This is a genomic window from Rhodosalinus sp. K401, from assembly GCF_041365735.1.
Classification (GTDB): domain Bacteria; phylum Pseudomonadota; class Alphaproteobacteria; order Rhodobacterales; family Rhodobacteraceae; genus Rhodosalinus.
The window spans coordinates 56,994-112,944 of record NZ_JBGFSI010000009.1 but is presented as its reverse complement, the minus strand read 5'-3'; the positions used below and the strand labels follow the sequence as shown (position 1 = coordinate 112,944).

Annotated in this window: 51 protein-coding genes (2 of these 51 only partly in view); 30 read left to right on the top strand and 21 right to left on the bottom strand. The window is 69.6% G+C overall.

All coding sequences use genetic code 11. The features are described from left to right. From AB6A66_RS11730 to lpdA, 5 genes are all read left to right on the top strand, one after another. Positions 1–1,852 carry the 3' portion of a DUF3971 domain-containing protein gene (locus AB6A66_RS11730; protein ID WP_371056046.1) on the top strand. Its footprint begins 1,442 nt before the window's first position, so the window shows 1,852 of its 3,294 coding nt (coding positions 1,443–3,294); the start codon falls outside the window, past its left edge; its stop codon occupies positions 1,850–1,852. Positions 1,853–1,873: 21 nt separating this feature from the next. Then, positions 1,874–2,926, top strand: coding sequence for a tRNA preQ1(34) S-adenosylmethionine ribosyltransferase-isomerase QueA (queA, locus tag AB6A66_RS11725; protein WP_371056045.1), 1,053 nt, complete (start codon positions 1,874–1,876; stop codon positions 2,924–2,926). A 102-nt stretch (positions 2,927–3,028) separates the two neighbouring features. Then, the gene (locus AB6A66_RS11720; protein WP_371038555.1) at positions 3,029–4,318 is read left to right on the top strand and encodes an MFS transporter; all 1,290 of its coding nucleotides are present in this window, start codon (positions 3,029–3,031) and stop codon (positions 4,316–4,318) included. Between the two features lie 116 nt (positions 4,319–4,434). After that, positions 4,435–5,013 carry a DUF924 family protein gene (locus AB6A66_RS11715; RefSeq protein WP_371056044.1) on the top strand — a complete coding sequence of 193 codons (579 nt, stop codon included), beginning with the start codon at positions 4,435–4,437 and terminating at the stop codon, positions 5,011–5,013. A 72-nt stretch (positions 5,014–5,085) separates the two neighbouring features. Beyond that, a complete protein-coding gene (lpdA, locus tag AB6A66_RS11710) occupies positions 5,086–6,480 on the top strand; it encodes a dihydrolipoyl dehydrogenase (protein ID WP_371056043.1) in 1,395 nt (464 codons plus the stop codon). A gap of 93 nt (positions 6,481–6,573) precedes the next feature. On the opposite strand, the gene AB6A66_RS11705 is transcribed toward lpdA, so the two are convergent. From AB6A66_RS11705 to AB6A66_RS11695, 3 genes are read right to left on the bottom strand one after another with little or no spacing between them, the layout of a single operon-like run. After that, positions 6,574–7,545 (bottom strand): methyltetrahydrofolate cobalamin methyltransferase, encoded by a 972-nt coding sequence (locus tag AB6A66_RS11705; protein WP_371056042.1) that lies wholly within the window; start codon positions 7,543–7,545, stop codon positions 6,574–6,576. A 10-nt stretch (positions 7,546–7,555) separates the two neighbouring features. Next, entirely contained in the window at positions 7,556–8,485 is a 930-nt protein-coding gene (locus AB6A66_RS11700; RefSeq protein ID WP_371056041.1) for a methylenetetrahydrofolate reductase, read from the bottom strand. Positions 8,486–8,513: 28 nt separating this feature from the next. Beyond that, a complete protein-coding gene (locus tag AB6A66_RS11695; RefSeq protein ID WP_371038550.1) occupies positions 8,514–8,810 on the bottom strand; it encodes a virulence factor in 297 nt (98 codons plus the stop codon). 299 nt (positions 8,811–9,109) lie between these two features. On the opposite strand from AB6A66_RS11695, the gene AB6A66_RS11690 reads away from it, so the two are divergent. Together AB6A66_RS11690 and AB6A66_RS11685 are read left to right on the top strand one after the other, a co-directional pair. Beyond that, positions 9,110–10,222, top strand: coding sequence for a Ppx/GppA phosphatase family protein (locus AB6A66_RS11690; RefSeq protein ID WP_371038549.1), 1,113 nt, complete (start codon positions 9,110–9,112; stop codon positions 10,220–10,222). 74 nt (positions 10,223–10,296) lie between these two features. Further along, on the top strand, positions 10,297–11,040 hold the full coding sequence (locus AB6A66_RS11685; RefSeq protein WP_371056040.1) for an RlmE family RNA methyltransferase: 744 nt from the start codon (positions 10,297–10,299) through the stop codon (positions 11,038–11,040). Here the strand turns inward: AB6A66_RS11685 and AB6A66_RS11680 are convergent. Continuing rightward, complete coding sequence (locus AB6A66_RS11680) at positions 11,021–11,950, bottom strand: GlxA family transcriptional regulator (protein WP_371056039.1); 930 nt, start codon at positions 11,948–11,950, stop codon at positions 11,021–11,023. The genes AB6A66_RS11685 and AB6A66_RS11680 overlap by 20 nt on opposite strands. Before the next feature lie 72 nt (positions 11,951–12,022). On the opposite strand from AB6A66_RS11680, the gene AB6A66_RS11675 reads away from it, so the two are divergent. The 6 genes from AB6A66_RS11675 (at position 12,023) to AB6A66_RS11650 (ending at position 20,482) form a co-directional block, all read left to right on the top strand. Beyond that, the gene (locus tag AB6A66_RS11675) at positions 12,023–12,931 is read left to right on the top strand and encodes a 3-keto-5-aminohexanoate cleavage protein (protein ID WP_371038546.1); all 909 of its coding nucleotides are present in this window, start codon (positions 12,023–12,025) and stop codon (positions 12,929–12,931) included. A gap of 148 nt (positions 12,932–13,079) precedes the next feature. Continuing rightward, the gene (locus AB6A66_RS11670) at positions 13,080–14,489 is read left to right on the top strand and encodes a carnitine 3-dehydrogenase (protein ID WP_371038545.1); all 1,410 of its coding nucleotides are present in this window, start codon (positions 13,080–13,082) and stop codon (positions 14,487–14,489) included. A gap of 4 nt (positions 14,490–14,493) precedes the next feature. Further along, entirely contained in the window at positions 14,494–15,654 is a 1,161-nt protein-coding gene (locus AB6A66_RS11665) for an acyl-CoA dehydrogenase family protein (protein ID WP_371056038.1), read from the top strand. Between the two features lie 85 nt (positions 15,655–15,739). Beyond that, positions 15,740–17,788 carry an acetate--CoA ligase family protein gene (locus AB6A66_RS11660; RefSeq protein ID WP_371056037.1) on the top strand — a complete coding sequence of 683 codons (2,049 nt, stop codon included), beginning with the start codon at positions 15,740–15,742 and terminating at the stop codon, positions 17,786–17,788. Positions 17,789–17,909: 121 nt separating this feature from the next. Continuing rightward, positions 17,910–19,307: a bifunctional enoyl-CoA hydratase/phosphate acetyltransferase gene (locus AB6A66_RS11655; protein ID WP_371056036.1), complete on the top strand. Its 1,398-nt coding sequence runs from the start codon at positions 17,910–17,912 to the stop codon at positions 19,305–19,307. After that, on the top strand, positions 19,304–20,482 hold the full coding sequence (locus AB6A66_RS11650; RefSeq protein ID WP_371056035.1) for an acetate/propionate family kinase: 1,179 nt from the start codon (positions 19,304–19,306) through the stop codon (positions 20,480–20,482). Before AB6A66_RS11655 ends, AB6A66_RS11650 begins: the two co-directional genes overlap by 4 nt. 69 nt (positions 20,483–20,551) lie before the next feature. Here the strand turns inward: AB6A66_RS11650 and AB6A66_RS11645 are convergent, their stop codons facing one another. After that, the gene (locus AB6A66_RS11645; protein ID WP_371038540.1) at positions 20,552–20,995 is read right to left on the bottom strand and encodes a MarR family winged helix-turn-helix transcriptional regulator; all 444 of its coding nucleotides are present in this window, start codon (positions 20,993–20,995) and stop codon (positions 20,552–20,554) included. An 816-nt stretch (positions 20,996–21,811) separates the two neighbouring features. On the opposite strand from AB6A66_RS11645, the gene mbhE reads away from it, so the two are divergent. Genes mbhE through mnhG form a run of 7 tightly spaced genes read left to right on the top strand, consistent with a single transcriptional unit; the run spans position 21,812 to position 27,520 of the window. Beyond that, on the top strand, positions 21,812–24,073 hold the full coding sequence (gene mbhE / locus AB6A66_RS11640) for a hydrogen gas-evolving membrane-bound hydrogenase subunit E (protein WP_371056034.1): 2,262 nt from the start codon (positions 21,812–21,814) through the stop codon (positions 24,071–24,073). Then, positions 24,070–24,489 (top strand): Na+/H+ antiporter subunit B, encoded by a 420-nt coding sequence (locus AB6A66_RS11635; protein ID WP_371038538.1) that lies wholly within the window; start codon positions 24,070–24,072, stop codon positions 24,487–24,489. The genes mbhE and AB6A66_RS11635 overlap by 4 nt, the downstream gene beginning before the upstream one ends. Continuing rightward, entirely contained in the window at positions 24,489–24,851 is a 363-nt protein-coding gene (locus AB6A66_RS11630) for a Na+/H+ antiporter subunit C (protein WP_371038537.1), read from the top strand. The genes AB6A66_RS11635 and AB6A66_RS11630 overlap by 1 nt, the downstream gene beginning before the upstream one ends. After that, complete coding sequence (locus AB6A66_RS11625) at positions 24,848–26,362, top strand: Na+/H+ antiporter subunit D (protein WP_371056033.1); 1,515 nt, start codon at positions 24,848–24,850, stop codon at positions 26,360–26,362. The genes AB6A66_RS11630 and AB6A66_RS11625 overlap by 4 nt, the downstream gene beginning before the upstream one ends. Further along, complete coding sequence (locus tag AB6A66_RS11620; RefSeq protein ID WP_371038535.1) at positions 26,359–26,838, top strand: Na+/H+ antiporter subunit E; 480 nt, start codon at positions 26,359–26,361, stop codon at positions 26,836–26,838. Before AB6A66_RS11625 ends, AB6A66_RS11620 begins: the two co-directional genes overlap by 4 nt. Further along, complete coding sequence (locus AB6A66_RS11615; RefSeq protein ID WP_371038534.1) at positions 26,838–27,137, top strand: monovalent cation/H+ antiporter complex subunit F; 300 nt, start codon at positions 26,838–26,840, stop codon at positions 27,135–27,137. The genes AB6A66_RS11620 and AB6A66_RS11615 overlap by 1 nt, the downstream gene beginning before the upstream one ends. Further along, on the top strand, positions 27,134–27,520 hold the full coding sequence (gene mnhG / locus AB6A66_RS11610) for a monovalent cation/H(+) antiporter subunit G (RefSeq protein WP_371056032.1): 387 nt from the start codon (positions 27,134–27,136) through the stop codon (positions 27,518–27,520). Before AB6A66_RS11615 ends, mnhG begins: the two co-directional genes overlap by 4 nt. Here the strand turns inward: mnhG and AB6A66_RS11605 are convergent. The 8 genes from AB6A66_RS11605 to AB6A66_RS11570 form a co-directional block, all read right to left on the bottom strand. Continuing rightward, positions 27,517–27,927, bottom strand: a complete 411-nt coding sequence (locus AB6A66_RS11605) for a Na+/H+ antiporter subunit G (RefSeq protein ID WP_371038532.1) — start codon at positions 27,925–27,927, stop codon at positions 27,517–27,519. The two genes, mnhG and AB6A66_RS11605, sit on opposite strands and share 4 nt — an antisense overlap. A 10-nt stretch (positions 27,928–27,937) precedes the next feature. After that, a complete protein-coding gene (locus tag AB6A66_RS11600) occupies positions 27,938–28,207 on the bottom strand; it encodes a K+/H+ antiporter subunit F (protein WP_371038531.1) in 270 nt (89 codons plus the stop codon). Further along, the gene (locus AB6A66_RS11595) at positions 28,204–28,695 is read right to left on the bottom strand and encodes a Na+/H+ antiporter subunit E (RefSeq protein ID WP_371056031.1); all 492 of its coding nucleotides are present in this window, start codon (positions 28,693–28,695) and stop codon (positions 28,204–28,206) included. The genes AB6A66_RS11600 and AB6A66_RS11595 overlap by 4 nt, the downstream gene beginning before the upstream one ends. 4 nt (positions 28,696–28,699) lie before the next feature. Next, positions 28,700–30,223, bottom strand: a complete 1,524-nt coding sequence (locus AB6A66_RS11590; RefSeq protein ID WP_371056030.1) for a monovalent cation/H+ antiporter subunit D — start codon at positions 30,221–30,223, stop codon at positions 28,700–28,702. Beyond that, the gene (locus AB6A66_RS11585) at positions 30,220–30,579 is read right to left on the bottom strand and encodes a Na+/H+ antiporter subunit C (protein WP_371056029.1); all 360 of its coding nucleotides are present in this window, start codon (positions 30,577–30,579) and stop codon (positions 30,220–30,222) included. Before AB6A66_RS11585 ends, AB6A66_RS11590 begins: the two co-directional genes overlap by 4 nt. Position 30,580: 1 nt before the next feature. Continuing rightward, positions 30,581–33,445, bottom strand: coding sequence for a monovalent cation/H+ antiporter subunit A (locus tag AB6A66_RS11580; protein ID WP_371056028.1), 2,865 nt, complete (start codon positions 33,443–33,445; stop codon positions 30,581–30,583). Positions 33,446–33,738: 293 nt separating this feature from the next. After that, positions 33,739–34,779, bottom strand: a complete 1,041-nt coding sequence (gene gtdA, locus AB6A66_RS11575) for a gentisate 1,2-dioxygenase (protein WP_371056027.1) — start codon at positions 34,777–34,779, stop codon at positions 33,739–33,741. After that, entirely contained in the window at positions 34,779–37,490 is a 2,712-nt protein-coding gene (locus tag AB6A66_RS11570) for a benzoate-CoA ligase family protein (RefSeq protein WP_371056026.1), read from the bottom strand. The genes gtdA and AB6A66_RS11570 overlap by 1 nt, the downstream gene beginning before the upstream one ends. A gap of 79 nt (positions 37,491–37,569) precedes the next feature. Here AB6A66_RS11570 and AB6A66_RS11565 point away from each other — a divergent pair, with 79 nt between their 5' ends. From AB6A66_RS11565 to AB6A66_RS11540, 6 genes are all read left to right on the top strand, one after another. After that, on the top strand, positions 37,570–37,986 hold the full coding sequence (locus AB6A66_RS11565) for an acyl-CoA thioesterase (protein WP_371038524.1): 417 nt from the start codon (positions 37,570–37,572) through the stop codon (positions 37,984–37,986). Continuing rightward, a complete protein-coding gene (locus AB6A66_RS11560; protein ID WP_371056025.1) occupies positions 37,983–38,789 on the top strand; it encodes an IclR family transcriptional regulator in 807 nt (268 codons plus the stop codon). Before AB6A66_RS11565 ends, AB6A66_RS11560 begins: the two co-directional genes overlap by 4 nt. A gap of 90 nt (positions 38,790–38,879) precedes the next feature. Then, on the top strand, positions 38,880–39,410 hold the full coding sequence (locus AB6A66_RS11555; RefSeq protein ID WP_371038522.1) for a CoxG family protein: 531 nt from the start codon (positions 38,880–38,882) through the stop codon (positions 39,408–39,410). 25 nt (positions 39,411–39,435) lie between these two features. Next, on the top strand, positions 39,436–39,921 hold the full coding sequence (locus AB6A66_RS11550; protein ID WP_371038521.1) for a (2Fe-2S)-binding protein: 486 nt from the start codon (positions 39,436–39,438) through the stop codon (positions 39,919–39,921). Between the two features lie 76 nt (positions 39,922–39,997). Beyond that, positions 39,998–42,361 (top strand): xanthine dehydrogenase family protein molybdopterin-binding subunit, encoded by a 2,364-nt coding sequence (locus AB6A66_RS11545; protein ID WP_371056024.1) that lies wholly within the window; start codon positions 39,998–40,000, stop codon positions 42,359–42,361. 18 nt (positions 42,362–42,379) lie between these two features. Continuing rightward, positions 42,380–43,168, top strand: coding sequence for a xanthine dehydrogenase family protein subunit M (locus AB6A66_RS11540; protein WP_371056023.1), 789 nt, complete (start codon positions 42,380–42,382; stop codon positions 43,166–43,168). 4 nt (positions 43,169–43,172) lie between these two features. Here the strand turns inward: AB6A66_RS11540 and AB6A66_RS11535 are convergent, their stop codons facing one another. Beyond that, positions 43,173–44,078 (bottom strand): glucokinase, encoded by a 906-nt coding sequence (locus AB6A66_RS11535; protein ID WP_371056022.1) that lies wholly within the window; start codon positions 44,076–44,078, stop codon positions 43,173–43,175. A gap of 303 nt (positions 44,079–44,381) precedes the next feature. Between AB6A66_RS11535 and uvrA the strand changes: the two genes are divergently transcribed. Beyond that, positions 44,382–47,246, top strand: a complete 2,865-nt coding sequence (gene uvrA / locus AB6A66_RS11530; RefSeq protein ID WP_371056021.1) for an excinuclease ABC subunit UvrA — start codon at positions 44,382–44,384, stop codon at positions 47,244–47,246. 3 nt (positions 47,247–47,249) lie between these two features. On the opposite strand, the gene AB6A66_RS11525 is transcribed toward uvrA, so the two are convergent. Beyond that, positions 47,250–47,408: a hypothetical protein gene (locus AB6A66_RS11525; protein ID WP_371056020.1), complete on the bottom strand. Its 159-nt coding sequence runs from the start codon at positions 47,406–47,408 to the stop codon at positions 47,250–47,252. 357 nt (positions 47,409–47,765) lie between these two features. Between AB6A66_RS11525 and AB6A66_RS11520 the strand changes: the two genes are divergently transcribed. Beyond that, positions 47,766–48,677, top strand: a complete 912-nt coding sequence (locus tag AB6A66_RS11520) for a patatin-like phospholipase family protein (protein ID WP_371056019.1) — start codon at positions 47,766–47,768, stop codon at positions 48,675–48,677. A 42-nt stretch (positions 48,678–48,719) separates the two neighbouring features. Here AB6A66_RS11520 and AB6A66_RS11515 read toward each other — a convergent pair whose 3' ends face one another. The 6 genes from AB6A66_RS11515 to AB6A66_RS11490 form a co-directional block, all read right to left on the bottom strand. Then, entirely contained in the window at positions 48,720–48,920 is a 201-nt protein-coding gene (locus tag AB6A66_RS11515; RefSeq protein ID WP_371056018.1) for a DUF2892 domain-containing protein, read from the bottom strand. A 110-nt stretch (positions 48,921–49,030) separates the two neighbouring features. Continuing rightward, the gene (gene mmsB / locus AB6A66_RS11510) at positions 49,031–49,903 is read right to left on the bottom strand and encodes a 3-hydroxyisobutyrate dehydrogenase (protein ID WP_371056017.1); all 873 of its coding nucleotides are present in this window, start codon (positions 49,901–49,903) and stop codon (positions 49,031–49,033) included. After that, positions 49,900–50,949, bottom strand: a complete 1,050-nt coding sequence (locus AB6A66_RS11505; protein ID WP_371056016.1) for an enoyl-CoA hydratase/isomerase family protein — start codon at positions 50,947–50,949, stop codon at positions 49,900–49,902. The genes mmsB and AB6A66_RS11505 overlap by 4 nt, the downstream gene beginning before the upstream one ends. Beyond that, the gene (locus AB6A66_RS11500) at positions 50,946–52,091 is read right to left on the bottom strand and encodes an acyl-CoA dehydrogenase family protein (protein ID WP_371056015.1); all 1,146 of its coding nucleotides are present in this window, start codon (positions 52,089–52,091) and stop codon (positions 50,946–50,948) included. Before AB6A66_RS11500 ends, AB6A66_RS11505 begins: the two co-directional genes overlap by 4 nt. A 73-nt stretch (positions 52,092–52,164) precedes the next feature. Beyond that, positions 52,165–53,292, bottom strand: coding sequence for a carboxylate-amine ligase (locus AB6A66_RS11495; protein ID WP_371056014.1), 1,128 nt, complete (start codon positions 53,290–53,292; stop codon positions 52,165–52,167). Positions 53,293–53,386: 94 nt separating this feature from the next. Next, a complete protein-coding gene (locus AB6A66_RS11490; RefSeq protein WP_371056013.1) occupies positions 53,387–54,889 on the bottom strand; it encodes a CoA-acylating methylmalonate-semialdehyde dehydrogenase in 1,503 nt (500 codons plus the stop codon). A gap of 93 nt (positions 54,890–54,982) precedes the next feature. Here AB6A66_RS11490 and AB6A66_RS11485 point away from each other — a divergent pair, with 93 nt between their 5' ends. Both AB6A66_RS11485 and AB6A66_RS11480 read left to right on the top strand, forming a co-directional pair. Further along, on the top strand, positions 54,983–55,885 hold the full coding sequence (locus AB6A66_RS11485) for a LysR family transcriptional regulator (protein ID WP_371038507.1): 903 nt from the start codon (positions 54,983–54,985) through the stop codon (positions 55,883–55,885). Between the two features lie 59 nt (positions 55,886–55,944). Next, positions 55,945–55,951 carry the 5' portion of a CBS domain-containing protein gene (locus AB6A66_RS11480; RefSeq protein ID WP_371038506.1) on the top strand. It continues 428 nt past the right edge of the window, so only the first 7 of its 435 coding nucleotides appear in the window; its start codon is at positions 55,945–55,947; the stop codon falls past the right edge of the window.

The window sequence follows — 55,951 nt, the reverse complement described above, 5'->3', positions numbered from 1 at the left end:
CGCGCCCGGCGCGTCGCCGCGGGTCCATGTGACGGCGGGGCTCGACGGTGCCCGCGTCCGCGTGCTGCGCGGCTTGCCGCCCGTCGAGAACGGGCGGGGCCACCTGACGCTCGCCGGCGACCGCCTTGCCATCGCCGTCGAGGACGGTCGCGTGGCCACGGCCGGGGGCGGGAGGGTCGACCTTGCCGGGTCCACCTTCGTCATTCCCGATCTCCGGAAGCGCCCGGCACGCGCCGAGATCGGGCTCGAGGCCCGCGCCCCGATCCCGGACGCGCTCTGGCTTCTCGATCAGGCGCCCTTCCGCTTTCTGGAAAAGGCCGGGCGCGGCACCGATCTGGCGAAGGGGCGGGTGCGGCTCGAAGGCCGGGTGACGCTGCCGATGAGGCCCGACATCCCCCGCGACGCGATCGATTTTGCCTTCGCGGGGCAGCTTCTCGGCGTCGAGAGCACGTCGGTCGTGCCGGGCCGGCAGCTCGAGGCGCCGGCGCTCGACCTGGTCGTCGACCGCGAGGCGCTCGTCATATCCGGCGCGGGCCGGATCGACGGCGTGCCCTTCGACGCGGAGTGGCGCGCTCCGCTCGGCGAGGGCGGTCCGGGCCAGGGCAGCCGGCTGAGCGGCGAGGTGGAACTCGGCCGCCGCTTCGCGGAGGTGTTCGCGCCGGGTCTGCCGCCGGACGGGGTTTCGGGTGCGGCGCGTGCCGCGCTCGACGTCGTGCTGCCGCCCGGAGGCCCGCCCAGCTTCACGCTGCGCTCCGACCTTCGGGGCCTCGGCGCGACGTTGCCGGCGATCGGCTGGACGAAGGGCCCGGACGCGCGCGGCCGTCTGGAGGTCGCGGGCGTTCTGGGCGCCCAGGGGCGCGCGCCGCGCATCGACCGGCTGAGGCTCGAGCTTCCGGGACTCGATGCCGCGGGCCGGATCGACTTGCGGGACGGGGGCGGTCTGGCACAAGCGGTCTTCGAGCGGGTGCGCGTGGGCGCCTGGCTCGACACGCAGGTCACGCTGACCGGGCGCGGGCCCGGCATGCCGCCCGAGGTCGCGCTGAACGGAGGCCGACTCGACATGGCGGCCATGCCGGAGCTCGGCGCGGCAGGGGCGGGCGGTGCCGCGGGCGGTCTGATCGTGGCGGCCCTCGACCGGGTCGCGCTGACCGACCGGATCGTGCTGGAGGGGTTTCGCGGCCGCTTCAGCACCGGGGAGGGGATCGCGGGAGCCTTCACCGCCGATGTGGGCGGACAGGCGCCGATCCGCGGCGAACTGATCCCGCGGGCGGGCGGGCGCCCGGCTCTGCGCCTCGCGTCCGAGGACGCGGGAGGCGTCTTCCGCGCGGCGGGACTTCTGCGGCAGGCCTCGGGCGGGGCGATGACGCTCGCGCTGGAACCCGGTCCGCAGCCGGGCTCCCAGGACGGCTTCCTGTCGATCACCGATGTCCGGCTTCGCGATGCGCCGGTCATGGCCGAGCTTCTGAACGCGCTCAGCATCGTCGGATTGCTGGAACAGATGGGCGGGCAGGGCATCTACTTCTCGGATGTGGAGGCACGGTTCCGCCTCACGCCGGATCGGGTGATCGTGAGCCGGGCCTCGGCCGTGGGGCCGTCGATGGGCGTGTCGCTCGACGGCTATTACGGGCGCGCGTCGCGGCAACTCGACATGCAGGGCGTGCTGTCGCCGGTCTACCTCGTCAACGTGGTGGGCGCGCCGCTCACCCGCCGCGGCGAGGGCCTCATCGGCTTCAACTTCCAGATCACCGGCGACGCGCGCGCGCCGCGCGTGGCCGTCAATCCGCTTTCGGCGCTGACACCGGGGATGTTCCGCGAGATATTCCGCCGTCCGCCGCCCCAGCTTTCGCAGTGACCGGCCCGAGGAGCCCCGCAGATGCAGCTCAGCGATTTCGATTTCGACCTGCCCGACCACCTGATCGCGACGCGGCCCGCCCGCCCGCGCTCGTCCGCGAGGCTGCTCGTGGCCGAAGGCGACGGCATCACCGACGCGATCGTGCGCGATCTGCCGGGCTTCCTGCGCCCGGGGGACCGGCTGGTGCTGAACGACACCCGGGTGATCCCGGCGCGGCTTTCGGGTGTGCGGCGGCGCGACGGCGGGGCGGGCCGGACCGAGGCGGCGATCGAGGTGACGCTGCTCGAACCGCGGCCCGGCGGCCTGTGGAGCGCGCTCGTGAAGCCCTTGAAGAAACTCGCGCCGGGCGAGACGGTGCGCTTCTCCGACACGCTCTCGGCGCGGATGCAGGGCCGCGAAGAGGATCGCGCGATCCTCGAATTCAACCTGACGGGCCACGATTTCGACGCTGCACTGGCCGAGGCCGGGGCAATGCCGTTGCCGCCCTACATCGCGCAACGGCGCGCGCCCGACGAACAGGACCGGGAGGATTACCAGACGGTCTGGGCACGTCGGCCCGGCGCGGTCGCGGCGCCAACGGCTAGCCTGCATTTCGACGCGCCGCTTCTCGCCGCGCTCGAGACGGCCGGGATCGCGTTCAGCCATGTGACGCTGCATGTGGGCGCGGGCACCTTCCTGCCGGTGAAGGTGGATGACGTCACCCGGCACAGGATGCACGCCGAATGGGGCGAGGTGAGCGAGGACGCGGCCCGGGACCTGGCGCGGACGCGGGCCGAGGGTGGGCGGATCATCCCGGTGGGCACCACGGCGCTGCGCCTGATCGAGACCGCGGCGCAGGCCGGCGAGATCGCGCCATGGCGCGGCGATACCGACATCTTCATCTACCCCGGCTTCGCGTTCCGCGCGACCGACGCGCTGATGACCAACTTCCACCTGCCGCAGTCCACCTTGATGATGCTCGTCTCGGCGCTGATGGGGCAGGACCGCATAAGGCGGATTTACGCTCACGCAATCGAATCCGGGTACCGGTTCTTCTCGTACGGCGACGCATCGCTCTTGATCCCGGAGCGGTAGGCTGTAAGGCGTGCGGGCCGCGACAGGACATGGTCGCGGACGGGACAGCGCGCCGGGCCGCGGCGGGTGCAGAGTGAAACCGTTCTTGCGGGTCGAGGGCCGATGCTGAGCGTTCTGAGCAATTCCTGGGCCCTGCTTCTGGGCATGTTCCTCCTGATGATCGGCAACGGCCTTCAGGGCACGCTGCTCGGCGTGCGCGGCGAGATCGAGGGATTCTCGACCGCCGAGATGTCGATCGTGATGTCGGCCTATTTCGCGGGCTTCCTCGGCGGCTCGCGGCTCGCGCCCGAGATGATCCGGCGCGTGGGCCATGTGCGCGTCTTCGCCGCGCTCGCTTCCATGGTCTCGGCGGTGCTGATCCTGTTCCCGGTCTTCACCGACCCGTGGCTCTGGACGATCGGGCGGCTGCTGGTGGGGTTCTGCCTTTCGGGGGTCTACGTCACCGCGGAAAGCTGGCTCAACAATGCCGCCACGAACCAGAACCGCGGCCAGACGCTGTCGGCCTACATGATCGTGCAGGTGGTGGGCATCATCACCGCGCAGGGGCTTCTGGTGGTGGCGGATCCGTCGGGTTTCGTGCTTTTCGTGATCCCGTCGGTGCTGGTCTCCATCTCGTTCGCGCCGATCCTGCTGTCGATCTCGCCCACGCCCGCCTTCGACACCGCGAAGCCCATGACCCTGCGCGCGCTTTACGGGGTTTCGCCGCTGGGCGTGATGGGAATGCTGCTGCTGGGTTCGGTGTTCGCGGCGCAGTTCGGGATGTCGGCCGTCTACGGCGCGGCCGCCGGGCTTTCCCTGGGCCAGATCTCTGTCTTCGCGGCGATGTTCTTCGTGGGCTCGCTGGTGGTGCAGTATCCGCTCGGCTGGCTTTCGGACCGGATGGACCGTCGACTGCTGATCCTGGTCTGCTCGGCGGTGGGCGCCGTGGGCGCGGCGTTGGGCTATGCCTCGGGGCAGGTCTTCGAGGTGCTGCTCGTCGCGGCCTTCGTGATCGGCGGCGTGTCGAACCCGCTCTACTCGCTTCTCATTGCCTACACGAACGACTTCCTCCAGCCCGAGGACATGGCCTCTGCGTCGGGCGGGCTGTTGTTCATCAACGGGCTGGGCGCCATCGCCGGCCCGGTGGTCACCGGGCAGATCATGCGCATCCAGGGGCCGGCGGGTTTCTTCGTGGTGATCGCCTTCTTCTTCGCGGCGCTGTCGATCTACGCGGCCTATCGCATGACGCAGCGCCCCACCCCGGCGACGGAGGACGCGGCCAGCTACGCGCCGGTCGGTCCTACCTCCACCCCGGTGGCGGTTGAATTCGCGCAGGAATACGCCATCGAGGTCCAGGCCGAGGAAGAGACCGCGGCAGCCGATGCGCGCGGCCCGACATCGGACGCGGCCTGATGCGCTTCGATCAAGGCTGAAGCGGTCTGTTGCAATTCGTTACTGTAAACCGCGATGCTCCGGGCATTACCTTGTGGAAACCTGGTGGAGGACCAGTTGCGGAGGAGACAGGGCGCATGGGTGACGTTGACGGTATTCTGAGTTTCTGGCTGGACGAGGTCGGGCCGGATGAGTGGTACAAGGCGGACGACGCGCTGGACGAAGAGATCCGTCGGCGGTTCCTGCCGCTCTGGGAAGGCGCCTGCGAGGGCCGTTTCGCGATGTGGCTCACCTATCCCGCGGGGTCGCTGGCCTACATCATCCTGACCGATCAGTTTCCGCGCAACATGTTCCGCGGCGAGGGGCGCGCCTTCGCCACCGACCGTGCCGCGCTCGCCGCCGCGAAGTCGGCGATCCACCGCAAGTGGGATCTGCGCATCGACGAGCCGGCGCGGCAGTTCTTCTACCTTCCGCTCATGCACTCGGAGAACCTGTGCGACCAGGATCGCTGCGTGCGCCTCATCCACGAGCGCATGCCCGAAACCGGCGCCGACAATCTGACGCACGCCAAGGCGCACCGTGAAGTGATCCGCCGCTTCGGCCGCTTTCCCTACCGCAACGCGGCGCTCGGCCGCGCGAACACGGCGCCCGAGCGCGCGTTCCTCGACGAGGGCGGCTACGGCGCGGCGGTGCGCGAGTTGCAGGTCGCGGTCTGACGCACCGCGCGCGTTGAAGCGCCCGGGCGGATGGTTTAGCGTCAAACCATCTTCGCGCGGGAGGCTTCAGGCATGGCAGAATCGAGTTTCGACATGGTGGTGATCGGGGCGGGCCCCGGCGGCTACGTGGCCGCCATAAGGGGGGCGCAACTCGGCCTCCGGGTCGCCATCGTCGAGCGCGAGCACATGGGCGGCATCTGCCTCAACTGGGGCTGCATCCCGACCAAGGCGCTGCTGCGCACCTCCGAGATCTTCCACCTGATGCATCGCGCGGGCGAGTTCGGCCTGAAGGCCGCGGATCTCGGCTTCGAGCTCGACAAGGTGATCGCCCGCTCGCGCAAGGTGGCCGGTCAACTCTCGTCCGGTGTCGATCACCTGATGAAGAAGAACAAGATCACCGTGCTGCGCGGCGAGGGCCGCCTTGCCGGCAAGGGCCGCGTGGCGGTGAAGACCGACAAGGGCGAGGAAACCTTGTCCGCGAAGGCCGTGATCGTGGCCACCGGCGCCCGCGCGCGCGAGCTGCCCGGGCTCGAGGCCGACGGTGAGCGGGTCTGGACCTACAAGCACGCGCTCAAGCCGCCGCACATGCCCAAGAAGCTTCTGGTGATCGGGTCGGGCGCGATCGGCATCGAGTTCGCCAGCTTCTACAACACCATGGGCGCCGAGACGACCGTGGTCGAGGTTCAGGACCGCATCCTGCCGGTGGAGGATCCCGAAATCTCGGCCTTCGCGAGGAAAGCGTTCGAAAAGCAGGGCATGAGCATCCGGCCCTCGTCGGTGGTCAAGAAGCTCGAGCGCGGCAAGGACAAGGTGACCGCCCATATCGAGAGCGACGGCAAGACCGAGACGCTGGAGGTCGACACCGTGATCGCGGCCGTGGGGATCGTCGGCAACACCGAGGGGATCGGCCTCGAGGAGGCCGGCGTCACGGTGGAGCGCGGGCAGATCAGGGTGGATGCGATGTGCCGCACCGGGGTCGAGGGCGTCTACGCCATCGGCGACATCGCCGGCGCGCCATGGCTCGCCCACAAGGCCAGCCACGAGGGGGTGATAGTGGCCGAACTCGTCGCCGGCGGCGATCCCCATCCCGTGCGCCCCGAGCAGATCGCGGGCTGCACCTACTGCCACCCGCAGGTGGCGAGCGTGGGCCTGACCGAGCCCGCGGCCAAGGCGGCCGGCCACGAGATAAGGGTGGGCCGCTTCCCGTTCATAGGCAACGGCAAGGCCATCGCGCTCGGCGAGCCCGAGGGCCTCGTCAAGACGATCTTCGACGCTGCGACGGGCGAGCTTCTGGGCGCGCACATGATCGGCGCGGAGGTGACGGAGCTGATCCAGGGCTACGTCGTGGGCCGCACGCTGGAGACGACGGAGGCAGAGCTGATGCAGGCGGTTTTCCCGCATCCGACGCTCAGCGAGATGATGCACGAATCCGTGCTCGACGCCTACGATCGCGTGGTCCACATGTAGAACGCCTGCGCAGGCGCCCCGGCACCCGGCAAACCGACGGGCCGGGACGGTGCCGCGCGTCGGCTGCACCGTCCCGGCCCGGAGAGCCTTCGCTCAGGCGCTGCGGCGGCGTCCGCCCCGGCGCCCGCCGCGCCCGCCACCGCCCGCGGCGGCCTGCGCCCGGGCGGCCTCGGGGAAGGGCGTGCCGCCCTGCACGGCCTCGAGCACGCGGGCGAAGCGGATCCAGTCGCTGCCGTTCGGGTCGTTGTTCATCAGGAAGTTCGCGGCCTTGATCGCCTCCATCTCGACCTGGCGCACCGGGTTCATGATCGCCGAGGTCATGCCCGAGGCGATCGCCATGGGCAGGAAGGCCGCGTTGATCCCGTGCCGGTTCGGCAGGCCGAAAGAGATGTTGGAGGCCCCGCAGGTGGTGTTCACGCCCAGCTCGTCACGCAGCTTCCGCACGAGAGAGAAGACCTGCCGCCCCGCCGTCCCCATGGCGCCCACGGGCATGACGAGCGGATCCACGACGATGTCGTGGGCGGGAATGCCGTGATCGGCCGCGCGCTCGACGATCTTCTTCGCCACCGCGAAGCGCACCTCCGGATCCTCGGAGATGCCGGTGTCGTCGTTCGAGATCGCCACCACGGGAATGTTGTACTTCTTCACGAGCGGCAGGATCGCCTCCAGGCGCTCCTCCTCGCCGGTGACGGAGTTGAGAAGCGGGCGGCCCTCCGCCGCGTCGAGCCCCGCCTCGAGCGCGGCGGGCACCGAGCTGTCGATGCAGAGCGGCACGTCCACCAGCCCCTGCACGAGCTCGATCATCTTCCGCATGAGCGGCGGCTCGGTCTCGTTGGGGTTGGGGTTGGAGTTGTAGACGACGCCCGCGTTCACGTCGAGCACCATCGCCCCGCAGGCCACCTGCTCGAGCGCGTCCTTCTCGACGGTGGAGAAGTCGCCCGCCTCGAGTTCGGCGGCGAGCTTCTTGCGGCCCGTCGGGTTGATGCGCTCGCCGATCACGCAGAACGGCTCGTCAAAGCCGATGGTGACGGTCTTGGTCTTGGACTCGACGACGGTGCGGGTCATGTGATGCCTTTCAAGCTGCTGTTGCGGGCGCGGCGGCGGCGCCGCCATGCGCCTGGGCCCACTCGGCATTGGCCTTGATGCCGCCGAGCGGGAAGAAATGGACGTTGGTGATGTTGAAATCGGGATTGCGCGCCTTGTGCGCGGCGAGTTCGGCCACAACCTCGGTCGGCTCGTAGGGCAGCAGCAGTTTCGAGACGTCCATCGCCCGTTTCTGCAGCACCTTGAGCGAGGGGCCGACGCCGCAGGCCACGGCGAACTTGATGAGCGTCTGCAGCTTCGCGGGCCCGGCGATGCCGATGTGGATGGGCAGCGTGATGCCTTCGGCGCGAAGCCGGTCCGCCCACGCGATCAGCGGCTCTGCGTCGAAAGCGAACTGCGTGACGATCGCCATCTCCGCGTCCGTGCGCCGGGAGAAGTCCTGTTTCCAGCGAAGCGACGCGTCCACGGTCGCGCTGCCGCCCGCGGGGTCGATGTCGCGGTTGCCCTCGGGGTGCCCGGCCACATGCAGGCGGCGGAAGCCGGCCTTGTCGAACAGGCCGCTTTCCATGAGCTGCATGGAGCAGTGGTAATCGCCGTGAGGCTTTTCCACCCCGCCGGCCAGCAGCAGCGCCTCGCGCACGCCCGCCTCGCCCTGGTAACGGGCGATCCAGTCCGCGAGCGTGGCCTCGTCCTTGATGATCCGCGCCGGGAAATGCGGCATCGGCTCATAGCCCTCGGCGCGCAGCCGTGCGGCGGTGGCCACCATGTCGGCAATGGGCGTGCCCTCGATATGGGCGATGTAGACCCGGGTGCCCGCGGGCAGGAGGGTGCGGAAATCCTCCACCTTCTCGGCGGTGCGCGGCATCACCTCGATGGAGTAGTTCTCGAGGAAAGCCTCGAACTCGGGGCGCGCGGGACCGGGCGCGCCCGTTTTCCGCTGGCCGAATTTCAACAGCGCCATGATGGTCTCCTTCAAACGCATGGGGCCGTCAGGCCCAGCCGTCATTCGCGATGAGCGCCCGGAGCCGCTCCTGATCATAATCCGCGTCGAGGCGCGCGGCCTCCGCTTCCGCCACCTCGGCGGGATCGCCCTCGACCTCGTAGGGCGCGGCCTTGCGCCACTCGGCCAAATAAGCGTCGGTGTCCGCCGCCCCCACCTTCATCGCCGCGCGGTCGATCGCCTGTTCGAACCGCTCGGGCAGGGGCTTCTTTGATCCGCGCCGGCCTTTGCCCACGATGACCTGCGCGGGTATGTCGCGCCAATAGACGATGGTGACGTCCGGCATGGATGATTCCCTCGCTTCGGTTGGTCCTCTCTAGAGCAGCGAGCTCCGGCGCCGATGCTTGATTTCGACAATTGCGCCGCGCGAAGCGACAGGGCCGCGTCGCACCGCAAGACAGCACCAGCCTAAGGCGGGGCCGCGCGCTGCGCCACAGACGGGCGCCGGAATTCTACTCAGCTTCTGCATGAGGCGCGTTCAACAACCCTGACGTGCGTGGCGCGCGGAATCCGCGCGCGCACACCTTGCCGGAACGGCCGTCGCACCGTATCTTGGGAGCAAGTTGAAATCGGAGGGCGTGTGACATGGCGCCCAGGCGTCCCAAGGGTGCGGGCGCTGTCCCGGTTCCGGTCGAAAGCCCCGCGCCCGCGCGGCCCGATCCCGCCGAGCTTTACGCCGCGCTGGATTTGGGAACCAACAGTTGCCGCATGCTGATTGCCCAGCCCAAGGGCAGCCAGTTCCATGTGGTGGACAGTTTTTCGAAAACCGTCCAGCTCGGAATGGGGCTGGAGCGGTCGGGCAACCTCAGTCGTGGCTCGATGCGCCGCACGACGCAGGCGCTGCGTATCTGTCAGCAGAAGATCCAGCGCCACAAGGTCCGCCGGATGCGCCTCGTCGCGACAGAGGCCTGTCGGCGCGCGGGCAACGCCCGCGATTTCCTGCGCCAGGTCGAACGCGAGACGGGCCTCGCCCTCGAGATCATCCAGCCCGAGGAGGAGGCGCGGCTCGCCGTGATCTCCTGCGCGCCGCTCGTCTCGACCCGGACGGAGCAGCTTCTGGTGGTCGATATCGGCGGCGGCTCGACCGAGCTTGTCTGGATCGACCTCTCGTCGGTGCCCAACCGCGAGCGCCCGCGCGCGATCATGCGCCTGCACGCGGGCTTCCACCCCACCGACAGCCCGTTCCCGGCGGCCAAGGTGGTGGACTGGATCAGCGTGCCCCTCGGCGTGGCGACGCTGCGCGACCAGTTCCGCGACGTGGAGGACGACGCGGCGCGCTATGCGCTGATGAGCTGGTTCTTCGAGGAGAACCTGGCCGATTTCGCGCCCTACAAGGACGAACAGGCCCGCGAGGGATTCCAGATCGTGGGCACGTCCGGCACGGTGACCACGGTGGCGGCGAGCCATCTGGGACTCAAGCGCTATGACAGGACCAAGGTGGACGGGCTGCGCATGACCTCCGACCAGATCGACCGGGTGATCCGCGACTATCTCGCCATGGGGCCCGAAGGACGCCGGCGCGATCCGCGCATCGGGCAGGACCGTCAGGCGCTGATCATGTCGGGCTCCGCGATCCTGCAGGCGCTCTTGCGCGTCTGGCCGACCGATCGCCTGTCGGTGGCCGACCGGGGCTTGCGCGAGGGGCTGCTCTACGCGCAGATGACGGCCGACGGGGTGCTCGAGGACGGCCCCTTCTGAGCGTGCGGGGGACCGAGAATTTTCGATCGAAAATTCTCGCGGCGCCGGACCCGGCGAGGGATGGAAGGACTGCCATGACACGACGCAAGGGCACATCCGGACGCGGCCAGCGCGACCTGACCGTGAAGGTGAAGACCGCGCGGGGGCGCAAGCTGTCCTCCACGCGCTGGCTTCAGCGCCAGCTCAACGATCCTTACGTGAAGCGCGCCCGCGACGAGGGGTATCGCGGACGCGCAGCTTACAAGATCAGCGAGATTGACGACAAGTACCGCTTCCTGGTTCCGGGGGCGCGGGTCGTGGACCTCGGCTGCGCGCCTGGGGGCTGGAGCCAGGTGGCCGTCGCGCGCGTGAACGCGCTCGGCCAGAAGCCGGGCAAGGCGCGGGGGCGCGTGCTTGGGATCGACCTGCAGGAGGTGGACGCGATCCCGGGCGCCGAGCTGCACCGGCTCGACTTCCTGGAAGAGGGGGCCGACGACAGGGTGAAGGCGTGGCTCGGCGGCAAGGCCGACGTGGTGATGTCGGACATGGCCGCCGCCGCCTCCGGGCACAAGCAGACCGATCACCTGCGGATCGTGGCGCTTTGCGAGGCGGCGGCCGAGTTCGCCTTCGACGTGCTGGAGGAGGGCGGCACCTTCGTGGCCAAGGTGCTCGCGGGCGGGGCGGAACAGGGGCTTCAGGCGCTCCTCAAGCGGCGCTTCGACAAGGTGGCCAACGTGAAGCCGCCCGCCTCGCGCGCGGACAGTTCGGAAAAATTCGTGGTCGCGACCGGGTTCCGGGGCCCGGCCGGCGACGGCGACGCTAGCGGCGAAGCGCGCTGATGCTTTCGCCGTAGCGCGCGCGGAAGGCGCGGGCGAGGGCGGCCGGGTCGGCATAGCCGCAGCGCAGCGCGATCTCGCTTACCGGTGAGGCACACGCCTCTGCCATCTGCCGCGCCGCCGAGAGGCGAAGGTGGCGGTAGACGCGGCCCGGCGCCGCGCCGAGCTCGGCGTGGAAGCGCCTGTCCAGCGTGCGGCGCTGGCAGCCCAGCCGCCGCGCCAGCAGCTCTATCGGCAGGGGCGCCTCCAGATTGTCGCGCATGAGGGCGAGCGCCCGACCGACAAGCCCCGCGGGCGGCGCGCCATCCGCGTCGCGCCGTTCGCGGGCGAGGAAAAGCCCCTCGATCTCGAGCGCCGGGGCCTCGCCCAGATGCGCGCGCACCAACGCCAGCGCCATCTCGTAGGCCGACATCGCGCCCGCGCAGGTCAGCCGCCGGCCGTCCGAGACGACGCGCGCGCGCAGCGCCTCCACCCTCGGGAAGCGTTCGGCGAAGCTTTCGAGCGCGTCCCAGTGCACCGTGGCCCGTCGCCCGTCGAGCAACCCCGCCGCCGCCAGGAGCCAGGGCCCCGTGTCGAGCCCCGCGACCACGCCCGCGCGCCCGGCAGCCGCGCGGAGCGCGCGGCGCGTGGCCGGCGTGTCCAGCCGCTCGGGCGCGTAGCTCGCCAGCACGAAGAGATAATCCACCGCGCGGGGGCTTGCGGCCGCGTCGGGCATCATGCGCAGCCCGCTCGAACTGGTCACTGGCGCGCCGTCGATCGTGACGAAGCGCCAGCGATAGGCGTCCCGCCCTGCGAAGGTGTTGGCCGCGCGCATCGGTTCGATCGCGTTGGCAAGGCAGAGGTTCGAGAAACGGTCGAAGACGAGAAGGTCGATCTCGACCGGGCGCGATGCGCCGACTGTCCATTCCGGCATGATGATTGTCGCATACCGCAAGGACGCATGCCGCGCCAGCACCCTAGCATCGCACTGAACCCGGAGGATGCCATGCCGCTCGAAATGTCCCGCGAGGTTTTCGTCACCTGCGCCGTTACGGGCTCCGGCTCGACCCATGACCGGAGCCCGCACGTCCCGCGCTCACCCGCCGAGATCGCCGAGAGCGCCATCGCCGCCGCGAAGGCCGGCGCCGCCATCGTGCACTGCCACGTCCGCGATCCCGAGACCGGCGCGCCCGCCCGGGACCTCGCCCTTTACCGCGAGCTGACCGAGCGCATCCGCGCCGCGGACACCGACGTGGTGCTGAACCTGACCACCGGCATGGGTGGCGATCTGGTCTTCGGCGGCCCAGAGACGCCCCTGCCGCTCGCCCGGGGGACCGATATGGCCGGCGCCTCCGAGCGCCTCGCCCACATCGCCGAGTGCCGCCCCGAGATCTGCACGCTCGATTGCGGCACCATGAACTTCGCCGAAAAGGACTACGTGATGACCAACACGCCCGGTATGCTCCAGGCGATGGGCAAGGGCATCACCGATCTCGGCGTGAAACCCGAGATCGAGGCGTTCGACACGGGCCATCTGTGGTATGCGAAACAGCTCGTCGCGGACGGCAAGATCGCGCCCGACGTGCTGGTGCAGCTCTGCATGGGCGTGCCCTGGGGCGCGCCGGACGATCTGAACACGCTGATGGCGATGGTGAACAACATCCCCGAGGGCTGGACCTTCTCGGCCTTCTCGCTGGGGCGCAACCAGATGCCCTATGCCGCCGCCGCCGTGCTCGCCGGCGGGCATGTCCGCGTCGGGCTGGAGGACAATCTCTATCTCGAGAAGGGCGTGCTCGCCACCAACGCCCAGCTCGTCGAGAAGGCGGTGGGCATCGTCGAGGGGCTGGGCGCGCGGGTGATGACGCCCGCGGAGGTGCGCGAAAAGCTCGGCCTCAAGAAGCAGGACATGGCATGAAGCGCGTCGCTCGAATGCCCCGATGCCGCGCATGCGGAGGGCGGGGCCTCGGCCCGCGGAGGGCCGCGTCTCACCCGGCGCGTGCCAGGGTGTCGGCTAGAGCGGCGCGGATCGCCCGCGGCGCCGACGGGACGGGGGCGTTCGCGCGATGACCGGAACGGCGGCCATCATAGGCGGCGGCGTCATCGGCTCTGGCTGGGCCGCGCGCTTTCTTCTCAACGGATGGGACGTGCGCGTCTTCGACCCCGACCCGGACGCGGAACGCAAGATAGCCGAGGGGCTCGCCGCGGCGCGGCGCGCGCTGCCGATGCTTTACGATGTGGCACTGCCCGCCGAGGGCCGGCTCGATTTCGCGGGCCGCATCGCCGAGGCGGTCGCGGATGCGGACTGGATACAGGAAAGCGTCTCCGAACGGCTCGACCTGAAGCACCGGGTCTTCCGCGAGATCGAGGCGGCGGCGCCGGAGGCGGCGCTCATCGGCTCCTCCACCTCCGGGTTCAAGCCTTCCCAATTGCAGGAAGGGGCGGCCCGGCCCGGCCGCATCTTCGTCGCCCATCCGTTCAACCCGGTCTACCTTCTGCCGCTGGTCGAGCTCGTGGGCGGCGTGAAGGCCGAGCCGGACAGCATTGAGAAAGCGTCCGAAATCCTTTCCGCGGTCGGCATGTTGCCACTGCGCGTGCGCGGCGAGATCGACGCTCACCTCGCCGATCGCTTTCTCGAGGCCGTGTGGCGCGAGGCGCTCTGGCTGGTGAAGGACGGCATCGCCACGACCGCAGAGATCGACGACGCGATACGGATGGGCTTCGGCCTTCGCTGGGCGCAGATGGGACTTTTCGAGATCTACCGCCTCGCCGGGGGCGAACAGGGGATGCGGCATTTCCTGGCCCAGTTCGGCCCGGCCCTCGAATGGCCATGGACGAAGCTCATGGACGTGCCCGCGCTCGACGATGCGCTGGTGGAGGAGATCGCCACGCAATCGGACGCGCAATCGGGGCACATGACCATCGGGGAGCTGGCGCGTCTGCGCGACGACAATCTCGTGGCGCTCCTGCGGGCGCTGAAGGCGCGCGGCGCGGCGGCGGGCCGGGTGGTCGGCGACCACGAGGCGCGCCTGCGGCCCACCCCCGTGGTCGGCGCCCTGATGGAGACCCAGCGCCGGGTCGTCCCGGTGGACTGGACCGACTACAACGGGCACATGAACGAGGGGCGCTACGGGCAGGTCTTTTCCGACGCGGCCGAAACGGTCCTCGCCGCCATCGGTGCGATGGAGGCCTACGTCGCCCGCGGGCTCAGCTATTTCACCGTCGAAACCGACATAAGGTACCTTGCCGAAACCCTTGCCGGCGAAGAGATTTCCGTGGAAACGCGCGTCACGCAGGGCGAAGGCAAGAAGCTGCGGCTCTTCCACGAGATGAAGCGCGCGACCGACGCGGCGCTTCTGGCGACCTGCGACCAGCTGCTCATCCACGTCAACCTCGCGACACGGCGCGCCTGCGCGCCCGAACCCGAGGTCGCCGCCGCCATCGCGCGGCTCGCCGCCGCCCGGGCGGGGGGATGAGCGCATGCAGCTGGGCCTGAGCGAAGAACAGGAGATGATCGTCGCCACCGTGCGCAGCTTCGTGGAGCGCGAGATCCATCCCCACGAGGCGGAGGTGGAGCGCACGGGGGTCGTGCCCCCGGAACTCGCAGCGGAGATCCGGCGCAAGGTCATCGAACTGGGCTTCTACGCCTGCAACTTTCCCGAAACGGTCGGCGGCGCGGGGCTTTCGCATCTCGACTTCGCGCTGGTCGAGCGCGAGCTTGGCCGGGGCTCCATGGCGCTCACCCATTTCTTCGGCCGCCCCCAGAATATTCTGATGGCGTGCGAGGGAGAGCAGCGTGAGCGCTACCTCCTCCCCGCGGTGCGGGGCGACCGGATGGATGCGCTTGCCATGACCGAGCCCGAGGCGGGCTCGGACGTCCGCGGCATGAAATGCACCGCCCGGCGGGTGGATGGCGATTGGGTGGTGAACGGCACGAAACACTTCATCTCCGGCGCGGATCATGCCGATTTCTTGATCGTTTTCGTCGCAACCGGCGAGGACGACACGCCCCACGGTCCGAAGAAGCGCATCACCGCCTTCCTCGTGGACCGCGGCACGCCGGGCTTCAACGTGCGCGACGGCTACCGCTCGGTCAGTCACCGGGGCTACGCGAACTGCATCCTCGACTTCGACGACTGCCGCCTGCCGGACGCGCAGGTCCTGGGCGAGGTGGATTGCGGCTTCGAGGTCATGAACACATGGCTCTACGCGACCCGGATCACCGTCGCGGCGATGGCCGTGGGCCGCGCCCGGCGCGCCTTCGACCTCGCGCTCGATCATGCCGCGGCGCGCCGGCAGTTCGGGCAGACGATCGGCCGCTTCCAGGGCGTGTCCTTCCAGCTCGCCGATGCGGTCACCGAGATCGACGCTGCGGACTGGCTGACGCTCGCCGCCGCATGGCGGCTCGACCAGGATCTGCCCGCCAAGCGGGAAATCGCATCGGCCAAGCTCTACGCCACGGAGATGCTCGCCCGCGTCACGGACATGGCGATCCAGGCCTTCGGCGGCATGGGCCTCATGGACGACTACCCGCTGGAGCGGTTCTGGCGCGACGCCCGGGTGGAGCGGATCTGGGACGGCACGTCGGAAATCCAGCGCCACATCATCGGGCGGGAGCTTCTCCGGCCGCGCGGCAGCTGACGGCCGTGCGCCCGCCCGGTCCTTCTTCTTGGGAAGAAATACTCCGGGGGAGTCGCGCGGCACGCGCGACGGGGGCAGCGCCCCCATGACCGCGTCGGCCGGCCCCCGCGACCTCTCCCGTCTGCTCCGGCCGCGCTCGGTCGCGGTGATCGGCGGCGGCTGGGGGCGCGCGGTGGTGGCCGCGCTCGATGCCATGGGCTTTCCGGGCGAGGTCTGGCCGATCCACCCGACGGCGCCCGAGATCTCCGGCCGCCGCACATTCGTCAGGCTCGAGGATCTGCCCGGCCCGCCCGACGCGGCCTACGTCGCCATCAATCGTGGCGCCACCGTCGCGGCGGTGCGGGGCCTGTCGGAGATAGGCGCCGGCGGGGCGGTCTGTTTCGCCTCGGGCTTCGCCGAGGCCGAGGCCGAAAGCACGGGATCGGGCGGCTTGCAGCAGGCGCTCGTCGACGCGGCCGGCACAATGCCGATCATCGGCCCCAACTGTTACGGCTTCGTGAACTACCTCGACGGCGCGCTTCTCTGGCCGGACCAGCATGGCGGGGTGCGCGTGCCGACGGGCGTCGCCATCGTCACGCAAAGCTCCAACATCGCCATCAATCTCACCATGCAGGCGCGGGCACTGCCGCTGGCCTACGCGGTCACCGCGGGCAACCAGGCGCAGACGGGCCTGGCCGAGATCGCGCACGCGCTCGCGGCGGATTTGCGGGTGACGGCGCTCGGCCTGCATGTCGAGGGTGTCCGCGACATCGCCGCGTGGGAGGCGCTCGCCGCCCGGATCCGGGCGCGGGGGCTAGCCGTCGTGGTCCTGAAGGCCGGCCGCTCGACCGAGGCGCGGGCCGCCACCCTGTCGCACACCGGCTCTCTCGCGGGCGACGCGGCGGGTGCGCGGGCCTTCTTCGCGCGGCTGGGGTTTGCCGAGGTCGAAACCCTGCCGGGCTTCCTCGAGGCGCTGAAGCTCGGGCACATGACGGGCGGTCTTGCCCGGGGCGGCCTTGCGGCGCTGTCGAGTTCGGGCGGCGAGGCGAGCCTCGCCGCCGACGCGGGGCTTGCGCGGGGCCTGGCCTTCCCGGCGCTGACGGACCCGCAGCGCGCCCGGCTGCGCGCGGCGTTGGGACCGATGGTGGCGCTGGCCAACCCGCTCGACTACCACACCTATGTCTGGGGCGACGCCGGGCGCATGGCCGACACCTTCGCCGCGATGGACGGCCCCCACCTCGCCGCGATGGCCGTCATCGCCGATTTCCCGCGCGCTGATCGCTGCGAGACGGCGGGCTGGGACTGCGTCGTCGCAGCGGCGCTCGCCGCGCGGGCGCGCGTGGCGCGCCCGCTCCTCGTGGTCTCAACCCTGCCCGAAGGCATGCCCGAACCGGTCGCAGCGCGGCTGATGGCGGGCGGCGTCGTGCCGATGGCGGGACTCGAGCCGGCGTTCGAGGCGCTCGCTGCATTCGCCCGCGTCGCGGGCGCGCCCGTGGCGCCTGCGCCGCTGCTCCACCCGTGTGCGGGGCGCGCGGCGTCGCGCCTTCTGTCGGAGGCGAAGGCCAAGGCGGCGCTTGCCGCCCACGGGGTGCCGGTGCCCCGGGGCGAGACGGTGGAGGGTCCGGCCGCCGCGGGGCTGGCGGCCGGCCGGCTCGGCGGCCCCGTGGCGGTCAAGGCGCTCGGCATCGCCCACAAGAGCGAGTCCGGCGCGGTGGCGCTCGGCCTCTCCACGCCCGAGGCGGCGCGAAGGGCGGCGGCGGGGATGCCGGGGGCGCGCTTTCTCGTCGAGGAGATGGTGGAGGACGGTGTGGCGGAACTCCTGCTCGGTGTCACCCGCGATCCGGCGCATGGTTTCGTGCTGACGCTCGCGGCCGGCGGGGTGCTGACCGAGCTTCTGGCCGACAGCGCCAGCCTTCTGGTCCCCTCCGGCGAGGACGAGATCGCCGCGGCGCTCGACGGGTTGCGCGCCGCGCCGCTCCTCGCGGGCTATCGCGGCCGCCCGTCCGCGTGCCGGGCCTCGATCCTCGCCGCGGCGATGGCGCTTCAGCGCTTCGTCGCGGCCGAGGCGCACCGGCTCGTCGAGGTCGAGATCAATCCGCTTATCTGCGCGCCGAAGCGCGCGGTCGCGGCCGATGCGCTCGTCCGTTTCGGCTGAGGCCGTCACGCCGGCGTCATGGGGGGTTCCTATCGTCGCGCGCGGGCGGCATCCTGCCGGGGCGGGCGGCGCGCACCCCCGCCAAAGGCACCACGGCACACCGGGTTAGGGCGATCGACGCATGCTGATCGAGAACAAGACCTTCGACGAGCTGTCCGTCGGCGACAGCTCCGAGCTCAAACGGCTTTGCACGCAGGACGACATGGTGATCTTCGCCAACGTCTCGGGCAATCACAATCCGATGCACCTGGTAGATCCCGACGGGGAAGGGCCGAGGGAGCCGCCGGCGCCGTCCATGTTCATCGCCTCCCTCATCTCGGCGGTGATCGGCAACGTGCTTCCCGGGGCGGGCACGCTCTACCGCAGCCAGACCCTGCATTTCTGTGGCCGCGCCCATGCCGGCGAGGAGCTGGTGAGCCGGGTCCGGGTCATCGCGAAGGACGCGGCCGAGGGCACCGTGACGCTCGAGACGGAGGTGCGCCGCGCCGGCGACGACGCGCTCGTCACGACGGGCGAGGCGGTGGTCGAGGCCCCGCGCGAGAAGATGAGCTACGACGACCGCGATCTGCCGGGGCTCGTCGTTCAGCGCCACCGCCACTTCGAGGAACTCTTGCGCCGCGCCGAGCCGCTGCCGCCGCTGCCCACGGCCGTGGTCTGTCCCGAGGAGGCGCTTTCGCTCGGCGGCGCGCTGCTCGGGATGAAGCACACGCTCATCACGCCGATCCTCGTGGGGTGCGCCGACAAGATCCGCGCGACGGCCGAGGAGATCGGCGCCGACCTGACGGACATCGAGATCGTGGACGAGGCCGATCACGCCGCCGCCGCGCGCCGCGCCGTGGCGCTGGTCCACGAGGGCCGCGCGGGCGGCGTGATGAAGGGGCATCTGCACACCGATCAGCTGCTCCGCCCGATGGTCGACAGGGAAAAGGGGCTGCGCGGCGACCGGCGCTTCACCCATGTGTTCGTCATGGACGTGCCGGGGCTCGGCCACCCGCTTCTGGTGACCGACGCGGCGATCAACATCTCCCCCGATCTGCGCGTCAAGGTCGACATCGTCCAGAACGCCATCGACGTGGCGCGCTCGATCGGCATCGAGACGCCGAAGGTGGGCGTGCTGTCGGCGACGGAAAACGTGAACCCGGACATGCCGTCCTCGATCGACGCGGCGCTTCTGTCGAAGATGGCGGATCGCGGGCAGATCACGGGCGGGCTGGTGGAAGGGCCGCTCGCCATGGACAACGCGGTCGACATCGGCGCGGCGCGCACCAAGGGCCTGAAGTCGCCGGTGGCCGGTCACGCCGAGGTGCTGGTCGCCCCCGACATCGACGCGGCGAACATGCTGGCCAAGCAGCTCACCTTCATCAGCCACGCCGAGGGCGCGGGGCTTGTGCTGGGCGCGCGCGTCCCGGTGATCCTGAACTCGCGCTCCGACGACGACATGTCGCGCCTGGCCTCCTGCGCGGTGGCGGCGCTGCACCACGCGCGCATCACCGGCAAGACGGCGGAGGACGCGGAATGACGACCCATGCGCTGACGGTCAACGCGGGGTCGTCCTCGCTCAAGTTCGCGCTTTTCGCGCTGGATGGCCTGTCCTGCCGCGCGACCGGCCTCGTGGACCGGATCGGCGGCGACGCGACGCTGGAGCTGTCTGACGACACGGGCGCCGTCCTCGCCCAGAGGGATCTGGGCGGGCGGGGTGCCGATCACGCCGAGGCGCTTCGCGCGGCCATCGACGCGGTGCGCGAGGCCTTCGCCGATGCGGAGGTCGCCGTGGTGGGCCATCGCATCGTTCACGGCGGCACGGACCACGACCGTCCGGTGCGGCTCGACGACGACGTGATCGCGGGGTTGAAGGCGCTCGAACCCTTCGCGCCCCTGCATCAGCCGCACAACCTGGCCGGGGTGCACGGCGCGCGCGCGGCCTTTCCCGAGGCGGTGCAGGTGGCGTGCTTCGACACCGCGTTCCACCGCCGCCACCCCTTCGTCAACGACGTGTTCGGCCTGCCGCGCGAGTATTACGAGAAAGGCGTGCGCCGCTACGGCTTTCACGGGCTGAGCTACGAGTTCATCGCGAGCGAACTCGCCCGCACGGCGCCCGACCTGCACGCGGGCCGCGTTGCCGTGGCGCATCTCGGAAACGGCGCGTCCATGTGCGGCATCGTGGGCGGGCGGTCCGTGGCCTCGACGATGGGCTTCACCGCGCTCGACGGGCTGCCGATGGGGACGCGGTGCGGCCAGCTGGACCCGGGCGTCGTGCTTTACCTGATGGAGGAAGAGGGGCTCGACGCCGCCGCGATCTCCGACATGCTCTACCGGCGCTCGGGGCTGCTGGGGCTTTCCGGGATCAGCAACGACATGCGCGCGCTCGAGGCGTCGGAGGATCCGCGCGCCGAAGAGGCCATCGCCTATTTCACCTTCCGCATCCGGCGCGAGCTCGGAGGGCTGGCCGCGGCCATGGAAGGTCTCGACGCGGTCGTCTTCACCGGCGGGATCGGAGAGAACTCCGACCGCATCCGCCGCGAGGTCTGCGCGCCGATGGGCTGGCTCGGGATCGATCTCGACGAGGGGGCCAACGCGGCGCATGACCGCGTGGTGAGCGCGGGCGACGCAGCCGTGACGGTCATGGTCATTCCCACGAACGAGGAACGCGTGATCGCCCGCGCGGCGGCGGACGCGATCAAGGGCGGCGGCTGAGTGCCGAGCCGTCCTGCCGGTCGAAACCTGTCGCGCAAATGGGCCACGCGCGCCCCGGACGAACCCCGCTCAGTCGTCCTGGAGCGGCGGCATCCCGACGAACTTGCGCAGAAGGCGGATGAACTGGCGACGTTCCCGCGCGGTCAGGTGGTCCAGTTGGCGGTCGTCGTGGGCATAAAGCTCGGGCGTGGCCTTTGCGACGAAGGCGTGCCCCTCGGGCGTGGTGTAGAAAAGGACGGAGCGGCGATCCTCCGGCGGCTGGTGCCGCTCGATCAGGCGCTCCGCTTCCAGTGCGTTGAGAAGCTTCGTCATGTGCGCGAGCTTCACCCGCAGCGCCGCGGCCAGAAGCCCGTGCCGGATACCCGGGTTGCGGTCGATCAGCACAAGCGCCGAGAACATGCCCGGGCGGAGCGACCGCGGCGCGAAATCCCTGAAATAGGCGTCGAAGATCTGGATTTGCGCCAGCCGGAGCAGGAAGCCCGCCTGGCGGTCAAGCCGGTCGTAGTCCAGCATGTCCGGATCACGCGCGGGTTCGCACGTGGTGTCGATACCTCGAGCCGATCCCAACCCTGACACCCCACGATTTTTAACGTTACACCATAGATTAGTTAACGCTATAACCGGAGGTTGGATGTTACAACCTTGATATCGACCAAAATGAGATTATTGCGCGATATCCGGCGCAAATTGGAACATATGTTCGCACAGTCGCCCCGGCGCCGGTGAACCGTTCCAGCTTGCCGGTGCCATTCGCGCCTGCACCGCGGCGAAAAAAGCGAGACCCGCGGCCGCGTTCACGCGTCGGGCGCGGCGTCCTGTCCGGAAGCGGGCTGGCCGGGTTCGGTCTGGCGCGTCCTTCGCGCCGTGCCGGCCTCATGGCTTACCCGGTGCCGTCCGAAGCCCGAGCGTGCGGCGCCAATATGCGGTACGGACACCGCGCGGGTCTGGCGCGCCCATCACGGGCAAGCGGGTCGGTTTTCAAGACGCTCAAGAATTGGGCGGACGCCGGAAAATTAGCCTCGGGCGAAGCAGGGGCGCGCCGCGAGCCCATCGCGGATCGGCCAAGGCCCGCAGGGCTGCGGAGCGGCCATCGCCTTGCACAGGCCGTGCGCCGGGCGGATCGGGCCAGACCGGCCATCGCGGAAAACCGGTTGGCAATCGCGCGCAAGAAGACCTATCTCTCGCGCTCAGCGGAAGCACGCCTCGAAGACGGTGCGGGACAGGCGAGGGTCATTCGATGCCGATCGGTAACCTGGTGAAGGACTGTGGTACCGGCGCTTTATCGAGCGCCCTGCGGGCGCGGGCCAAGGTCGCCGGGGCAAAATCCTGATGGCCGGGAACGAGACCTCGGGAAAACCGGCCGGGAACGGCGCGGCGGGCGTGTTGCCGATCCTTCTGGCCGCCGGCCTCTTCGCCGTCTTCATGTCGACCGTGCCGGAGGTGGCGCGGGGCGAGGTCCTTCGCTGGCAACTCGACTGGGTGCCTTCGCTCGGCATCTCGGTGGGCATCCTGCTGGACGGGCTGGCGCTGACCTTCGCGCTGTTGATCTCCGGGATCGGCACGCTGGTGCTGCTATATTCCAACACCTACCTGGCCGGGCACGCGCAATACGACCGGTTCGCGCTCTACCTGACGTCCTTCATGCTCTCCATGCTGGGGCTCGTGCTGGCGGACGACCTGATCACGCTGTTCGTGTTCTGGGAACTGACCACGCTCACCTCCTACCTGCTGATCGGCTTCTCGCACGAGCAGGAGGGCGCGCGCCGCAACGCGCTGCAGGCGCTGCTGGTCACGGCCGCGGGCGGGCTTGCCTTTCTCGCCGGCCTGATCCTGCTGGGCTTTGCTGCCGGTACCACCTCGCTGGCCCAGATCGTGACGCAGGGCGAGGACCTGAAGGCCCATGCGCTCTACCTGCCGATCCTGGTGCTGATCCTGATCGGCGCCTTCACCAAATCAGCGCAGGTGCCGTTCCACTTCTGGCTGCCCAACGCGATGGCGGCGCCCACGCCGGTCAGCGCCTTCCTGCACTCGGCCACGATGGTCAAGGCGGGCGTATACGTCATGGCGCGGCTGCACCCGCCGCTTTCGGGCACCGATGTCTGGCTCTGGACACTGACGATCTTCGGCGCCGTCACGGCGGTCTATGCCAGCATCCTTGCGCTGCGGCAGACCGACCTCAAGCAGGCGTTGGCCTATACCACGCTGATGGCGCTCGGCACGCTCACGCTCTTCCTGGGGCAGGAGTCGGGCTATGCGATGACGGCGTTCGCCACCTTCCTCGTCGTTCACTCGCTCTACAAGGCCGCGCTCTTCCTGGTGGTGGGCTGCATGGACAAGGCGACCGGCACGCGTGAGGCGGACCTGCTTGGCGGCCTCGGCCGTGCGATGCCGGTGACGGCCGTGGCCGCGGCGGTGGCGGCGATGTCGATGGCAGGCTTCCCGCCGCTTCTGGGCTTCATCTCGAAGGAGCTGAAATACGCGGGCGCGCTCGCCGTGGCCTCCGAGCCGGTGCTCGTGGCGGGGTCCATGCTGCTGTCGAACGCGCTGATGATGGCGGTGGCCGGTGTCGTCGCGCTTCGCCCGTTCTGGAGCCGGTCGGGCGAGATGCCGCGCACCCCCCGCGAGGCGCCCTGGCAGATGCTGGCGGGGCCCGTGATCCTCGCAGCGCTCGGAGCGCTTTTCGGGTTGCAGCCCGATCTGCTGCAACAGGCGCTCGTTCAGCCCACGGTCGTCTCGCTCACCGGGGAGGTCGGCGAAGTGAAGCCGCTACAGCTTTGGGCCGGTATCAACATGCCGCTCATCCTGAGCATCGCCACCTTCGCGCTCGGGATCGCGCTCTATCTCGCGCACCGGCCGCTGCGCCGGGGGCTCGCGGCGGTCTTCGGCAGACTGCCCAGCCTCGACGCGGGCTGGGACCGCCTGCTCGACGGCCTGAAGGCGCTGGCGGGCTGGCAGACCGGCATCATCCAGAACGGGCAACTGGGCACCTATCTGGCCGCCACCTTCGCCACCATTCTGGCGGGGCTCGTGGGCACGATGCTGTGGGCCGGGCTGCCCGAGATCGCGCCAACCCCGGCCCCCCCCACATGGCAGCAGGCAGCCATCGCCGCGCTGATCCTCGCCGGCGCCGCGCTCGCCATGGTCACCAACTCGCGCATCGCGGCCATAGCAGGGCTGGGCGCCGTCGGCATCGGCGTGGCGCTGGTCTTCATCCTTTACGGGGCGCCCGACGTGGCCATCACGCAGCTTCTGGTCGAAACGCTGGTCGTGGTTCTGCTGGCAGTTGTGATGCTGCGCCTGCCGGCGCTGACGGCCGACCGGTTCCGCGCGGGCCACGCGGCGCTTGCGGCGGGGCTGGGCGCGTCGGTCACGTTGATCGTGCTCGCCGTGCTCACCGTGCCCTTCGACCGGCGTCTTACCGAGTACTTCGAGGCGGCGAGCTGGCCCGAGGCGTTCGGACGCAACATCGTCAACGTCATCCTCGTCGATTTCCGCGCGCTCGACACTTTCGGCGAGATCGCGGTGGTGGTGATCGCGGCCCTCTCTGCCTATGCGCTGCTGCGCCAGTCGGGAAAGGGAGCCGAGAAATGAACTCCATCCTGTTGCGGGCGGGCACCCGCTATCTGGCCGCGCTGCTGATGCTCTTCTCGATCTACATGCTGCTCAGGGGGCACAACGAGCCGGGCGGCGGCTTCATCGGCGGGTTGATCGGCGCCACGGGCTTCGTGCTCTACGCCATTGCCGTGGGCACGCAGGACGCGCGCGCCGCGCTGCGGCTGGAGCCGCAGGGCATCGCCATGGCGGGGCTTGGCATCGCGCTTGCCGCGGGGCTTGCCGCGGCGCTTTTCGGCGACGTGTTCTTCACCGGGCAGTGGCTGTTTCTCGGTGCCACTGAGGATGACAAGGGCCTGCCGCTTTCGACGGTTCTGGTCTTCGACATCGGGGTCTATCTGGTCGTCTTCGGCTCGGTCCTGACGCTGGTCTTCGCGATCGAAGAGGAGGTCTGATGGAGCTTCTGCTCGCCATCGTCTGCGGTGCGCTGGTCGCCGCGGCCGTCTACCTGATGCTGGCGGGCGACATGCTGCGCTTCGTCTTCGGCCTGCTTCTGATGTCGAACGCCGCGAACCTGGTGATCTTCACCGGAGGCCGGCTGACCGAAGGCGCGCCCGCGCTGATCGCCGAGGGCGCCGACGCGCCCGCGAGCCTGGTCGCGAACGCCCTGCCGCAAGCGCTGGTGCTGACCGCCATCGTGATCGGTTTCGGGCTTTTCGCCTTCGCGGTCGTGCTTCTTCTGCGCGCATGGACCGAGCTGGGAACGCTCCGGGGCGACGAGATGCGTCTGGCCGAGCCCGAGGAGGACGGACGGTGAGCTGGCTTCTCATCCTTCCCATCGCGATCCCCTTCATCACGGCGGTCGCGGCCTTCCTGTTGCGGGCGGATGCGGCTGGGCGCTGGATATCGGTCGGGGGATCGGCCGCCGCGCTGCTGGCCGCCGTCGCGCTCATGCAGGAGGTGCTGGCAGAGGGCGTGCTCTCGGCCCAGATGGGCAGCTGGCCCGCGCCCTTTGGCATCACGCTGGTCGCGGACCTCCTGGCGGCGGTCATGGTGCTGATCACCGCGATCGTCGGCCTCGCGGTCGCGGTCTATGCGCTGGCCGACATCGAGCCCAGGCTCGAGCGGCTGGGCTTTCACGCGCTCTACCAGGTCTTGCTGGCGGGGGTGACGGGCGCCTTCCTGACCGGCGACCTCTTCAACCTCTATGTCTGGTTCGAGGTCATGCTGATTTCGTCCTTCGGCCTTCTGGTGCTGGGCGGGCGGCCCGAGCAGATCGACGGCGGCGTGAAATACGTGGCGCTCAACCTCGTCTCGACACTGTTGTTCCTGACCGCCATCGGCGTGATCTACGGGGTCACGGGCACGCTCAACATGGCCGACCTGTCGCAGGCGACGGATACGCTCGACCCCGAGCTCATGACGCTGATCGCGATGCTCTTCATGATCGCCTTCGGGATCAAGGCGGCGGTCTTTCCGCTCTTCTTCTGGCTTCCGGCCTCCTACCACACGCCGGCCTTCGCGGTCTCGGCGGTCTTCGCCGGGCTGCTGACCAAGGTCGGGGTCTATGCGCTCATCCGCAGCTTCACGCTGATCTTCGACCACGACACGGGCACCACGCACACAGTGCTGCTGTGGGTCGCCGGGCTGACCATGGTGACGGGCGTTCTGGGGGCGGCCGCGCAGAACGAGATGCGCAAGATCCTGTCGTTCCACATCGTGAGCCAGATCGGCTACATGATCATGGGGCTTGCGCTGCTCACGCCGCTCGCGCTTGTCGGTGCCGTCTTCTACCTCGTGCACCACATCATCGTGAAGGCGAACCTCTTCCTGATCGCGGGGGTCGCGCAGCGGCTGACGGGAAGCGAGGCGCTGGCGCGGATCGGCGGGCTCTACAAGTCCGCGCCGCTCCTGGCGCTGCTGTTTCTCGTGCCGGCCTTCTCGCTGGCAGGCTTCCCGCCGCTTTCGGGCTTCTGGGCCAAGTTCCTGCTTGTGCGGGCGGCGCTCGAGGTGGAGGGCTGGGTGATCGCGGGGGTGGCGCTGGCCGTCGGGCTGCTTACCATCTACTCGATGACCAAGATCTGGGCCGCCGCCTTCTGGGAGCCGCATCCCGACGGAATCTCCCCGACGCTCGACCGTCTGGACGGACCGGCGCGGGCCGCGCTTCTGCTGCCGATCGCGGGGCTCGCCGCGCTGACGGTCGTGATCGGTCTCTTCCCCGAGCCTTTCGTGGTCTTTGCCGAGCGGTCGGCCGAGCAACTGCTCGACCCCTCTGTCTATGTCGCCGCGGTGCTGGGCACGCCTGTGATGCCGGGAGGAGCCGAATGAACGCGTTCGGCATCAACCTGCTGCTGGCTGTCGTCTGGGTGGCGCTGACCGGGTCCACCACGCTGACCGGCCTTCTGACCGGCTTCGTGCTGGGCTTCGGCGTGCTCTGGATGGTCAAGCCGCTGACCGGCGAACGGCTCTATTTCCGACGCGTTTTCGCCTGGGTGCGCCTGGTGGTCATGTTCCTCTACGAACTGGTGGTCTCCAGCCTCGCCGTGGCCTGGGACATCGTCACGCCGAAAGAGCGCGCGCGCCCGCAGATCATCGAGATGCCGCTCGACGTGACCTCGGACGTGGGCATCCTGCTTGTCACCAACCTGATCTCGCTCACCCCCGGCACGCTCAGCCTGGACGTGAGCCGCGACCGCAAGACGCTGGCGGTGCATGCGATGTTCGTGGACGATCCGGACGAACTCTGCGCCCAGCTCAAGCGCGGCATGGAGCGGTGGGTGATCGACGCGGTGGAGGGAGAGTGATGGAATCGTTCTACACGCTCGCACTGGACGCCGGGCTGGGCATGATCGTGCTGTCGGTGGCGCTGATCTTTGCGCGCCTCGTGCTGGGGCCAAGCCTGCCCGACAGGGTCGTGGCACTCGACATGATGACGGTGGCGATCGTCGCGTTCTGCGGCCTCGCCGCGATCCGCTACGACACGCCGGCTTTCCTCGACGTGGCGCTCGTGCTGGCGCTGGTGAGCTTCCTGGCTACCGTGGCGCTGGCCCGTTTCGCGGAGCGGCAGCGCATCCGGCGCGACGAGGGAAGGAGCGGACGATGACGCAAGCTGTCGTGGCCGGACTGGTGCTGCTAGGCACCGCCTTCGGGCTACTGGGGGCCGTGGGGCTTCTGCGGATGCCCGACGTGCTCGTGCGGATGCACGCCTCGACCAAGCTCGCCACGCTGGCCTGCGGGCTTACGCTCGCCGCCGCCGCGGTGCATTTCGGATCGGCGGACGTGACCATTCGCGCGGTGGCGATCCTGCTTTTCCTGCTGCTCACCGCGCCGCTTGCCGCGCACATGATCGGCCGTGCCGCGGTCACGACCGGCGTGCCGCTATGGCGCGTCACGGCGCCGGACTGGCTTTGCCGCCCCCGTGAGGCGGCGGGGGACGACGAACCAGCCGACGCCGAAGATCCGCGGGACGATCGGCCGGATACCTAGCGCACGCGCTCCGGCGCGCCGTCGGCCTCGGCCTCCAGGCGCGCGCGCTCCTCGTCGCTCTCGAAACTGGCCCAGGGACGGCCGGTGCCGGTGGACGGCAGCGTGGTCGGCCGCTCCTGCCTGTGAATGTGTGTCTTGGCGATGAATTGTGCCGTGACGGGCGCCGTGAGAAGCAGGAAGATCGTGATCAGCAGCTCGTGCAGCGAGGCCTTGCCGTCCACGAAGAGGAAAAACAGCATCGAGGCGATCAGGACGCCGCCCACGCCCAGCGTCGTCGCCTTCGTGGGGGCGTGCAGCTGGCGCATCGAGCCCCGGAGCTTCACCAGCCCGTAGCTGCCCACCAGCCCGAAGATGCCCCCGATCACGAGGAAGGCCGAGATCGCGATTTCCACCCAGACATTCGTCATGCCGCTCTCCTCATTCGATCACGTCGCCGCGCAGGATGTAGCGCGCATAGGACACGGTAGAGACGAAGCCCGTCATCGCGATCAGCATCGACGCCTCGAAATAGACCTGAGTGTCGAGCGCCACGTCGTAGAGCGCGATCAGCGCGATGGCGTTGATCACCAGCGTGTCCAGCGCGAGAATCCGGTCGCCGGGATTCGGGCCCATCACGATGCGGTAGAGATTGAACAGTGCGGCCAGCCCGAAGCAGCCGAAGGCGAAGGCAAGGGCGATCTCGATCATTCGAACAGCTCCTTCAACCGGCGTTCGTAGCGGTGCTTGATGGTGTCGCGCACCTCGTCCGGGTCGTCGGTGTCCAGGCAGTGCACCAGCAGCGCCCGCCCGCAGGCCGACAGGTCGCTCGACAGCGTGCCGGGCGTCATCGTGATGGTGCCCGCGAGAAGCGCGATGGCCTCGGGCGATCGGATGTCGAGCGGCACGGTCACCCACTGCGAATTGATCCGCGAATTCGGCTTGAAGAGGATGATCGCCGCGACCACGACGTTGGCGACCACGATGTCCCAGAGCACGATCAGGATGTAGGCCACGGCGACGCGAAGGCTCTTCAGCCGGACCCGGCCGGGCCAGTAGGGCGCGGTGAAGAACGGGATCACGACGCCCAGGATCGTGCCCATGACCAGCGCGTTGAGCGACAGGTCGTTGATGAGCAGCAACCAGACGACGATCAGCGCCAGCGTCAGGAGAGGGTGGGGCAGGAACCGCCGTTGCATGGTCTCAGCCTTCGATATCGCTGCCGAGCACGGCAGAGATGTACGTCTGCGGTGCATAAAGCTGGGCCGCGGTGTTGTCGAGATAGGATGTCACGGGGCCGGCGAAGAGCGTGAGCGCCACGATGGCCCCGAGGAGAACGAAGGCCGACGCGGCGGGCAGCGCGATCGCCGGTGCGGGCCCGGACGGCGGCGCGCCGTCCGCGGGCGCCTCCAGCTTCCAGAAGATGCGGCTGCCGCCTTGTGCGAGGCCCAGGATCGCGATCAGCGTGCCGCCCAGGATGGCCGTCCAGATCAGCCAGGCAAGCGGCGCGTCGCGCACCGCGTCGAGGATCAGCAGCTTGCCCACGAAGCCCGACAGCGGCGGCATGCCCGCCACCGCGATGGCGGCTCCGAAATAGAGCGCCGTGACCAGCCCGCCCTGCGCCATCGCCGGGGCAGGGCGATAGGCGTCGCCGCCCGCGCGCCGCTCTCGAACCATGTCGACGACGAGGAACAGAAGGGCGCCCGCCAGGGTCGAATGCAGCATGTAATAGAGCGTGGCCGCCGCCGTTTCCTGCGTGAAGATCGCCATCGCGCTGAAGAGCGTGCCCATCGAGCCGATCACGGCGAAGGCCGCGAGCCGCCCCAGCCCCGTGGCACCGAGGATCCCGATCATGCCCACCGCCAGCGTCGCGAGCGCCGCGGCGAGCAGGAGCCCCGACAGGAGCGCTGCCATGGCGTCGTTGGCGGAATGAAAGATCAGCGTGTCCACCCGCAGCACCGCATAGGCGCCCACCTTGGTCATCACCGCAAAGAGCGCGGCGACCGGCGCGGGCGCCGAGGCGTAGGTCTCGGGCAGCCAGAAATGCAGCGGCAGAAGCGCGCTCTTGATCGCGAAGACCATCAGCAAGAGCACCGCGCCCACGAGCAGAAGCGCCGTGTCGCCGCCCGTGATCCCGCCCACGCGCCCGGCCATGTCCGCCATGTTCAGCGTGCCGGTCACCGCGTAGAGGATGGCGAGAGCGAAAAGAAAGAGCGTCGAGCCCAGCAGGTTGTAGATCACGTACTGCACGCCCGCGCGCAACCGCCGCCCGCCGCCCCCGTGGATCATCAGCCCGTAGGAGGCGATGAGCAGCACCTCGAAGAAGACGAAGAGGTTGAAGAGATCGCCGGTCAGGAAGGCGCCGGAAATCCCCATGAGCTGGAACTGGAAAAGCGCGTGGAAGTGCTGTCCGCGGGCATCCCAGCCGCTGCCGACGGCATAGAGCACGACCACCAGCGCGATCGCGGCGGTGAGCATGAGCATCATCGCCGAAAGCCGGTCCAGCACAAGCACGATGCCGAAGGGCGCGGACCAGTCGCCCAGCTCGTACACGCTGACGGTGCCATCATGCGCCATCGCCATGAGCACCACACCCAGGCCCGCCAGCGCCACGGTGCCGGCGATGGAGAAGATGCGCTGAAGGTCGAGGTGGTGGCGCAGCGCCAGCACGAGCACCGAGGCCATGAGCGCCGGAAGCACGACCGGCAGGATGATCCAGTGGCTCATTGTCCGGCCTCTTCCTCGGCGTCCGGGCCGTTGTCCATGTCCATCCGGTCGGACCGCGTGCTGAGATAGGCGCCGAGCGCCAGAAGCACGACGACCGCCGTCATGCCGAAGGAGATCACGATCGCCGTCAGCACCAGCGCCTGCGGCAGGGGGTCCGTGTAGACGCCGGCGCCGGTCTTGTCGATCAGCACCGGCGGCGCGTTCAGCATCAGCCGGCCCGAGGCGAAGAGAAAGACGTTGACCGCATAGGACAGCAGCGCGATGCCCAGGATCGCCGGAAAGGTCCGTCGCCGCAGCACCAGGTAGATGCCCGCGGCGGTCAGCGTGCCGATCCCGAGTGCGACCAGTGCCTCCATCTCAGTCCTCCTCGCCGCCGGGCCGGCCGCGTAGCGGGTTCACGTCCATCGCGTGCACGTTGACCTTCTCGCCCGTCCGTCGCGCCACGCTGGACAGGCTGGCCAGCGCCAGCATCACCGCGCCCAGCACGGTCAGGAACACGCCGAGGTCGAAGAGCATCGCGGTGGCGAGTTCGAATTCCTCGAGCGGCGGAATCTCGACGTAGCCGAAGGCACTGGTCAGGAAGGGCATCCCGTTGAACCAGGCGCCGAGGCCCGTCAGGATGGAGATCAGCACGCCGAGGCCGATGACGGTATGGTAGGGCAGGCGCCGGCGTTCTTCGGCCCAGGCGAAGCCAGAGGCCATGTATTGCATCAGAAGCGCGATCGCCACGACGAGGCCGGCGATGAAGCCGCCCCCCGGCTCGTTGTGGCCGCGCAGGAAGACGTAGACGCCCACCATCAGCGCCATCGGCATCATCACCCGCGTCGCGATGACCATGAGAAGCGGGTGCCGGTCGCCGGCCTCCCGCCGCGCGCCCTTCCAGTTTGCCAGCCAGTCGGCGCCGGGACCGCGCAACACCTGCTCGGTGAGCGCGAAGATGACCAGCGCCGCGATGCCGAGCACGATGATCTCGCCGAAGGTATCGAAGCCGCGGAAGTCGACGAGAATCACGTTGACGATGTTGCTGCCGCCCGCGCCCTTGTAGGCGTTGGCGATGTGATACTCCGAGATCGCGGGCAGCGCAAAATCCCGAGTCAGCATGGCGAAGGCCACGACCGCCACGCCGAGACCGCCAAGACCCGCGATCACGCCATCGCGGATCTTGCGCGACATGCTGTCCTCGGGCGGGTCTTCCTGCGGAAGAAAGTTCAGCGCGAGCAGCAGAAGGATGATCGTGACCACCTCGACGGAAAGCTGCGTCATGGCGAGGTCCGGCGCGGAGAAGTAGATGAATCCGATCGCCACCACCAGGCCCACGACGCCCAGCAGCACCAGCGCGACGAGCCGGCGACGGTGCAGCACCACGAGCGTGGCGGTCGAGACCACCAACAGCGCCACGGCGATCGCGGGCAACAGGCTCACCGGCAGCAGCGCGCGGGTCGGCGGCCCGGCTTCGCCGTTGCTCCAGGCGATGGCGCCCGCACCCAACGTTGCGAGGGTCAGGATCGCGGCATAGCGTGTCATCGCCCCGTCATGCAGACCGTCGGTCACGCCCCGCGCGCCGCGCGTGGCCGCGCCCACGACGGCGTCGAAGATCGCCTTGGCGTAGGGCGGCCCGGCCCGGCGCCAGCCCGTTGCCAGCGGCCGATGCAGCGCGAGCAGCAGGGCACCGCCAAGGATGGCCGCGACCGAGATGTAAAGCGCGGGCGTGAACCCGTGCCAGAGCGACAGGTGGGCATGCGGATGGCCGCCGGTGATCGCCGCCGCCACAGCGTCGACGAACGGGGTGACGAGCGCCGGGAAGAGCCCCGTGACGACCACGACGAGCGCCAGGAGACCGGGACCTGCCCACATGCCGAACGGCGGGTCATGCGGGGGCTTCGGATAGTCCTCGCGCACGGGGCCGAAAAAGACGTGCACGAGGAAGCGGAACGAGTAGGCCACCGAGAAGAGCGCTCCCAGCCCCGCCAGCGCGGGCAGCAGCCAGGGCGTGCCGGCCCAGACGGTATGTGTCGCCTCCTCCAGCATCATCTCCTTGGAGACGAAGCCGTTGAGCGGCGGTATACCGGCCATCGACAGCGCGGTGAGCGCTCCGATCGCGAAGGTGGTGGGCATCAGCTGCCGGAGTCCGCCCAGCCGCGGGATGTCGCGCGTGCCCGTCTCGTGATCGATGATCCCGGCCGTCATGAAGAGCGCGGCCTTGAAGCTTGCATGCGCGAGGATGTGCACCGTCGCCGCCAGCGCCGCCGCCTCGGTCCCGAAGCCAAGCAGCATGGTGATGAGGCCGAGGTGGCTGACGGTGGAGAAGGCCAGCAGCGCCTTCAGGTCGTCCTTGAAGAGCGCGATGCCCGCACCGATCACCATGGTGATCAGACCCGTCGTGGCGACGATGTAGAACCATTCCGGCGTGCCCGAGAGCACCGGCCAGAGCCGCGCCATGAGGAAAAGCCCGGCCTTCACCATCGTGGCCGAGTGCAGGTAGGCCGAGACGGGGGTCGGCGCGGCCATCGCGTGCGGCAGCCAGAAGTGGAAGGGGAACTGCGCCGACTTCGTGAAACAGCCGATCAGGATGAGGATGAGCGCGGGAAGATACCATTCCGAGCCCTGGATCGCCTCGCTGTTCTGCAAAATCACGGAGATGTCGTAGCTGCCCGCGATATTGCCGAGGATCAGCATGCCGCCGATCAGGGCAAGCCCGCCGAGGCCGGTGACCGCGAGCGCCATGCGCGCGCCCTGCCGGCCCTCGGGCAGGTGGTTCCAGTAGCCGATCAGCAGGAAGGACGAGAGCGAGGTCAGCTCCCAGAAGATGAGCAGCAGCAGGATGTTGTCGGACAGCACGATCCCCACCATGGCGCCCTGGAAGAGCAGCAGGTAGGTGAAGAACTGCCCCATCGGGTCGCTGCGGTAGAGGTAGAAGCGCGCGTAGAGGATGATCAGCAGCCCGATCCCGAGGATCAGCCCGGCGAACATCAGCCCCAGACCGTCCAGCATGAGATTGACGTTCATCCCGAGCGACGGCAGCCAGGCGAGCCTGTAGTGGAACACCTCGCCCGCGATCACCGCCGGCGCGTGCAGGACGAGCATCAGCAGCGCGAGCGCGGTGGGCAGCAGGGTGAACCAGGTGCAGGTGTCGCGCCCCGCACGGATCATCAGCCCCGGCAGAAGCGCGCCGAGAAAGGGCGCCGCGACGATGAGAGGCAGCATGCTGCTTGTGGTGTCCATACCGTCCCTGCCTGTTGCCGGCCCGTTCGCCCGGGGGCTCGCTCCGTCATAGTGCGGACCTGCGCAACATGCAAAAATGCTCTTGCCCGGATCGTGGGCCCGGGCGTTCGGCAGGACCAGCCGGGGCTTAGGAAAATGACTTGGCCGGCGAGTTCAAGATGCAATCCGCCGGGGGTCATCGGGTTTCGGGGGCGTGTTGCATGCATCCGGTTACCGGGCGCGGGCGCTATGGCGGCGCCGTCGCCGGCCGGGCCGGGCCGGGCGCCGCGACGGATCCAGGATGGGCGGCCGGCCTAGACGTTGCCCCGCCGCTCGCGCCAGAGGCCCAGCTTTTCCTGAACCGGACGGTCGGAGAAGGAGAAGAGCACCGCCTCCTCGGCCGCCTCGTGCACCACGGGCCACCAGGCCGGCACGACGAAGATGTCCTTCGGGCCCCAGGCGATCTCCTCGTCGCCGATGCGGCTCTTGCCCCGCCCCTCGACGCAGGTGAAGACGGTCGCGTCGGTGGCGCGGTAGGGCGTCGTGGCCCCCGCGGGCAAAAGCTGGATGAAGGTGCCGATGGTGGGCATTGCCCAGCCGCCGTCGAGCGGATTGGTGTAGCGCAGCTTCCAGCCGTGGCAGGGATCGTGGGGCTGGCCGCGCTTCATGGTCTCAAGCGTCGCGCGCGCCTCCTCGTAGGGGTAGTTGAAGATGGGCGAGACGTTCCCGCCCCGCGGCGCGTCCACCGGCATCAGGTTGTGGCCGAACTCGGCGTAGCTCTGACCGGTCTCGCGGGTGATCTCCTGGCAGTCCTCGCCCAGCCCCTCGGCGAAGGAGGCGTCGAGGAACTGCACGAGCGGGATGTCGAGCCCGTCGAGCCAGAACATCGGCGCGTCCGTCTCGTTGCCGTGGTCGTGCCAGGCCATCTGCGGGGTGATGACGAAATCGCCCGGGCGCATCACCGTCTTCTCGCCGCTCACCGCGGTGTAGGCGCCCGAGCCCTCCAGCACGAAGCGCAGCGCCGATTGCGCGTGCCGGTGCGCGGGCGCCACCTCGCCCGGCAGGACGAGCTGCACGCCGGCGTAGAGCGATGTGGTCGTCTTGGACTGGCCGCGCAGGCCCGGGTTCTCGAGGATGAGCACGCGCCGCTCGGCCTCCTTGGCGGTGATGAGCCCGCCGGCCTCGATCATCGCGCTCCGGATTTCGTCGAAGCGCCAGCCGACCGGGCGGCAGTCGGATTTCGGCTCGGGGGTGACGAGGCCGCTCATCACCGTCCAGAGCGCGGTCATGTTCTGCTTGTCGATCTTCTCATAGAAGGCGCGGCGTTCGGGGGTTTCCACGGGTGGCTTGTCCATCAGGCGGCTCCTTTCGGGGGATGGGTGCGCAGCGCCTGCCGGTCGATCTTGCCGGTGCCCGTCTTGGGCAGGGCCGCGACGAACTCCACGAGGCGCGGATACTTGTAGGGTTGCAGCCGTGCCTTCACGAAGTCCTGCAGCGCCGCGATGTCCGGGCGCGCGCCCGCCACCGGCGCGACGACGGCGCGAAGCGTGGTGCGCCCGTCGGGCAGGCGCTCGGCCAGCACGGCGCATTCGTGCACCTCGGGGTGCTCGGCGAGGCAGCGCTCCACCTCGAGCGGCCAGACCCACTGGCCCGACACCTTCACGAGGTCGTCGGCGCGGCCCTGGAAGTAGAAATGGCCGTCGCGCTCGACGAAGCGGTCGCCGGTGTGGATCCAGTCGCCGCGCATGGTCTCGCGGGTCTTGTCGGGCCGCTTCCAGTAGAGCGGCGCGGAGGAGTGCCCGCGCACCTCCATGACGCCTTCCTCGCCCGGCGCGGCCTCGCGGCCCTCGGGCGTCACCAGCCGGACCTCGTAGCCCGGCACCCGCGCGCCCGCGCTGCCGAGGCGGTGGTCGTCGTGGCGGTTCGAGAGGTAGATGTGCAGCATCTCGGTGGAGCCGAGCCCCTCGGTGGGCCCATGCCCGGCCAGCGCGCGCCAGCGGTCATAGACCTCGGCCGAAAGCGTCTCGGCCGCCGAGATGGAAAGGCGGAGCGAGGAGAGGTCGCGCGCCTCCACACCTTCGGCCCGGGCGAGCGCGGTGTAAAGCGTGGGCAGCCCGAAGAGAACGGTGGGCCGATGGCCTTCGATCGTGTCGAGCACCGCCTGCGGCTCGGGCCGCCCCGGCATCAGGACGCTCGTCGCGCCGGCGGCGAAGGGAAAGGTGACGGCGTTCCCGAAACCGTAGGCGAAGAACATCTTCGGCACCGAGAAGCAGACGTCGCCCGGCGCGAGGCCGAGGATGTGGCGGCCGTAGCTTTGCGCCGTGTAGGCCATGTCGTGGTGCAGGTGCACGATCCCCTTGGGCCGTCCGGTGCTGCCCGAGGAATACATCCAGAAGGCCATGTCGTCGGGGCCGGTCCCGGCGGGGGCGAGCGTGTCGGGCTGGCCCGCGAGGAAGGCGTCGGCGCCCTCCGGCCCGTCGCGGCCCACCACCACCAGCCGCTCCAGCGCGCTTCCGGCCCGCGCGGCCTCCGCCATCCCGGCGAGCGCGGCCTCGCAGACGGCGATTCGCGCGCCGGTGTCCTGCAGGAAATAGGACAGCAGGTCCGGCGTGGTCTGGGTGTTGAGCAGCACCGGCACGAAGCCCGCGCGCACCGCCCCGAAGAAGGCGGCCACGTAGTCCGGCCGGTCGTCGAGCAGCATCGGGATTCGGTCGCCCGGCGCGAGGCCCGCCGCGGCGAAGGCGTTGCCCCAGCGCGCGGCCTCGGCGGCGAGCTCTGCATAGGTGAGGCTGCCTGCCGGGCCGGTCACGGCGAGCTTCTCCGCGTTGGCCGGCAGGTTGTCCCAGAGCAGCGCGGAGCAGTTCGGATGCGCCGCCTTGTCGAAGCCGATCTCGGCCGCGCCCGCCGCGTCGTCGCGGACGGGATCGAAAAGGCGACCCGCCTTCTCCGCCTCGTAGCGGGCCATGAAACGGGGCGCGAGGCGGCGGAGCTTCTCGTCGTCCACCCGGCCCGAGCGCGTGATGTAGCTGCGCGCGAAATCGAGGGGGCCGAGCGCCATGTGCCTGTCGAACGCCTCGTACCAGTCGGCGGAGGTGTTGGCGGCGTCCACGATCTTCTTCGCCACCGGCATCCGCGCCGCCTGCCAGTCGTCGAGCGCGGCGTCGAGCGTCGCGCCCTCTTCCAGCGCGGCGACGAGGGCGATGGCGTCCTCCATGGCGAGCCGCGTGCCCGAGCCGATGGAGAAATGCGCGGTATGCGCCGCGTCGCCGAGGATCACCCGGTTGCCCCGCGCCCAGCGGCGGGACCAGAGGCGCGGGAAGCGGCGCCAGTGCGAGCGGTTGGTGAGAAGCGGCGCGCCCTCCAGCACCTCGGCGAAGATTTCGGCGCAGGCGGCGGCGCTCTCCACCTCGGTCATCTCGCCGAAGCCGTGGGCGGCGAAGCTCTCCGGCGTGGCCTCCACGATGAAGGTGCTCATCTCGGGCGCGTAGCGGTAGTGATGGGCGTTGAGCGGGCCCTTCTCCGTGTGTAGGAAGCTTTGCGTCAGCGTGTCGAAGGCGCGCGGCGCGCCGAACCAGGCGAAGCGGTTTTCCAGATGGGAGAGCGTCTCGCCGAAGCCTTGCGGGTCGGACTGCCGCACCAGCGAGTTGAGCCCGTCCGCGCCAACGACGACGTCGGCGTCGAGATCCTCGACCGCGCCCAGCTCGTGGCCGAAGTGCAGCTCCACGCCTTCGGCCTCTGCGCGCTGGGCGAGAAGCTCGATGAGCTCGAGCCTCCCGATCGCCGAGAAGCCCACCCCGTCCAGCACCACGCGCCCCTCGGGGTGGTCGAGCGTCATGTCGCGCCAGGTCTCCATGCGCGGGGTGACGAGTTCGTGGGTGTCTGGGTCGTCGGCGCGCAGGAACTCCAGCGCGCGGTCCGAGAAGACCACGCCGAATCCGAACGTCGCGCCGCGCGGATTGCGTTCGGTCACCCGCACAGCGACGTCGCCGAGGCGGCGGCGTGCGAGGATGGCCGTGTAAAGCCCCGCCGGCCCGCCGCCCAGCACCTCGATGCGGCCGATGCGCATGGATCTCCTCCCGGTCGTCTCGACTTCTCCCGCCGGGCAGGATAGGCTGATTTCCACAGGCCGCAAGGTTTTTCGCAGGATGGAAAACACTCCTCCCGACCACTCCCTCTCCGTCGGCGTCAGCTTCGGCGACTGCGACCCGGCGGGGATCGTCTTCTACCCCAATTTCTTTCGCTGGTTCGATCGCTGCTTTCACCATTTCCTCGCCGCGCGGGCGGGCGGGCACGCCGAGCTTTGCGCGCGGCTGGGCGCCCTGGGCGTGGGGCTTATGGACGTGCAGGCGCAGTTCCGCGCGCCGGTGCGCGAGAACTGCACGCTGACGCTCGATTTGCGCGTGCGCGAATGGCGGGGCCGGGCGCTGCGGCTCGGTTACGAGGGGCATGTCGGCGACACGCTTTGCGTGACGGGCGAGGAAGTGCGCGGGCTTTTCGTGATGCGGGAGGGGCGCATGGCGGCCGGCGAGATGGCGCCGCTGCGCGCCGCGCTGGGGCTGTGAGCGGCGCGGCGCGTCCGGGCGGGGTGCAGGCGCTCGACGCCGCGCTGGGGCTTTTGGCGGCGCTCGCCGCGCGGGGCGGGCCCGTGTCGCTGACCGAACTCGCGCGGGCGTGCGGGATGCCGGCCAGCAAGGCGCACCGCTACCTCGCCTCCTTCCAGGCCGCGGGGCTGGTGGCGCAGGCCGGGCGATCGGGGAAGTATGACCTCGGGCCGGGCGCGGCGGCGCTCGGCGTGGCGGCCATGGCGCGCCACGACATGGTGAACCGCGCCGCCGACGGCCTGCCCGAACTCTGCGCCGAGACGGGCATGACGGCGCTTCTGTCGGTCTGGGGCAGCGAGGGCGCGACGGTCGTGCGCTGGGAGCGCGCGGCCGCGCCGCTCGTCACCTCCATGGGGCTGGGCACGGCGCTGCCGCTTCTGACCTCGGCCACGGGGCGCGTTTTCCTCGCATGGGCGCCAGAGGCGGTCACCGCGGCGCAGCTCGATGCAGAGCTGTCGCGGGCGCGCGCCAATCCCGGGATCCTCGGCGAGCTCGACCCGACCCGCGCCGAGACGACGGCGCTCGCGGCCCGGATCCGTGCCCGGGGCCACGCCACGGTGGACGGGCGCTACATCCCCGGCCTCGTGGCCGTGGCGGCGCCGGTGCTCGACTGGCAGGATGAGGTTCAGGCGGCGGTGACGCTTGTGGGCACCGACCCCGCCGCCATCGGGCCCGACGGCGCGCCGGTGGCACGGCTTCAGGCGTTCTGTCGCGGGCTTTCCGTGCGCGCGCCGTGCTGCGGCGCAGCGGAGGAAAAGGGCTGACGCGACACGCGAAACTGCGCTACGACTCGCAACGGAAGAAAACGTTCCGCGCCTGCGCGCGAGAGCGTGCGACCAGGGAGAACGCGACGCATGGAAATGACGGGAACCCGGGAGATCCGGGCCGATCGCGCGACGGTGTGGGCGGCGCTGCTGTCGCCCGAGGTCCTCAGGGAATGCGTGCCGGGCTGTCAGGAACTCACCGGCTCGCCGGAAGAGGGCTTTCACGCCACGGTCGTGCAGAAGGTCGGCCCGGTGAAGGCCACCTTCAAGGGCACGGTCACGCTGTCGGAGATGAACGAGCCCGACAGCCTGCATCTCGCGGGCGAGGGCAAGGGCGGCGCGGCGGGGTTCGCCAAGGGCGGGGCCGACGTGTCGCTCGAGGACTGCGAGGAGGGCACGCGGCTGTCCTACAACGTGGAGGCCAAGGTGGGTGGCAAGCTCGCGCAGCTCGGCTCCCGCGTGATCGACGGTTTCGCGAAGAAGATGGCGGACCAGTTCTTCACCCGCTTCCAGGAGGCGGTGGAAGGCCCCGCCGAAGAGGAAGAGGCCCCCGAGGCGCCCGAGACCGGCGCCAAGAAGGGCTGGTTCAAGCGACTCGTGAAGGGTGGCGCCGGCGCGTAGGCGCGCGCGCGAAAGGGAGGACGACATGACGCAAGTGACGATGACGGTGAACGGCGAGGCGGTTTCCGCCGAGGTCGAGGGCCGCACGCTTCTGGTGGAGGCGCTGCGCGACCAGCTCGGGCTCACCGGAACCCATGTGGGCTGCGACACCTCGCAATGCGGGGCCTGCGTGGTGCATGTGAACGGCAAGGACGTGAAGGCCTGCGCCATGTTCGCCTGGGAGGCCGAGGGCGCCGAGATCACGACCATCGAGGGCATGGCGAACCCCGACGGATCGCTTTCGGTCATCCAGCAGGCGTTCCAGGATCATCACGGTCTTCAGTGCGGCTTCTGCACGCCGGGCATGGTGATGACGGCCGCGGCGCTGCTCAAGGAGACCCCGAAGCCCAGCGAGGCGGAGATCCGCGACTACCTCGAGGGCAACATCTGCCGCTGCACGGGCTATCACAACATCGTCAAGGCGATCATGGCGGCCTCGGGCCAGGATGCAGAGGCCATCGCGGCGGAATGAGCGCCGCCAGAACGCAACATCCGGCGGCCCCGTGCGAGAGGAGACGCGCGCCCGCCGCGAAGGAGGAGTGAAAGAGATGCCAAAGGATCACGGGATCGGCGCGCCGATGAAGCGCCGCGAGGATGTCCGCTTTCTCACCGGGGCCGGAAACTACACCGACGACATCAACCTGTCGCGTCAGCTTTACGTGCACTTCCTTCGCTCGGACGTGGCGCATGGCCGGATCAACGGGATCGACACCGAGGAGGCGTCGAAGATGCCCGGCGTGGTGCGGATCTTCACCGGCAAGGATTTCGAGGGCGTGGGCGGGCTGCCCTGCGGCTGGCAGGTGACCGACCGCCACGGCGAGCCCATGCAGGAGCCCGCGCATCCCGTTCTGGCCCAGGGCAAGGTGCGCCATGTGGGCGACCCGATCGCCGCCGTCGTGGCCGAGACGCGGGAGCAGGCGCGCGACGCCGCCGAGGCGATCGCCGTCGACATCGAGGAACTGCCCGCCGTCGTGGACATGAAGGCGGCGCTGCAGGACGGCGCGCCCAGGGTGCACGACGACCTGACGAGCAATCTCTGCTATGACTGGGGCTTCGTCGAGGACAACAAGGCCGCAGTGGACGAGGCGATCCGCAACGCCCACCACGTCACCACGCTGGAACTCGTCAACCAGCGCCTTGCGCCCAACGCGATGGAGCCGCGGGTGGCCGTGGGCGACTATCAGCGCGCGAACGACGAGTCGACGCTCTACACCACCAGCCAGAATCCCCACGTGATCCGGCTGCTGATGGGCGCCTTCGTGCTGGGCATCCCCGAGCACAAGCTGCGCGTCGTGGCCCCCGACGTGGGCGGCGGGTTCGGCTCGAAGATCTTCCACTACGCCGAGGAAGCCTTCGTCACCTTCGCCGCGCGGCAGCTCAACCGCCCGGTGAAATGGACGGCCTCGCGCTCGGAGGCGTTCCTGTCGGACGCGCAGGGCCGCGATCACGTCACCAAGATCGAGCTCGCCCTCGACGCGGACAACAATTTCACCGCGATTCGCACCGAAACCTACGCGAACATGGGGGCCTATCTGTCGACCTTCGCGCCCTCGGTGCCGACATGGCTGCACGGCACGCTGATGGCGGGCAACTACAAGACGCCCAACATCTACGTGAACGTGAAGGCGGTGTTCACCAACACGGTGCCGGTGGACGCCTATCGCGGGGCCGGCCGGCCCGAGGCGACGTTCCAGCTGGAGCGCGTGATCGACAAGGCCGCGCGCGAGCTTGGCGTGGACCCGATGGCGCTTCGCCGGCAGAACTTCGTCACCGAATTCCCCTACGCCACGCCCGTGGCGGTGGAATACGACACCGGCGATTATCCGGCGCTCGTCGACAAGCTGGAGGAAATCGCCGATTTCGGCGGGTTCGAGGCACGGCGCAAGGAATCGGAGGCGCGCGGCAAGCTGCGGGGCCTCGGCGTGAATTGCTACATCGAGGCCTGCGGCATCGCGCCCTCGAACCTGGTGGGCCAGCTCGGCGCGCGCGCGGGGCTTTACGACGCGGCCACCGTGCGCGTGAACGCGACCGGCTCGATCAGCGTGATGGTGGGCGCGCACTCCCACGGCCAGGGCCACGAGACGGCGTTCCCGCAGGTCGTGGCCGACATGCTTGGCATCGACGAGTCGATGGTCGATATCGTGCATGGCGACACCTCCAAGATCCCCTTCGGCATGGGCACCTACGGCTCGCGCAGCCTCGCGGTCTGCGGCTCGGCCATGGTGCGGGCGACCGAGAAGATCATCGCCAAGGCCAAGAAGATCGCCGCGCACCTGATGGAGGCGTCGGACGCCGACATCGAGCTCAAGGACGGCAAGTTCACCGTGGCGGGCACCGACAAGTCGGTCGCCTGGGGCGACGTGACGCTTGCCGCCTACGTGCCCCACAACTATCCGCTCACCGAGATCGAGCCGGGGCTCGAGGAGACGTCGTTCTACGATCCCTCGAACTTCACCTACCCGGCGGGGGCCTATGCCTGCGAGGTCGAGGTGGACCCGGACACCGGCAAGGTGACGATCGAACGCTTCTCCGCGGCGGACGATTTCGGCAATGTCATCAATCCGATGATCGTGGACGGCCAGGTGCATGGCGGCATCGGGCAGGGCATCGGGCAGGCGCTTCTCGAAAGCTGCGCCTACGACGAGAACGGGCAACTCGTGTCGGCCTCCTACATGGACTACGCGATGCCGCGCGCCGACGACGTGCCGTTCTACAGCGTGGACCACTCGGTCCAGACGCCCTGCACCCACAACCCGCTCGGCGTGAAGGGCTGCGGCGAGGCGGGCGCGATCGGCTCGCCGCCCACCATCGTGAACGCGGTGATCGATGCGCTGCACTCGGGCGGCCACAAGGTGGATCACATCGACATGCCGCTGACGCCCTCGCGCGTCTGGACGGCGATGCAAGGCTGAAGAGGGAGGGACCCCATCATGTACAGTTTCGATTTCGTGAAGCCCTCCAGCGTGGCGGAGGCCGTGGCCGCCCTCGCCGAGGACGAGGCCCAGCCGCTCGGCGGCGGGCAGACGCTGATCCCGACGCTGAAGCAGCGCCTCGCCATGCCCTCGAAGCTCGTGAGCCTTGCGGGCATCGACGAGATGCGCGGCATCTGCCGCGACGACGACGGGCGCATCTGCATCGGCGCGTCCACGACCCACGCCGAGATCGCCGAAGGGGCGGGCGACTATCCCGCGCTGGCCAGGCTCGCCGCGAACATCGGCGATCCCGCGGTGCGCAACCGCGGCACCGTAGGCGGCAGTCTTGCCAACAACGACCCCTCCGCCTGCTACCCGGCGGCGGCGCTCGGGTCCGGCGCGACGATCATCACCGACAGGCGCGAGATCGCGGCGGACGACTACTTCCAGGGCATGTTCGCCACCGCGCTCGAGGAGGGTGAGATCATCACCGAGGCCCGCTTCCCGGTGCCGGAGAAGGCCGATTACCAGAAATTCGAGCAGCCGGCCTCGCGCTTCGCGCTGGTCGGCGTCTTCGTGGCGAAATACGCCGATGGCGTGCGCGTCGCGGTGACCGGTGCCAGCGAAGAGGGCGTCTTCCGCTGGACCGAGGCCGAGGCGGCGCTCTCGTCGGATTTCACGGCGGAGGCGGTGGCGGGGCTCTCGGTTCCGGCCGACGGGATGATCGGCGACCTTCACGGCTCTCCCGAGTATCGCGCGCACCTGGTGAGCGTGATGACGAAGCGCGCCGTGGCCGCCGCCGGCTGAGGCGTCAGGCGCGGCCCGCCATCAGGGCCGCGCATCCCGCCAGCGCCGCGGTATCCGCCGCCACGAGGTGCACCGGCGTGTCGGCCAGAAGCGGCGCGGTCGCGAAGGCCGCGCGCAGCCCTTCGCCCAGTTCCGGCGCGAGGGCGCGGGCGACGCTGCCGGCGAGCGCGACGCCCCCGGTTGCGAGGAAGGCGAGCGCCCATCCCTGCGCCACTCGGCCCGCGATGCGGGCGTAAAGGTCCACCGCCGCGCGTGCCGCCGGATCGCCCGCGCGCAGGCGCTCGGGCACGTCCCGGGGCGCGACCGGCTGGCCGCCGTGGAACGCGAAGAGCCGCGCAAGCCCGGCGCCCGACAGGGCATCCTCGATCCGCCCCGCCGTGCCCTCGCGGTGCAGGTAATGCCTCAGCGCCAGCGTCTCGTCGTCGAAGGCGGGCAGGGCGGCCTGGCCGGCCTCGGCCGGCGGCACCGTGCCGCAGGGCAGCCGCGCGGCGAGGTTGACGCCCGTGCCGAGCCCGATCACGAGCCGCGCCTCCCCCGGCCTTTCCCGCCCGGAACGCAGCCGGGGCATCTCCTGCGCGGTGAGGTGGTCGAGCGCGTGGGCCTGCGCCTGCAGGTCGTTGAGCAGCGTCACCGCCTCCAGCCCGAGCCCGCGCGCAAGGCGCGCCGCCTCGACCCGCCAGCCGCGGTTCGTCATGTCGCAGGCGCCGTCGCGGACCGGCCCCGCAAGGGCAAGGCAGGCAGCCCGCGGCCGGGGCCGCCCCGCGAGATAGGCGCCAAGCAGCGCCTCGGCGTCGGGATGCTCCGCGCAGGGCCAGGTGGCGATCGTGTCGGCCAGCACCGCTCCGGCCCGCGCCAGCGCCATGCGCGCGGTGGTGCCACCGATATCGGCCACGAGCGTGGGCGCGTCCATCCTGGTCTCCGGCTAGGGTGACGCCGAGGGATAAGCGCGGGCGACGCCGCCGGCAAGCCTGCCGCGCCGTGGCGGCCCGCGACAGGGCGCGCGCGGGGATCGACGCCGCGGGGATACGGCGTCGCCTGCTCGCCTGCGTGGCTCTCGGGGGCGTGGATGAGCGCGATATCGCCGCGTCTGGCGCCACGCAGCGCAGCCCGAGCCATGCGAACCGCCGTGGTTCACATTTTGTTCGCACTTTTCGGTTGGCCCTGCCTGCGCGCTCGACTATCTCTTCGCTATTCGAGCCAAAGGGGGGCGGACATGGCCGAACAGAAGTTCATCGAGGTCCGCGGCGCGCGCGAACACAATCTGAAGGGCATCGACGTCGAGATCCCGCGCGACAGGCTGGTGGTCATCACCGGCCTGAGCGGGTCCGGCAAGTCGAGCCTCGCCTTCGACACGATCTATGCCGAGGGGCAGCGACGCTATGTCGAATCGCTGTCGGCCTACGCGCGGCAGTTCCTCGACATGATGGAAAAGCCCGACGTGGACCATATCGCGGGCCTCAGCCCCGCGATCTCCATCGAGCAGAAGACGACGAGCAAGAACCCGCGCTCCACCGTTGGCACCGTCACCGAGATCTACGACTATCTCCGCCTGCTTTTCGCGCGTGCCGGCACGCCCTACAGCCCCGCCACGGGCCTGCCGATCGAGGCGCAGCAGGTGCAGGACATGGTGGACCGCGTGATGGCGATGGAGGAGGGCACTCGCGCCTACCTGCTCGCCCCCATCGTGCGCGACCGGAAGGGCGAATACCGCAAGGAGATGCTGGAGCTCCGCAAGCAGGGCTTCCAGCGGGTGAAGGTGGACGGGCAGTTCCACGAACTCGACGACCCGCCCGCGCTCGACAAGAAGTTCCGCCACGACATCGACGTGGTGGTGGACCGCATCGTCGTGCGCGAGGGGATGGAGACGCGGCTGGCCGACAGTTTCCGCACCGCGCTCGACCTGGCCAATGGCATCGCCATCCTCGAGACCGCGCCGCGGGAGGAGGAGGGCGAGCCCGAGCGCATCACCTTCTCGGAGAATTTCGCCTGTCCCGTTTCGGGCTTCACCATCCCCGAGATCGAGCCGCGGCTCTTTTCCTTCAACGCGCCCTTCGGGGCCTGCCCGGATTGCGGCGGCCTGGGCGCGGAGCTCTTCTTCGATCCCAACCTCGTGGTGCCGGACACCACATTGCGCATCTCCGACGGGGCGCTCGCGCCGTGGCGCAAGGGCAAGTCGCCCTATTTCCTGCAGACCATCGAGGCGATCGCGCGCCATTACGAGTTCGACCGGAACGCGCGCTGGAAGGATCTGCCGGCCCATGTGCAGCAGGTCTTCCTTTACGGCTCGGGCGACGAGGAGATCCTCTTTCGCTACGACGAGGGCGGGCGCGTCTACCAGGTGAGCCGCAGCTTCGAAGGGGTGATCCCCAACATGGAGCGGCGCTACCGCGAGACGGATTCGGCCTGGGTGCGGGAGGAGTTCGAACGCTACCAGAACAACCGGCCCTGCGGCACCTGCCACGGGCACCGGCTGCGCCCCGAGGCGCTCGCCGTGAAGATCGGCGGGCTGCACATCGGCCACGTGGTCGAGAAGTCGATCCGGGACGCGCTGGCCTGGGTGGACACCGCGCCCGAGCAACTGAGCCGGCAGAAGAACGAAATCGCCCGCGCGATCCTGAAGGAGATCCGCGAGCGGCTCGGGTTTCTCAACAATGTGGGGCTGGAATACCTGACGCTCAGCCGGAACGCCGGAACGCTTTCGGGCGGAGAGAGCCAGCGCATCCGCCTTGCCTCCCAGATCGGGTCGGGTCTGACGGGCGTGCTTTACGTGCTCGACGAGCCCTCGATCGGCTTGCACCAGCGCGACAACGACCGGCTGCTCGGCACGCTCAAGAACCTGCGCGACCAGGGCAACACCGTGATCGTGGTCGAGCACGACGAGGAGGCGATCCGCGAGGCCGACTACGTCTTCGACATCGGCCCCGGTGCGGGCGTCCATGGCGGGCAGGTCGTGGCCCGCGGCACGCCCGAGGAGATTGCCGCCGATCCGGCATCGCTCACCGGGCAGTACCTGTCCGGCAAGCGCGAGATCGCGGTGCCCGCGATCCGCCGGGAGGGCAACGGCAAGCAGCTGACCGTGGTGAAGGCATCGGGCAACAACCTGAAGGACGTGACGGTCGATCTTCCGCTGGGCAAGTTCGTCTGCGTCACCGGCGTGTCGGGCGGCGGCAAGTCCACGCTCACCGTCGAGACGTTGTTCAAGACAGCCTCGATGCGCCTGAACGGCGCGCGGCAGACCCCGGCCCCCTGCGAGACGATTCGCGGGCTCGAGCATCTCGACAAGGTGATCGACATCGACCAGCGCCCCATCGGGCGCACGCCGCGGTCGAACCCGGCGACGTATACGGGGGCCTTCACGCCGATCCGCGACTGGTTCGCGGGCCTGCCGGAGGCCAAGGCGCGAGGCTACAAGCCGGGGCGCTTCAGCTTCAACGTCAAGGGCGGGCGGTGCGAGGCCTGCCAGGGCGACGGCGTCATCAAGATCGAGATGCACTTCCTGCCTGATGTCTACGTCACCTGCGAGACCTGCAAGGGGGCGCGCTACAATCGGGAAACGCTGGAAATCCGCTTCAAGGGCAAGAGTATAGCGGACGTTCTTGATATGACGGTGGAAGACGCGCAGGAGTTCTTCAAGGCGGTGCCCGCGATCCGCGAGAAGATGGACGCGCTGGTGCGCGTGGGGCTGGGCTACATCCGGGTCGGCCAGCAGGCGACGACGCTGTCGGGCGGCGAGGCGCAGCGGGTGAAGCTGTCGCGGGAACTGGCCAAGCGCGCCACCGGGCGCACGCTCTACATCCTGGACGAACCGACCACCGGGCTTCACTTCGAGGACGTGAAAAAACTGCTGGAAGTGCTTCACGAGCTTGTGGATAGCGGCAACACCGTCGTGGTGATCGAGCACAATCTCGACGTCATCAAGACCGCCGACCACATCATCGACATCGGCCCCGAGGGCGGCGACGGCGGTGGCGAGATCGTGGCCGAGGGCACGCCCGAGGACGTCGCGCGTGTCGAGCGCAGCCACACCGGTCAATACCTGCGTCCGATGCTGGACGCGAAGAAGGTCGCGGCGGAGTAGACCTCAGTCGTGCAGGGCGGCCACCGCGCCGATCACGTCCAGCACCTCGCGCGTGTCCCGGTCCACAAGGAAGATGTGGCCGCCGACGCGATCGTATGTGTTGTCGGCGTCCAGCCCGTAGGCGAGTTGCCGCCCGATCACGGAATAGTCGCGCAGGATCACGTCGCCGCCGCCGTAGGGCGCGTTCTTCGCCAGCCCGGGCGGAGGGCGCAGGGCGGACTCTTCCTCGCGAGCCCGGGCGGGTCATTCTTGAGTTGGCCGGCCGCGGGCGCGGCCGGCAGAGCCGCCGCGAGGGCGAGTGACGTCGGGAAGGCAAGACGGTCCCTCATGCCCGACGCCTCGCATGTCGGACAGATGTCCGGAAGGGGCCTCCGCCCCATTGGCGAAAGGCCGCCGCCGCGTTCCCCGGAAACGCCGGGGCCCGAGTCGCGCGGCGGTTTTCACGGCCCCGCGCCTCGACAGCCCGGGGCCGGCGGGGCACAAGGGCGCCTGCTGACGAAAGAGGTTGGGGCGGTTCGCATGAGTGATGGCAAGAAGCGCAAGTTGGGCCTGGCGCTCGGCTCCGGCGGGGCGCGGGGCTGGTGCCATATCGGCGTCATCCGTGCGCTCGAGGAGATCGGCGTGCGCCCCGACGTGGTGGCGGGGTGTTCGATGGGGGCGGTCGTCGGCGCGGCCTGGGCATCGGGAAAGCTCGACGCGCTGGAGGAGTTCGCGCGGCAGATGAGCCGGACGCGTTTCCTGTCCTACTTCGACCTCGGGCTTGCGCGTGGCGGGCTGGTGCAGGGGCGCTCGGTGATGGAGGCGCTGGAACGCATGGGCGTGCCCGACGATTTCGCGGCGCTCGACCGGCGCCTCATCGCGGTGGCCACGGACATGAGCACCGGGCGCGAGATCTGGTTGCAGGAGGGCCCGCTTCTGGAGGCGCTGCGCGCATCCTTCGCGATCCCCGGGCTCTTCGCGCCCTATCACCTGGACGGCCGGTGGCTGATCGACGGGGGGATCGTCAACCCGGTGCCGTCCTCCGCCTGCCGCGCGCTCGGGGCGGACGTGACCATCGCGGTCAACCCGAACGGGCGCGACGACGGGCGCTTCTGGTCGCCCGAGGGGGACGCGGCGGATCTGGTGGAGGGGGCCGGCGGGACGGGTCTGCTCGCGCATCTTCCGCCCGCGATCCGCGACCTCTGGGACCGGAGTGACAGCGAACCGAAGCCGCCCAACTATTTCGAGGTGGTCGCGGCGGCGATCGACATCTTGTCGGAACACGTGCACATGTCGCGCCGGGCCAGCGATCCGCCGCATCTTGCGCTGGCGGTAGATCTGCAGCACCTCACCTTCATCGAACTCTACCGCGCGCAAGAAGCCATCGACGCGGGTCACGAGGCCGTGATGCGCTCGCGGGACGACCTCGAAAAGCTTCTCGAGAAGGTTTGACGCGCGTCGGGCCGGGTCAAGCCCGGCCCGGCCCGGGTCTTGTCAGTCGGTCTTGCAGGTCTTGATGCCGAAGATCGAGTAGGCGGGGCAGCTGCCCATCAGCGCGGTCGCGAGCGGTACGATCCCGATGAGATAGAGCCAGCGATACCCGGCATCCGGGTTCAGGAAGAACGCCGCAATGAGTGCGGCCCCGATGACGAGCCGCAGCACGCGGTCGATGGTGCCCATGTTCTTGGCGAGCATGTTGTCCGGTCCTTTCGTCTCTTGCGCCCCGGCCGGGGCGCCTGTGACGAGCATGCGGGATTCGGCATCCGTCGCGCCTTGATATGGCTCAAATGCGCCTTTCGTCGCGATCAGGTTCGGCCGCGCCGTTCGAAGCGGGGCAGCATCGCCGAGAAGTCGCGCCCCGCGCCATCCTCGTCTTCCACGAAACGGGCATAGAGCGTGCAGGCGGCCTGCCCGATGGGCGTGTCGGCATCCGCGGTCTCTGCCGCCTGCATGGCCAGCCGCAGGTCCTTCAGCATGAGATCGGCGGCGAAGCCGGGCTGGTAGGCGTTGTCCGCCGGGCTCGTCGGGCCCACGCCCGGGGCGGGGCAATAGGTGTTCATGGACCAGCTCTGCCCCGAGGAGGTGGAGACGACGTCGAACATGGCCTGCCGGTCGAGGCCGAGCTTGTCGGCCAGCGCGAAGGCCTCGCAGGTGACGATCATCGTCGCGCCGAGAATCATGTTATTGCAGATCTTCGCCGCCTGGCCGTTTCCGGAGGGGCCGCAATGCACGGCCTTGCGCCCCATCGTTTCGAAAAGCGGCTTCGCCGTCTCGAAGCCGGCCGCGTCGCCGCCGACCATGAAGGTGAGCGTGCCGGCCTCCGCGCCACCCACGCCGCCCGAGACGGGCGCGTCGAGGGCGGGTAGCCCCGCCGCCTGCGCCTCCGCCGCCACGGCGCGGGCGCTGTCGACGTCCACCGTGGAGCAGTCGAGGAACACGGCGCCCGGCGCCATGGCCGGTATGATCTCCGCCGCGACCTTCCGCAGGATCTCGCCGTTGGGCAGCATGGTGATCACGACCTCAGCGCCCGTTGCGGCCTCGGCCGCGCTCGCGGCCATGCTCACGCCGGGGATGTCCACCTGCGCCGTGTCGAAGCCCGTGACCTCGTGGCCCGCCTTCGCGAGATTGGCCGCCATCGGCGCGCCCATGTTGCCGAGACCGATGAATCCGATCTTCATACCCTGTCCTCCTCCCCGAATGTCAGCCTGTCCTCCCCGAGCGGCATGAGCATCTGCGTCACCGCGAGCTGCGGCAGCGCGTCCCTCTCGTGGCTCCAGCGCGGAGACTTGTCCTTGTCGATGATGGCCGCGCGGATGCCTTCCAGGAAGTCGCCCTTCTCCATGGCGCGGAAGGTGAAGCGATACTCCTGTTCCAGCGCCCGGCGGATCTCCGCGGCCGGCCCGCGCAGGCGGTGGATCATCTCCACCGTGCAGCCCATGGAAAGCGGGCACTGCCGTGCGAGGGTGGAAAGCGTCTCCTCGGCGAAGGCGCCCGGCTCCGCGCGGAGCGAGCGCAGGATGTCCCCCAGCGTCTCGCCCGCGAAATGCCGGTCGATCGCGGGGGCGAGGGCGGCGAGGCGCCCCTCGGGCGGCGCGGTCGCGGCTTCGTCCACCGCAGATGGATCGCCCGTCTCTTCCAGTCGCACAGTGAGCGCGGGCCAGGCGGCCTCGGGCACGAAATGGTCGGCGAAGCCTGCGAGGATCGCGTCGGCGGGCCCCATGCGCGCGCCGGTGGTGCCCAGATACTCGCCGAGCCGGCCGGGCGCACGGGCGAGGATGAGCGAGCCGCCCACGTCCGGCACGAGACCGATGCCGCATTCCGGCATGGCCATCTGCGAGCTTTCGCCGACGACGCGGTGCGAGCCGTGGCAGCCGACGCCCACGCCGCCGCCCATGGTGTAGCCCTGCATCAGGCTCACCACCGGTTTCGGGAACTCGAAGAGCCGCGCGTTCATGCGGTATTCGTCGCGCCAGAAGCGCCGGCCGTAGCCGTAATCGCCGTTCTGTCCGGTCTCGTACATCTCGGCGATGTCGCCGCCCGCGCAGAACGCCTTGTCGCCTTCGGCGTCGATCACGAGGAGCGCGACCTCGGGGTCGTCCGCCCAGTCCTTGAGGGCCGCGTCGATCTCGAGGCACATCGCGTAAGAGAGCGCGTTGAGCGCCTTGGGTCGCGCGAGGGTGATCCGCCCCGCGCGGCCCGTCTTGCGGATCGAGATCCCGCTCACGCCCGCGCCTCCAGCATCTTGCGGGCGACGATCAGGCGCATGATCTCGTTCGTGCCCTCGAGGATCTGGTGGACGCGCAGGTCGCGCACGATCTTCTCGATCCCGTAATCGGCGAGGTATCCGTAGCCGCCATGCAGTTGCAGGCACTGGTTGGCGACGTCGAAGGCCGCATCGGTGACCTGGAGCTTCGCCATGGCGCAGAACTTCGTGGCGTCCGGATCCTTGCGGTCGAGCTTCCACGCCGCCTGCCGCAGGAAGGTGCGCGCCGATTGCAGTTTCACTTCCATCTCGGCAAGACGGAACTGGAGCGCCTGGAAGCGGTCCAGCGTCTGCCCGAACGCCTTGCGCTCGCCCATGTAGGCAAGCGTCGCGTCGAGCGCGGCCTGCGCGCCGCCGAGCGCCGAGGCCGCGATGTTGAGCCGCCCGCCGTCGAGCCCGGCCATGGCGTAGGAAAACCCGCGCCCCTCTTCGCCCAGCAGGTTCTCGTGGGGCACGCGGCAGTCGTCGAACTGGACCTGCGCGGTGGGCTGGGCGCGCCAGCCCATCTTGTCCTCGAGCCCGCCGAAGGAAAGCCCGGGCGTGCCGTCCTCGACGATGACGGCCGAGATGCCCTTCGGGCCCTCCTCTCCGGTGCGGCACATGACGATGTAGGCGTCCGAGTAGGAGCCGCCCGAGATGAAGGCCTTGGTGCCGGTGAGCGCGTAGCCCTCGTTCGTGCGCGCGGCTTTCGTCCGAAGCGCCGCCGCGTCGGAGCCCGAGCCGGGTTCCGTGAGGCAGTAGGAGAACACCGTCCGCATGGCGCAGGCGTCCGGCAGCCAGCGGTCGCGCGCCGCGTCGTCGCCGTAGGCCTCGATCATGCCGCCGCACATGTTGTGGATCGAGAGGAACGCCGACACCGAGGGGCAGGCCATGGCCAGCGCCTCGAAGACGAGCGTGGCGTCGAGGCGCGAGAGACCCGAGCCGCCGTGGTCCTCGCCCACGTAGATGCCGCCGAGGCCCAGCTCGGCCACCCGCGGCCAGAGCTCGCGCGGGATGGTGCCCGCCTTCTCCCAGTCGAGCGCGTGGGGGGCGATCGCGTCCTGCCCGAAGGCATGCGCCACGTCGAAGATCGCCTGCTGCTCCTCGCTCAGCGCGAAATCCATGCGGTTCCTCCCTCTGCCCGCCGGAATTGAACGGGCGTTTAGTGGCCGATCCTTGCAGGAGTTTTGCAACCCCTCAGAGGTCGGCGTGATATTCCTCGATCAGGTGCGCGACCACCGCGCGCATCTGCGCCTCGCCGTCGCCGCCCGCCGCCTGCGCCGCGGCCGCCGCGGCGCGCTGGCGCGAGGCGGACACGCCGCCCGCCACGATCTCGCGGGCGCGTTCGACCTCCGTCAGGCAGCCCAGCGCCGCCGCGTCCTCCTCCACCAGCTCGATCATCTCGTCGAGAAGGGTCCGGAACGGCTTTATCTCGCCCGCGCCGAAATCGATCAGCCCCTCGGTGATGCCGTAGCGCTGTGCGCGCCAGCGGTTCTCCTCGATGAGGAAGCGATCGTAGACACGCCAGCGCTGGTTGCGGGTGCGCAGCCGCCAGAGCATCCGTGCGAGCGACTGGAAAAGCGCAGCGATCGAGAGCGCGTGCTCCATCCGGGGCTGCACGTCGCAGATGCGGGCCTCGAGCGTGGGGAAGCGCGCCGAGGGGCGCAGGTCCCACCAGATCTTCGAGGCGTCCTCGATGATCCCGAGATCGACCAGCGCATCCACCGAGCGCCGGTAATCCTCCCACGCATCGAGCTGGGGTGGCAGGCCGGTCCGCGGCAGGTTGTCGAAGACGGTGAGCCGGTAGGAGGCAAGCCCGGTGTCCTCGCCCTGCCAGAAGGGCGAGGAGGCCGACAGCGCGAGCAGATGGGGCAGGAAGTAGGACAGCTGCCGCATCAGGTCGGCGCGCAGCGCGTCGCAGCCCAGTCCGACATGAACGTGCATCCCGCTGATCAGGAGGCGGCGAACGACGCCGGCCAGGTCGCGGTGCAGGTCGTTGTAGCGCTGCTTGTCGGTGTGGTTCTGCGCGCGCCAGTGCGCGAGCGGATGGCAGGACACCGCGATCGGCGCGAGCCCGTAACGGTCCGCCACCCGCGCCACCGTTGCGCGCAGCCGCCTGAGATCCTCGCGCGCCTCTCCGACATCGGCGCAGACCCGGGTGCCGATCTCGATCTGGCACTGCAGGAATTCCGGGCTCACCTGGTCGGCGAGCTCGGCCGCGCAGTCGTCCATCAGAGCTGCGGGCGTCTCTGACAGGGCGAGCGTGTCCTGCCGGACGAGGAGGTATTCCTCCTCGATGCCGAGCGTGAAGGCAGGATCGGACATGGACGCTCCTCCGGACGGCCGCGAATTTCCATCCGAAAATTCGCGGCCGGGCCACGCGCGGCAAGCAAAAACTTTCCGGACGAAAAGTTTTCGCTCAGTCCATCGCCTTGAAGTGGAACTCGCCGCCCTCCTTCAGGCCGCTCGGCCAGCGCGCCGTCACGGTCTTCGTGCGGGTGTAGAACTTGAACGCATCCGGGCCGTGCTGGTTCAGATCGCCGAAGCCCGATTTCTTCCAGCCGCCGAAGGTGTGGTAGGCCAGCGGCACCGGGATCGGGACGTTCACGCCGACCATGCCGATGTTGATGCGGTTGGCGAAGTCGCGGGCGGTGTCGCCGTCGCGGGTGAAGATCGCCGTGCCGTTGCCGTATTCGTGGTCCATGGCGAGCTTCAGCGCCTCCTCGTAGGAGCCCGCCCGCACCGTGGAGAGCACGGGGCCGAAGATCTCCTGGCGGTAGATGTCCATCTCGGGCGTCACCCTGTCGAAGAGGTGCGGGCCGACGAAGAAGCCGTCCTCGTAGCCCTGGAGCTGGAAATCCCGCCCGTCCACGACGAGCTCGGCGCCCTGTTCGACGCCCGACTCCACGAGGCCGAGGATGCGTTGCTTCGCCTCGGCGGTGACGACGGGGCCGTAATCGACGTCGGCGCCGGCGGTATAGGGACCGACCTTGAGCTTCTCGATCCGGGGCACCAGCTTCTCGACCAGCCGGTCGGCGGTCTCCTCGCCCACGGGCACGGCGACCGAGATCGCCATGCAGCGCTCGCCCGCCGCGCCGTAGCCCGCGCCCACCAGCGCGTCGGCGGCCTGGTCCATGTCGGCGTCGGGCATCACGATCATGTGGTTCTTGGCGCCGCCGAAGCACTGCACGCGCTTGCCGTTGGAGCAGCCGCGCCCGTAGATGTATTCGGCGATCGGGGTCGAGCCGACGAAACCCACCGACTGGATCGACGGGTGGTCGAGGATGGCGTCCACCGCCTCCTTGTCACCGTTCACGACCTGCAGGATGCCCTTGGGCGCGCCGGCCTCTTCCATCAGCTCGGCCAGCATGAGCGGCACCGAGGGGTCGCGTTCGGACGGCTTCAGGATGAAGGCGTTGCCGCAGGCGAGCGCGGGCGCGAACATCCACATCGGGATCATGGCCGGGAAGTTGAACGGCGTGATTCCCGCGGTGACGCCGAGGGGCTGGCGCATCGAATACATGTCGATGCCCGGTCCCGCGCTGTCGGTGAACTCGCCCTTCAGAAGCTCGGGCGCGCCGATGCAGTATTCCACCACCTCGAGGCCGCGCTGCACGTCGCCCTTGGCGTCGGGCAGCGTCTTGCCGTGCTCGCGGGAGAGCGCCTCGGCGAGCTTGTCCATGTCGCGGTTGAGCAGGTGAACGAACTTCATCAGCACCCGCGCGCGGCGCTGCGGGTTGGTGGCGGCCCATCCGGGCTGCGCCTTCTCTGCGATCTCCACGGCCTTCGCCAACTCGTCGGGCGAGGCCAGCGGGCAGCGCGCCTGCACCTCTCCGGTGGCGGGGTTGTAGACGTCCGAGAAGCGGCCGGACGCGCCGGGAACATGCGCGCCGCCGATGTAGTGAGTCAGGTCCTGGGTCATTGGGTCCTCCATCCTTCGCCGACATGTTAGCCTTGCAGGAATGCCCGCAAAAGAGGCAAGATGACAAAAGCGTTTTGCGGGAATGCAGGTGCGATGGACCTCAACTGGGACGATATCCGCGTCTTTCTGGCCGTGGCGCGCGCCGAAAGCCTGAGCGGCGCGGCGCAGCGCCTGCGGCTCGACCCCGCGACCGCCGGCCGCCGCATCGCGCGGCTCGAGCAGGCGATGGGTGCGCCGCTCTTCGCCAAGTCGCCGCAAGGCTATGCGATGACCGAGGCCGGGCAGCGTCTTCTCTCGCACGCCGAGCGGGCGGAATCGGCGATGGTCGAGGGGGCGGAGGCGCTTTCGGGGCGGGCCGGGGGGCTCTCGGGCCAGATCCGGGTCGGGGCGCCGGACGGCTGCGCGAACTACCTTCTTCCGCAGGTGTGCCGCGACATCGCCGCGGCGAACCCGGATCTCGACATCCAGATCGTGGCGCTGCCGCGGGTGGTGAACCTGTCCCGCCGCGAGGCCGACATCGCCGTGGCGGTGAGCGCGCCCGTCGCCGGGCGGCTCGTGGTGCAGAAGATCACCGACTACCGTCTCTCGCTCGCGGGCGCGCGGGATTATCTGCGGGGCCATGCGCCGATCCGGGGCGTCGCGGATCTCGGAGGGCACCGGATCGTGGGCTACATCCCCGACATGATCTTCGACCGGGAACTCGACTACCTTTCAGAGATCGGGGTCGAGCGGGTCCAGCTCGCCTCGAATTCCGTGGCGGTGCAGGTGCAGTGCGTGCGCCAGGGCGGGGGGCTCGGCATCCTGCACGACTTCGCGCTGCCCTTCGCGCCGGGGGTGAGGCGGGTGCTGCCGGACGAGGTCCGCCTGACGCGGAGCTTCTACCTGCTGCGCCACGCCGACGACCGCCGGCTGGAGCGTCTGAACCGCTTCGCCTCGGCGCTCGCCGACGGGCTGCGGGCCGAGGTCGCGCGGCTCGAGGCGATCGCGGCCGCTTGACAGGGCGGGGCGTTTGCGCGGACGCTTGACGCTAGGTTATCCATTGCGGAGGGGTCGTCATGCAGG

Bases quoted from the DNA above. Each gene is read 5' to 3' on its own strand.
- queA (WP_371056045.1), top strand. From the start codon at position 1,874: ATGCAGCTCAGCGATTTCGATTTCGACCTGCCCGACCACCTGATCGCG.
- AB6A66_RS11720 (WP_371038555.1), top strand. From the start codon at position 3,029: ATGCTGAGCGTTCTGAGCAATTCCTGGGCCCTGCTTCTGGGCATGTTC.
- AB6A66_RS11715 (WP_371056044.1), top strand. From the start codon at position 4,435: ATGGGTGACGTTGACGGTATTCTGAGTTTCTGGCTGGACGAGGTCGGG.
- lpdA (WP_371056043.1), top strand. From the start codon at position 5,086: ATGGCAGAATCGAGTTTCGACATGGTGGTGATCGGGGCGGGCCCCGGC.
- AB6A66_RS11705 (WP_371056042.1), bottom strand. From the start codon at position 7,545: ATGACCCGCACCGTCGTCGAGTCCAAGACCAAGACCGTCACCATCGGC.
- AB6A66_RS11700 (WP_371056041.1), bottom strand. From the start codon at position 8,485: ATGGCGCTGTTGAAATTCGGCCAGCGGAAAACGGGCGCGCCCGGTCCC.
- AB6A66_RS11695 (WP_371038550.1), bottom strand. From the start codon at position 8,810: ATGCCGGACGTCACCATCGTCTATTGGCGCGACATACCCGCGCAGGTC.
- AB6A66_RS11690 (WP_371038549.1), top strand. From the start codon at position 9,110: ATGGCGCCCAGGCGTCCCAAGGGTGCGGGCGCTGTCCCGGTTCCGGTC.
- AB6A66_RS11685 (WP_371056040.1), top strand. From the start codon at position 10,297: ATGACACGACGCAAGGGCACATCCGGACGCGGCCAGCGCGACCTGACC.
- AB6A66_RS11680 (WP_371056039.1), bottom strand. From the start codon at position 11,950: ATGCCGGAATGGACAGTCGGCGCATCGCGCCCGGTCGAGATCGACCTT.
- AB6A66_RS11675 (WP_371038546.1), top strand. From the start codon at position 12,023: ATGCCGCTCGAAATGTCCCGCGAGGTTTTCGTCACCTGCGCCGTTACG.
- AB6A66_RS11670 (WP_371038545.1), top strand. From the start codon at position 13,080: ATGACCGGAACGGCGGCCATCATAGGCGGCGGCGTCATCGGCTCTGGC.
- AB6A66_RS11665 (WP_371056038.1), top strand. From the start codon at position 14,494: ATGCAGCTGGGCCTGAGCGAAGAACAGGAGATGATCGTCGCCACCGTG.
- AB6A66_RS11660 (WP_371056037.1), top strand. From the start codon at position 15,740: ATGACCGCGTCGGCCGGCCCCCGCGACCTCTCCCGTCTGCTCCGGCCG.
- AB6A66_RS11655 (WP_371056036.1), top strand. From the start codon at position 17,910: ATGCTGATCGAGAACAAGACCTTCGACGAGCTGTCCGTCGGCGACAGC.
- AB6A66_RS11650 (WP_371056035.1), top strand. From the start codon at position 19,304: ATGACGACCCATGCGCTGACGGTCAACGCGGGGTCGTCCTCGCTCAAG.
- AB6A66_RS11645 (WP_371038540.1), bottom strand. From the start codon at position 20,995: ATGCTGGACTACGACCGGCTTGACCGCCAGGCGGGCTTCCTGCTCCGG.
- mbhE (WP_371056034.1), top strand. From the start codon at position 21,812: ATGGCCGGGAACGAGACCTCGGGAAAACCGGCCGGGAACGGCGCGGCG.
- AB6A66_RS11635 (WP_371038538.1), top strand. From the start codon at position 24,070: ATGAACTCCATCCTGTTGCGGGCGGGCACCCGCTATCTGGCCGCGCTG.
- AB6A66_RS11630 (WP_371038537.1), top strand. From the start codon at position 24,489: ATGGAGCTTCTGCTCGCCATCGTCTGCGGTGCGCTGGTCGCCGCGGCC.
- AB6A66_RS11620 (WP_371038535.1), top strand. From the start codon at position 26,359: ATGAACGCGTTCGGCATCAACCTGCTGCTGGCTGTCGTCTGGGTGGCG.
- AB6A66_RS11615 (WP_371038534.1), top strand. From the start codon at position 26,838: ATGGAATCGTTCTACACGCTCGCACTGGACGCCGGGCTGGGCATGATC.
- mnhG (WP_371056032.1), top strand. From the start codon at position 27,134: ATGACGCAAGCTGTCGTGGCCGGACTGGTGCTGCTAGGCACCGCCTTC.
- AB6A66_RS11605 (WP_371038532.1), bottom strand. From the start codon at position 27,927: ATGACGAATGTCTGGGTGGAAATCGCGATCTCGGCCTTCCTCGTGATC.
- AB6A66_RS11600 (WP_371038531.1), bottom strand. From the start codon at position 28,207: ATGATCGAGATCGCCCTTGCCTTCGCCTTCGGCTGCTTCGGGCTGGCC.
- AB6A66_RS11595 (WP_371056031.1), bottom strand. From the start codon at position 28,695: ATGCAACGGCGGTTCCTGCCCCACCCTCTCCTGACGCTGGCGCTGATC.
- AB6A66_RS11590 (WP_371056030.1), bottom strand. From the start codon at position 30,223: ATGAGCCACTGGATCATCCTGCCGGTCGTGCTTCCGGCGCTCATGGCC.
- AB6A66_RS11585 (WP_371056029.1), bottom strand. From the start codon at position 30,579: ATGGAGGCACTGGTCGCACTCGGGATCGGCACGCTGACCGCCGCGGGC.
- AB6A66_RS11580 (WP_371056028.1), bottom strand. From the start codon at position 33,445: ATGGACACCACAAGCAGCATGCTGCCTCTCATCGTCGCGGCGCCCTTT.
- gtdA (WP_371056027.1), bottom strand. From the start codon at position 34,779: ATGGACAAGCCACCCGTGGAAACCCCCGAACGCCGCGCCTTCTATGAG.
- AB6A66_RS11570 (WP_371056026.1), bottom strand. From the start codon at position 37,490: ATGCGCATCGGCCGCATCGAGGTGCTGGGCGGCGGGCCGGCGGGGCTT.
- AB6A66_RS11565 (WP_371038524.1), top strand. From the start codon at position 37,570: ATGGAAAACACTCCTCCCGACCACTCCCTCTCCGTCGGCGTCAGCTTC.
- AB6A66_RS11555 (WP_371038522.1), top strand. From the start codon at position 38,880: ATGGAAATGACGGGAACCCGGGAGATCCGGGCCGATCGCGCGACGGTG.
- AB6A66_RS11550 (WP_371038521.1), top strand. From the start codon at position 39,436: ATGACGCAAGTGACGATGACGGTGAACGGCGAGGCGGTTTCCGCCGAG.
- AB6A66_RS11545 (WP_371056024.1), top strand. From the start codon at position 39,998: ATGCCAAAGGATCACGGGATCGGCGCGCCGATGAAGCGCCGCGAGGAT.
- AB6A66_RS11540 (WP_371056023.1), top strand. From the start codon at position 42,380: ATGTACAGTTTCGATTTCGTGAAGCCCTCCAGCGTGGCGGAGGCCGTG.
- AB6A66_RS11535 (WP_371056022.1), bottom strand. From the start codon at position 44,078: ATGGACGCGCCCACGCTCGTGGCCGATATCGGTGGCACCACCGCGCGC.
- uvrA (WP_371056021.1), top strand. From the start codon at position 44,382: ATGGCCGAACAGAAGTTCATCGAGGTCCGCGGCGCGCGCGAACACAAT.
- AB6A66_RS11520 (WP_371056019.1), top strand. From the start codon at position 47,766: ATGAGTGATGGCAAGAAGCGCAAGTTGGGCCTGGCGCTCGGCTCCGGC.
- AB6A66_RS11515 (WP_371056018.1), bottom strand. From the start codon at position 48,920: ATGCTCGCCAAGAACATGGGCACCATCGACCGCGTGCTGCGGCTCGTC.
- mmsB (WP_371056017.1), bottom strand. From the start codon at position 49,903: ATGAAGATCGGATTCATCGGTCTCGGCAACATGGGCGCGCCGATGGCG.
- AB6A66_RS11500 (WP_371056015.1), bottom strand. From the start codon at position 52,091: ATGGATTTCGCGCTGAGCGAGGAGCAGCAGGCGATCTTCGACGTGGCG.
- AB6A66_RS11495 (WP_371056014.1), bottom strand. From the start codon at position 53,292: ATGTCCGATCCTGCCTTCACGCTCGGCATCGAGGAGGAATACCTCCTC.
- AB6A66_RS11490 (WP_371056013.1), bottom strand. From the start codon at position 54,889: ATGACCCAGGACCTGACTCACTACATCGGCGGCGCGCATGTTCCCGGC.
- AB6A66_RS11485 (WP_371038507.1), top strand. From the start codon at position 54,983: ATGGACCTCAACTGGGACGATATCCGCGTCTTTCTGGCCGTGGCGCGC.